Annotated in this window: 52 protein-coding genes and 1 pseudogene (2 of these 53 cut by a window edge); 31 read left to right on the plus strand and 22 right to left on the minus strand. The window is 60.5% G+C overall.

The annotated features are described in order from the left end of the window. Positions 1 to 567, plus strand: the 3' portion of a protein-coding gene (locus RF819_RS10010) for a M48 family metallopeptidase (protein WP_078364852.1). The gene continues 279 nt to the left of window position 1, outside the view; only the last 567 of its 846 coding nucleotides appear in the window; the start codon falls outside the window, past its left edge; it ends in the stop codon at positions 565 to 567. An 18-nt stretch (positions 568 to 585) separates the two neighbouring features. Here the strand turns inward: RF819_RS10010 and rsmI are convergent, their stop codons facing one another. Continuing rightward, positions 586 to 1,524: a 16S rRNA (cytidine(1402)-2'-O)-methyltransferase gene (gene rsmI, locus RF819_RS10015; RefSeq protein ID WP_078364853.1), complete on the minus strand. Its 939-nt coding sequence runs from the start codon at positions 1,522 to 1,524 to the stop codon at positions 586 to 588. Between rsmI and RF819_RS10020 the strand changes: the two genes are divergently transcribed. The 3 genes from RF819_RS10020 to RF819_RS10030 all read left to right on the plus strand — a co-directional run bounded on the left by RF819_RS10020 (position 1,523) and on the right by RF819_RS10030 (position 3,245). Then, positions 1,523 to 1,915, plus strand: a complete 393-nt coding sequence (locus RF819_RS10020; protein ID WP_078364854.1) for a YraN family protein — start codon at positions 1,523 to 1,525, stop codon at positions 1,913 to 1,915. The two genes, rsmI and RF819_RS10020, sit on opposite strands and share 2 nt — an antisense overlap. Positions 1,916 to 2,004: 89 nt before the next feature. After that, positions 2,005 to 2,604 (plus strand): phosphoheptose isomerase, encoded by a 600-nt coding sequence (locus tag RF819_RS10025; RefSeq protein WP_078366883.1) that lies wholly within the window; start codon positions 2,005 to 2,007, stop codon positions 2,602 to 2,604. Next, positions 2,601 to 3,245 (plus strand): BON domain-containing protein, encoded by a 645-nt coding sequence (locus RF819_RS10030; RefSeq protein WP_078364855.1) that lies wholly within the window; start codon positions 2,601 to 2,603, stop codon positions 3,243 to 3,245. The genes RF819_RS10025 and RF819_RS10030 overlap by 4 nt, the downstream gene beginning before the upstream one ends. 134 nt (positions 3,246 to 3,379) lie before the next feature. Here the strand turns inward: RF819_RS10030 and RF819_RS10035 are convergent, their stop codons facing one another. The 3 genes from RF819_RS10035 to RF819_RS10045 form a co-directional block, all read right to left on the minus strand. After that, the gene (locus RF819_RS10035) at positions 3,380 to 4,297 is read right to left on the minus strand and encodes an NAD(P)-dependent oxidoreductase (protein WP_078364856.1); all 918 of its coding nucleotides are present in this window, start codon (positions 4,295 to 4,297) and stop codon (positions 3,380 to 3,382) included. A gap of 22 nt (positions 4,298 to 4,319) precedes the next feature. Beyond that, on the minus strand, positions 4,320 to 5,456 hold the full coding sequence (locus tag RF819_RS10040) for a PilT/PilU family type 4a pilus ATPase (RefSeq protein WP_078364857.1): 1,137 nt from the start codon (positions 5,454 to 5,456) through the stop codon (positions 4,320 to 4,322). Between the two features lie 130 nt (positions 5,457 to 5,586). Beyond that, positions 5,587 to 6,630, minus strand: coding sequence for a type IV pilus twitching motility protein PilT (locus RF819_RS10045; protein ID WP_078364858.1), 1,044 nt, complete (start codon positions 6,628 to 6,630; stop codon positions 5,587 to 5,589). 36 nt (positions 6,631 to 6,666) lie between these two features. Between RF819_RS10045 and RF819_RS10050 the strand changes: the two genes are divergently transcribed. From RF819_RS10050 to RF819_RS10085, 8 genes are all read left to right on the plus strand, one after another. Further along, a complete protein-coding gene (locus tag RF819_RS10050) occupies positions 6,667 to 7,359 on the plus strand; it encodes a YggS family pyridoxal phosphate-dependent enzyme (protein WP_078364859.1) in 693 nt (230 codons plus the stop codon). A gap of 163 nt (positions 7,360 to 7,522) precedes the next feature. After that, the gene (locus RF819_RS10055) at positions 7,523 to 8,815 is read left to right on the plus strand and encodes an NAD(P)/FAD-dependent oxidoreductase (RefSeq protein WP_078364860.1); all 1,293 of its coding nucleotides are present in this window, start codon (positions 7,523 to 7,525) and stop codon (positions 8,813 to 8,815) included. A gap of 73 nt (positions 8,816 to 8,888) precedes the next feature. Then, entirely contained in the window at positions 8,889 to 9,677 is a 789-nt protein-coding gene (locus RF819_RS10060) for a DUF1365 domain-containing protein (RefSeq protein ID WP_078364861.1), read from the plus strand. An 11-nt stretch (positions 9,678 to 9,688) separates the two neighbouring features. Next, positions 9,689 to 10,930: an SAM-dependent methyltransferase gene (locus RF819_RS10065; protein ID WP_078364862.1), complete on the plus strand. Its 1,242-nt coding sequence runs from the start codon at positions 9,689 to 9,691 to the stop codon at positions 10,928 to 10,930. Between the two features lie 370 nt (positions 10,931 to 11,300). After that, positions 11,301 to 12,587, plus strand: a complete 1,287-nt coding sequence (locus RF819_RS10070) for an MFS transporter (protein WP_078364863.1) — start codon at positions 11,301 to 11,303, stop codon at positions 12,585 to 12,587. Beyond that, positions 12,584 to 13,123: a DUF3833 domain-containing protein gene (locus tag RF819_RS10075; protein WP_078364864.1), complete on the plus strand. Its 540-nt coding sequence runs from the start codon at positions 12,584 to 12,586 to the stop codon at positions 13,121 to 13,123. The genes RF819_RS10070 and RF819_RS10075 overlap by 4 nt, the downstream gene beginning before the upstream one ends. Before the next feature lie 72 nt (positions 13,124 to 13,195). Next, a complete protein-coding gene (locus RF819_RS10080) occupies positions 13,196 to 13,975 on the plus strand; it encodes an SDR family NAD(P)-dependent oxidoreductase (RefSeq protein WP_078364865.1) in 780 nt (259 codons plus the stop codon). Further along, positions 13,972 to 14,430 carry a nuclear transport factor 2 family protein gene (locus tag RF819_RS10085; RefSeq protein WP_078364866.1) on the plus strand — a complete coding sequence of 153 codons (459 nt, stop codon included), beginning with the start codon at positions 13,972 to 13,974 and terminating at the stop codon, positions 14,428 to 14,430. Before RF819_RS10080 ends, RF819_RS10085 begins: the two co-directional genes overlap by 4 nt. A 107-nt stretch (positions 14,431 to 14,537) precedes the next feature. On the opposite strand, the gene RF819_RS10090 is transcribed toward RF819_RS10085, so the two are convergent. Continuing rightward, entirely contained in the window at positions 14,538 to 15,152 is a 615-nt protein-coding gene (locus RF819_RS10090) for a glutathione S-transferase C-terminal domain-containing protein (protein WP_078364867.1), read from the minus strand. A 144-nt stretch (positions 15,153 to 15,296) separates the two neighbouring features. Between RF819_RS10090 and purB the strand changes: the two genes are divergently transcribed. Genes purB through RF819_RS10105 form a run of 3 tightly spaced genes read left to right on the plus strand, consistent with a single transcriptional unit; the run spans position 15,297 to position 18,115 of the window. Then, on the plus strand, positions 15,297 to 16,676 hold the full coding sequence (gene purB / locus RF819_RS10095) for an adenylosuccinate lyase (protein WP_078364868.1): 1,380 nt from the start codon (positions 15,297 to 15,299) through the stop codon (positions 16,674 to 16,676). A gap of 12 nt (positions 16,677 to 16,688) precedes the next feature. Next, complete coding sequence (locus RF819_RS10100) at positions 16,689 to 17,249, plus strand: YaeQ family protein (protein ID WP_078364869.1); 561 nt, start codon at positions 16,689 to 16,691, stop codon at positions 17,247 to 17,249. Positions 17,250 to 17,305: 56 nt separating this feature from the next. Continuing rightward, entirely contained in the window at positions 17,306 to 18,115 is an 810-nt protein-coding gene (locus tag RF819_RS10105; protein WP_078364870.1) for an enoyl-CoA hydratase, read from the plus strand. Here the strand turns inward: RF819_RS10105 and RF819_RS10110 are convergent. After that, positions 18,060 to 18,518 (minus strand): MaoC family dehydratase, encoded by a 459-nt coding sequence (locus RF819_RS10110; protein WP_078364871.1) that lies wholly within the window; start codon positions 18,516 to 18,518, stop codon positions 18,060 to 18,062. The two genes, RF819_RS10105 and RF819_RS10110, sit on opposite strands and share 56 nt — an antisense overlap. Before the next feature lie 350 nt (positions 18,519 to 18,868). Here RF819_RS10110 and RF819_RS10115 point away from each other — a divergent pair, with 350 nt between their 5' ends. The 3 genes from RF819_RS10115 (at position 18,869) to RF819_RS10125 (ending at position 22,739) form a co-directional block, all read left to right on the plus strand. Next, positions 18,869 to 19,282: a pilin gene (locus RF819_RS10115; RefSeq protein WP_078366884.1), complete on the plus strand. Its 414-nt coding sequence runs from the start codon at positions 18,869 to 18,871 to the stop codon at positions 19,280 to 19,282. Positions 19,283 to 19,308: 26 nt separating this feature from the next. Continuing rightward, positions 19,309 to 21,012, plus strand: coding sequence for a PglL family O-oligosaccharyltransferase (locus RF819_RS10120; RefSeq protein WP_158081258.1), 1,704 nt, complete (start codon positions 19,309 to 19,311; stop codon positions 21,010 to 21,012). A 149-nt stretch (positions 21,013 to 21,161) separates the two neighbouring features. Further along, the gene (locus RF819_RS10125) at positions 21,162 to 22,739 is read left to right on the plus strand and encodes an O-antigen ligase family protein (RefSeq protein ID WP_078364873.1); all 1,578 of its coding nucleotides are present in this window, start codon (positions 21,162 to 21,164) and stop codon (positions 22,737 to 22,739) included. Positions 22,740 to 22,752: 13 nt separating this feature from the next. Here RF819_RS10125 and moaC read toward each other — a convergent pair whose 3' ends face one another. Further along, positions 22,753 to 23,244 (minus strand): cyclic pyranopterin monophosphate synthase MoaC, encoded by a 492-nt coding sequence (moaC, locus tag RF819_RS10130; protein ID WP_078364874.1) that lies wholly within the window; start codon positions 23,242 to 23,244, stop codon positions 22,753 to 22,755. 138 nt (positions 23,245 to 23,382) lie between these two features. Between moaC and RF819_RS10135 the strand changes: the two genes are divergently transcribed. Continuing rightward, positions 23,383 to 24,996 (plus strand): M48 family metalloprotease, encoded by a 1,614-nt coding sequence (locus tag RF819_RS10135; protein WP_078364875.1) that lies wholly within the window; start codon positions 23,383 to 23,385, stop codon positions 24,994 to 24,996. On the opposite strand, the gene RF819_RS10140 is transcribed toward RF819_RS10135, so the two are convergent. The 4 genes from RF819_RS10140 to RF819_RS10155 form a co-directional block, all read right to left on the minus strand. Further along, entirely contained in the window at positions 24,967 to 25,317 is a 351-nt protein-coding gene (locus RF819_RS10140; protein WP_078364876.1) for a phage holin family protein, read from the minus strand. The two genes, RF819_RS10135 and RF819_RS10140, sit on opposite strands and share 30 nt — an antisense overlap. Positions 25,318 to 25,365: 48 nt before the next feature. Beyond that, complete coding sequence (locus RF819_RS10145) at positions 25,366 to 26,085, minus strand: TerC family protein (protein ID WP_078364877.1); 720 nt, start codon at positions 26,083 to 26,085, stop codon at positions 25,366 to 25,368. 183 nt (positions 26,086 to 26,268) lie between these two features. Further along, positions 26,269 to 27,015 carry a 3-oxoacyl-ACP reductase FabG gene (gene fabG / locus RF819_RS10150; protein ID WP_078364878.1) on the minus strand — a complete coding sequence of 249 codons (747 nt, stop codon included), beginning with the start codon at positions 27,013 to 27,015 and terminating at the stop codon, positions 26,269 to 26,271. An 83-nt stretch (positions 27,016 to 27,098) separates the two neighbouring features. Beyond that, the gene (locus tag RF819_RS10155) at positions 27,099 to 27,896 is read right to left on the minus strand and encodes an exodeoxyribonuclease III (protein WP_244899894.1); all 798 of its coding nucleotides are present in this window, start codon (positions 27,894 to 27,896) and stop codon (positions 27,099 to 27,101) included. Between RF819_RS10155 and pyrE the strand changes: the two genes are divergently transcribed. Next, positions 27,895 to 28,605 (plus strand): orotate phosphoribosyltransferase, encoded by a 711-nt coding sequence (gene pyrE, locus RF819_RS10160; RefSeq protein ID WP_078364879.1) that lies wholly within the window; start codon positions 27,895 to 27,897, stop codon positions 28,603 to 28,605. The genes RF819_RS10155 and pyrE overlap by 2 nt on opposite strands. Further along, entirely contained in the window at positions 28,602 to 29,288 is a 687-nt protein-coding gene (locus RF819_RS10165) for a DUF4124 domain-containing protein (RefSeq protein ID WP_143541664.1), read from the plus strand. The genes pyrE and RF819_RS10165 overlap by 4 nt, the downstream gene beginning before the upstream one ends. Here RF819_RS10165 and gatB read toward each other — a convergent pair. The 3 genes from gatB to gatC are packed head-to-tail and all read right to left on the minus strand — an operon-like array spanning position 29,285 to position 32,583. After that, a complete protein-coding gene (gene gatB / locus RF819_RS10170) occupies positions 29,285 to 30,781 on the minus strand; it encodes an Asp-tRNA(Asn)/Glu-tRNA(Gln) amidotransferase subunit GatB (protein ID WP_078364880.1) in 1,497 nt (498 codons plus the stop codon). The two genes, RF819_RS10165 and gatB, sit on opposite strands and share 4 nt — an antisense overlap. Before the next feature lie 11 nt (positions 30,782 to 30,792). Further along, positions 30,793 to 32,265, minus strand: coding sequence for an Asp-tRNA(Asn)/Glu-tRNA(Gln) amidotransferase subunit GatA (gene gatA / locus RF819_RS10175; RefSeq protein WP_078364881.1), 1,473 nt, complete (start codon positions 32,263 to 32,265; stop codon positions 30,793 to 30,795). 18 nt (positions 32,266 to 32,283) lie between these two features. Further along, on the minus strand, positions 32,284 to 32,583 hold the full coding sequence (gene gatC, locus RF819_RS10180) for an Asp-tRNA(Asn)/Glu-tRNA(Gln) amidotransferase subunit GatC (protein WP_078364882.1): 300 nt from the start codon (positions 32,581 to 32,583) through the stop codon (positions 32,284 to 32,286). Positions 32,584 to 32,785: 202 nt separating this feature from the next. On the opposite strand from gatC, the gene RF819_RS10185 reads away from it, so the two are divergent. From RF819_RS10185 to mrdA, 4 genes are read left to right on the plus strand one after another with little or no spacing between them, the layout of a single operon-like run. Beyond that, a complete protein-coding gene (locus RF819_RS10185) occupies positions 32,786 to 33,829 on the plus strand; it encodes a rod shape-determining protein (RefSeq protein ID WP_078364883.1) in 1,044 nt (347 codons plus the stop codon). Between the two features lie 16 nt (positions 33,830 to 33,845). Beyond that, positions 33,846 to 34,769 carry a rod shape-determining protein MreC gene (gene mreC / locus RF819_RS10190; protein WP_078364884.1) on the plus strand — a complete coding sequence of 308 codons (924 nt, stop codon included), beginning with the start codon at positions 33,846 to 33,848 and terminating at the stop codon, positions 34,767 to 34,769. Next, positions 34,766 to 35,296: a rod shape-determining protein MreD gene (mreD, locus tag RF819_RS10195; RefSeq protein WP_078364885.1), complete on the plus strand. Its 531-nt coding sequence runs from the start codon at positions 34,766 to 34,768 to the stop codon at positions 35,294 to 35,296. Before mreC ends, mreD begins: the two co-directional genes overlap by 4 nt. A gap of 3 nt (positions 35,297 to 35,299) precedes the next feature. Beyond that, a complete protein-coding gene (mrdA, locus tag RF819_RS10200; RefSeq protein WP_078364886.1) occupies positions 35,300 to 37,384 on the plus strand; it encodes a penicillin-binding protein 2 in 2,085 nt (694 codons plus the stop codon). Here mrdA and RF819_RS10205 read toward each other — a convergent pair. The 5 genes from RF819_RS10205 to RF819_RS10225 form a co-directional block, all read right to left on the minus strand. Beyond that, positions 37,371 to 38,393 carry a GGDEF domain-containing protein gene (locus RF819_RS10205; RefSeq protein ID WP_143541665.1) on the minus strand — a complete coding sequence of 341 codons (1,023 nt, stop codon included), beginning with the start codon at positions 38,391 to 38,393 and terminating at the stop codon, positions 37,371 to 37,373. The genes mrdA and RF819_RS10205 overlap by 14 nt on opposite strands. A gap of 50 nt (positions 38,394 to 38,443) precedes the next feature. Beyond that, complete coding sequence (locus RF819_RS10210; RefSeq protein WP_078366887.1) at positions 38,444 to 39,202, minus strand: sulfite exporter TauE/SafE family protein; 759 nt, start codon at positions 39,200 to 39,202, stop codon at positions 38,444 to 38,446. Positions 39,203 to 39,578: 376 nt separating this feature from the next. Further along, on the minus strand, positions 39,579 to 39,977 hold the full coding sequence (locus RF819_RS10215) for a rhodanese-like domain-containing protein (protein WP_078364888.1): 399 nt from the start codon (positions 39,975 to 39,977) through the stop codon (positions 39,579 to 39,581). 60 nt (positions 39,978 to 40,037) lie between these two features. Then, complete coding sequence (gene amaB, locus RF819_RS10220) at positions 40,038 to 41,549, minus strand: L-piperidine-6-carboxylate dehydrogenase (RefSeq protein ID WP_078364889.1); 1,512 nt, start codon at positions 41,547 to 41,549, stop codon at positions 40,038 to 40,040. A gap of 114 nt (positions 41,550 to 41,663) precedes the next feature. Then, a complete protein-coding gene (locus RF819_RS10225) occupies positions 41,664 to 42,758 on the minus strand; it encodes a saccharopine dehydrogenase family protein (RefSeq protein WP_078366888.1) in 1,095 nt (364 codons plus the stop codon). A 138-nt stretch (positions 42,759 to 42,896) separates the two neighbouring features. Between RF819_RS10225 and RF819_RS10230 the strand changes: the two genes are divergently transcribed. The 3 genes from RF819_RS10230 (at position 42,897) to rocF (ending at position 46,015) form a co-directional block, all read left to right on the plus strand. Continuing rightward, on the plus strand, positions 42,897 to 43,361 hold the full coding sequence (locus RF819_RS10230; RefSeq protein WP_078364890.1) for an Lrp/AsnC family transcriptional regulator: 465 nt from the start codon (positions 42,897 to 42,899) through the stop codon (positions 43,359 to 43,361). 164 nt (positions 43,362 to 43,525) lie between these two features. Continuing rightward, positions 43,526 to 45,073, plus strand: coding sequence for a methyl-accepting chemotaxis protein (locus RF819_RS10235; protein WP_078364891.1), 1,548 nt, complete (start codon positions 43,526 to 43,528; stop codon positions 45,071 to 45,073). 18 nt (positions 45,074 to 45,091) lie between these two features. After that, positions 45,092 to 46,015 (plus strand): arginase, encoded by a 924-nt coding sequence (gene rocF / locus RF819_RS10240; RefSeq protein WP_078364892.1) that lies wholly within the window; start codon positions 45,092 to 45,094, stop codon positions 46,013 to 46,015. 14 nt (positions 46,016 to 46,029) lie between these two features. Here rocF and RF819_RS21900 read toward each other — a convergent pair whose 3' ends face one another. Continuing rightward, complete coding sequence (locus RF819_RS21900; RefSeq protein ID WP_078364893.1) at positions 46,030 to 47,655, minus strand: methyl-accepting chemotaxis protein; 1,626 nt, start codon at positions 47,653 to 47,655, stop codon at positions 46,030 to 46,032. A gap of 353 nt (positions 47,656 to 48,008) precedes the next feature. On the opposite strand from RF819_RS21900, the pseudogene RF819_RS22025 reads away from it, so the two are divergent. Both RF819_RS22025 and RF819_RS10255 read left to right on the plus strand, forming a co-directional pair. Next, positions 48,009 to 48,557: pseudogene (locus RF819_RS22025) on the plus strand (AAA family ATPase); the annotation flags it as partial. Between the two features lie 482 nt (positions 48,558 to 49,039). Continuing rightward, complete coding sequence (locus RF819_RS10255; protein WP_143541666.1) at positions 49,040 to 50,830, plus strand: AAA family ATPase; 1,791 nt, start codon at positions 49,040 to 49,042, stop codon at positions 50,828 to 50,830. 140 nt (positions 50,831 to 50,970) lie between these two features. Here the strand turns inward: RF819_RS10255 and putA are convergent, their stop codons facing one another. Further along, a complete protein-coding gene (gene putA / locus RF819_RS10260; protein ID WP_078364896.1) occupies positions 50,971 to 53,976 on the minus strand; it encodes a bifunctional proline dehydrogenase/L-glutamate gamma-semialdehyde dehydrogenase PutA in 3,006 nt (1,001 codons plus the stop codon). A 164-nt stretch (positions 53,977 to 54,140) separates the two neighbouring features. Here putA and RF819_RS10265 point away from each other — a divergent pair, with 164 nt between their 5' ends. Then, entirely contained in the window at positions 54,141 to 54,599 is a 459-nt protein-coding gene (locus tag RF819_RS10265; RefSeq protein ID WP_078364897.1) for an Lrp/AsnC ligand binding domain-containing protein, read from the plus strand. A gap of 59 nt (positions 54,600 to 54,658) precedes the next feature. On the opposite strand, the gene yidC is transcribed toward RF819_RS10265, so the two are convergent. Beyond that, on the minus strand, positions 54,659 to 56,343 hold the 3' portion of the coding sequence (gene yidC, locus RF819_RS10270; RefSeq protein ID WP_078364898.1) for a membrane protein insertase YidC. The gene runs 28 nt beyond the window's last position; 1,685 of the gene's 1,713 nt are visible here — the last part of the coding sequence; the start codon falls outside the window, past its right edge; its stop codon occupies positions 54,659 to 54,661.

The raw sequence follows: 56,343 nt of genomic DNA on the forward strand, positions 1-56,343 counted from the left end.
AAGATCATCCCCCACGCGCTGGGCTGGAACCCGCGCGCTGCCAACTGGCGCTGGGAGGTCAACCTGATTGGCAGCAAACAAATCAACGCGTTTTGTATGCCAGGCGGCAAGATCGCGTTCTACACCGGCATCCTGGACCAGCTCAAACTCACGGACGACGAGGCGGCCATGGTCATGGGTCATGAAATCGCCCATGCGCTGCGTGAACACGCGCGTGAACGCATGGGCAAAAACGCCGCCACTGGCATTGGTGCCACCTTGCTCAGCCAGGTTCTGGGCCTGGGCGAACTCGGGCAGACGGTGACCAACTACGGCGCCCAGCTGCTCACACTGCAGTTCAGCCGCAGCGACGAGTCCGAGGCCGATCTGGTCGGCATGGAGCTGGCAGCCCGCTCTGGTTTTGACCCGCGCGCCGGTGTCAGCCTGTGGCAAAAAATGGCCGTGGCCAACAAGGGTGCACCACCCCAATGGTTGTCGACCCACCCGGCGGGTACAACCCGCATCGCCGACATCGAAGCCAATCTGCCCAAGGTCTTGCCGCTGTATTCACGCGCCCGGGCGGGCTGACACCCAGCGCAGCTTTGTTCAACCGGCCTTGAGCGTCAACGCCAGCTCGTACAAGGCGTTGCGCGGCTCGCCGGTGATCTCGGCGGCCAGTTTCACGGCGGTTTTCAGCGGCAGTTCAGCCAGCAGCAGCTGCAGCACACGGGTGTCCGGCCCGGCGCTGGCCGTCGCGGCTGCCGGATGCAAGACCAGCGCAAATTCACCCCGTGTTCGGTTGGCATCGGCACTGAGCCAGCCCGGGAACTGGCTGGCCGGCAACGTGGCAATTTCTTCAAACTGTTTGGTCAACTCCCTCCCCACGGTCAGTGGCCGCTCACCGAGCACGGCCAGCGCACTGGCCAGGGCCTCGATGCGGTGGGGTGCCTCCAGCAGCACCACCGCACGTGATTCCGCCGACAGCGCCAGCACAGCCGCAGAGCGCTCCGTGGCTTTGGCGGGCAAAAAACCGGCGAACACAAAACCGCTGTGCCCGCTGCTGTCAGCCAGCACACCGGCCGCACTCAACAGCGTGATCACACTGCTGGCGCCGGGCAGCGGCACCACACAGAGACCCGCCTCGCGCACCCCGGCCACCAGCCGGGCGCCAGGGTCACTGATGGCGGGCGTGCCGGCGTCGCTGACATAGGCCACCCGCTGGCCTTGCTGCAGCCGCTCCAGCACCGTTTGCACCGCTTGCGCCTCGTTGTGCTGGTGCACCGCCAGCAACTGTGCTGGCGTTTTGTCGATGCCATAGGCGCGCAGCAGCGCCTGGGTGTGGCGCGTGTCCTCACAGGCCACCACGTCGGCCAGTTGCAGAAGGTGCAAGGCGCGCAAGGTGATGTCGGCCAGGTTGCCTATCGGTGTGGCCACCACATACAAGGCGCCAGGCAGATAATTCTGGCCAGCGGCGGCGTCACGCGCGGCCTGCAGGGCGTTGACAAAGCTGCTGCTTAGCCGGGACAAGGGGGGAGAATTCAACATGGGACTTCTTTCGACAAAAGGGCAGCTCAAACCGCGCACCACCAAGCAGGCGGGCGACGCCGCCGAGGTGCTGGCGCTGCAGCATTTGCAGCGCGCCGGCTTGGTGCTGTTGCAACGCAATTATCGAACCCCCGGGCGCGGTGGCGGCGAGATCGACCTGATCATGCGTGCGCCCGACGGCACTTGTGTGTTTGTCGAGGTGCGCCAGCGCCGCAGTGCCAGCCATGGCGGTGCGGCGGCCAGCGTCAGCGCGGTCAAACAAGGCCGGATTGTGCTGGCCGCACGCCACTACCTGATGCGCCTGGCACGCCTGCCACCCTGCCGTTTTGATGTGGTGACGGTGCAATCGGGCGAGGTGGTGTGGATTCAGGGCGCGTTTGACGCCTCCTAGACAGGACAGCGGGTGTAAGACTTTGTGATAACCCGTTTTTGCCAGGGTTTTAAGACGTGATTCAGTTTGGTCCGGGTATCATGCCACCCATGCTAGAGCAAAGAATCCAACAACATTTCATCGACAGTGCCGACCTGAAATACCAGGCCGCGCCGGTCTTGAGTCAACCCATTGCCAACGCGGTGCAAGCCTTGTTGGCCTGTGTCACCAGCGGGGGCAAGGTGCTGGCCTGTGGCAACGGTGGCTCGGCCGCCGACGCGCAGCACTTCGCCGCCGAGTTTGTCGGCCGTTTTGAGCGCGAACGCCCTGAACTGGCCGCCATCGCACTGACCACCGACAGCTCGATCCTGACGGCCATCGGCAACGACTATGGCTTTGACGTCGTTTTCTCACGCCAGGTGCGTGCGTTGGGCCAGGCCGGTGATGTGCTGATTGCCATCACCACCAGCGGCAATTCGGAGAACGTGCTCAAGGCGGTGGAAGCCGCCCACGAGCGCGACATGGTGGTGATTGGCCTCAGTGGTCGGGGTGGCGGCAAGCTCAACCGCGCGTTGCGCGACACCGATGTGCATATTTGTGTGCCGCACGAGCGTACGGCACGTGTCCAGGAGGTTCACCTGCTGACGCTGCACTGCCTGTGTGACGCGGTAGATGAGTTGTTACTCGGCGATACGGAAAACCCCTTATGAACTACCCCTCACGACGACTTGTCGGCGTCATGGCGCTTGCCATTGGCCTGAGCACGGGCTTGACCGCCTGTTTCCCGGTGATCGTGGGCGGCGCGGTGATGACCGGCTTTGTGGCCACAGACCGCCGCACCTCGGGCGCCCAACTGGAAGACGAAGGCATTGAGTTACGCGCCGCCAGCCGCATCCGCGACAACCTCGGTGAACGCGTGCATGTGAATGCCACCAGCTACAACCGACGTGTGTTGCTGACCGGTGAAGTGCCCTCAGCGCAAGACCGCCAGTTGGTGGAACAGGTGGTGGCCCGGGTTGACAACGTGCAATCTGTGGTCAACGAGCTGGTGGTGTTGGGGACGTCCACGCTGACGCAGCGCTCCTCCGACGTGCTGGTGACCGGCCGGGTCAAGGCCGGTTTTGTGGATGCCAAAGACCTGTTTGCCAATGCCTACAAGGTGGTGACGGAGCGCGGCACCGTGTACCTGATGGGCCGCGTCACCCAGCGTGAAGCGGATCGCGCCACCGACATCGCGCGCTCGACCAGTGGTGTGCAAAAAGTGGTGCGGGTGTTTGAGATCATCAGCGAAGACGAGTTGCGCAATATGCTGCCGCAACCCGCACCCGAGTCCAAATCAACTGCCAAATAAACGGCGAGTGGCCTGATCGGCTCTGGCAGCCACAGTCCAAAACCCAGTAACACCGCGGAACCGGCTCTGCCGGGCCGCAGGTGTTGTCCCCCTTTGGGGGATGACGCGCCGCCAGGCGCGGCTCAGGGGGGAACCTATTTCAAACGCTTGATCAGGCTGGAGGTGTCCCAGCGACGCCCGCCCATGGCCTGCACGTCGGCGTAAAACTGGTCCACCAGCGCGGTCACCGGCAACTTGGCGCCATTGCGCCGGGCTTCGTCGAGCACCAGGCCCAAGTCCTTGCGCATCCAGTCCACCGCAAAACCAAAGTCAAACTGATCGGCCACCATGGTTTTGCCACGGTTGTCGAGCTGCCAGCTTTGCGCGGCGCCTTTGCCAATCACATCAAGCACCTGGTTCATGTCGAGCCCGGCCTTGTCACCAAAAGCCACCGCCTCGGCCAGGCCCTGCACCAGCCCGGCAATACAGATCTGGTTGACCATCTTGGCCAGCTGGCCCGCGCCGCTGTCACCGAGGTAGGTGAAGGCGCGTGAAAAGGCCATGGCCACCGGCTGGGCGGCCTCAAACGCTGCCTTGTCACCACCACACATCACGGTGAGCACACCGTTCTGGGCACCGGCCTGGCCACCGGACACCGGCGCGTCAACAAAGTTCAGACCCAGTTCTTTGGCGCGGGCATACAACTCACGCGCCACATTGGCCGAGGCAGTGGTGTGGTCAACAAACACCGCACCGGCTTGCATGCCGGCAAACGCACCGTCTGGACCGAGCACCACGCTGCGCAGGTCGTCGTCGTTGCCAACACAGCAAAACACCAACTCGGCACCCTGCACCGCCTGGCGCGGCGTGTTGGCATAACTTATAGCGTCTTTTTGGCCATCAGCCCTTGTGTATTCTGAACACCATGCTATGGATTTTGATTCTGTCCGGTTGTACACCGTGACCTGGTGTCCGGCGCGGGCCAGGTGGCCTGCCATCGGGTAGCCCATCACCCCCAGACCCAAAAAGGCGACTCGGCGTGAAGGAATGGGTTCGTAGCTCTTGCTCGTCATGTATGGGGATCTTTCAAGAATGTCAGGTGATGGTGATGTTTTCGGTGCCAGCGGCGAGGTTGCTGCTCTTGCTGCGTTTGCTGTTGAGCTTGATTTGTAGCCGCAGGTCGTTGACCGAATCGGCGTTGCGCAAGGCGTCTTCGTAGCTGATGCCACCTTCTTCGTAAGCCTTGAACAGCGACTGGTCAAAGGTCTGCATGCCCAGCTCGGTGCTTTTTTTCATGATCTCCTTGATCTCGGCAACCTCGCCCTTGAAGATCAGGTCGGAAATCAAGGGTGAGTTGATCATGATCTCGACCACCGCGGTGCGACCCTTGCCGTCGGGCTTGACGATCAGGCGTTGTGACACCATGGCCTTGAGGTTGAGCGACAGATCCATCAGCACCTGCTGACGACGTTCTTCCGGGAAGAAGTTGATGACCCGGTCGATCGCCTGGTTGGTGCTGTTGGCGTGCAAGGTGGCCAGGCACATGTGACCGGTTTCGGCAAAAGCAATTGCCAACTCCATGGTTTCTCGGTCGCGGATTTCACCCATCAGAATCACATCGGGCGCCTGGCGCAAGGTGTTTTTCAAGGCCGCGCCCCAGCTGTCGGTGTCGATGCCGACCTCACGCTGGGTCACCACACAGTTCTTGTGGGCGTGCACAAACTCAATCGGGTCTTCCACCGTGATGATGTGGCCATAGGTGGTCGAGTTGCGCCAGTCCACCATCGCCGCCAGCGTGGTGGTTTTACCGGAGCCGGTGGCACCCACCAAAATACACAGGCCGCGCTTGGCGTTGACAATCTCCTTGAGCACCGGCGGCAGTTTCATGCCGTCGATGGTGGGCAGCACACTCGGGATCGTACGCATCACCATGCCCACCTTGCCCTGCTGCATGAAGGCATTGACCCGAAAGCGCCCCAGACCGGGCGGCGAGATCGCAAAATTGCACTCCTTGGTGCGCTCGAACTCGGCCATCTGGCGGTCATTCATGACGGAACGCGCCAGCGCAATGGTGTGGGTGCCGTTCAATGGCTGCGGCGACACCTTGGTCACCTTGCCATCCACCTTGATGGTCGGAGGCAGTTCGGCGGTCAGGAACAGGTCACTGCCGCCGCGCCCAATCATGAGTTTGAGCAGGTCGGTGATAAATGTCGTGGCTTGATCGCGTTCCATCAGAACACCTCCTTGTTCAAACTGAGTCAGTCTACGAGTTAGCCCAATAGAGCCAGAAATACCGTGGAGCCGGCTTTGTCGGGCCACCGGCATTGCCCCCTACAAGTGGGCAAGCCGGGGGGTGACACATCTAGCCGGGGAAGTTTTCGGGAATTTTCGCCTTGGTGCGGGCCTCAGCGGCGCTGATGACATTGCGCCGCACCAGGTCAGTCAGGTTCTGGTCGAGCGTCTGCATGCCGACGCTGTTGCCGGTCTGGATGCTCGAGTACATCTGCGCCACCTTACCTTCACGGATCAGGTTGCGGATGGCGCTGGTGCCCAGCATGATCTCGTGTGCGGCGATGCGGCCCTGGCCGTCCTTGGTTTTGCACAGGGTCTGCGAGATCACCGCCTGCAACGACTCGGACAACATGGCGCGCACCATTTCCTTTTCTTCGGCCGGGAACACGTCAATGACCCGGTCGATGGTTTTGGCAGCGCTGCTGGTGTGCAAGGTGCCAAACACCAGGTGGCCGGTTTCGGCCGCTGTCATAGCCAGGCGGATGGTTTCCAGGTCACGCATTTCACCGACCAGGATCGCGTCCGGGTCTTCACGCAGGGCGGAGCGCAGCGCGGCGGCAAAACTCTGGGTGTGGGGGCCGACCTCGCGCTGGTTGATCAGGCACTTTTTGGACTCGTGCACAAACTCGATCGGGTCTTCGACGGTGAGGATGTGGCCAAACTCGTTTTCGTTGAGGTAATTGACCATGGCCGCCAGCGTGGTCGATTTGCCAGAGCCGGTCGGCCCGGTCACCAGCACCAGGCCACGCGGTTTGAGGGCCAGGTCAGCAAAAATCTTCGGGCAGTTGAGCTGCTCCAGTGTCAGGATCTTGCTCGGAATGGTCCGAAACACCGCACCACAGCCCCGGTTCTGGTTGAAGGCGTTGACCCGAAAACGCGCCAGGCCTTCGATCTCGAACGAGAAGTCAATCTCGAGAAACGCCTCGTAGTGTTTGCGCTGGGCGTCGTTCATGATGTCGTAGACCATGGCGTGCACCTGTTTGTGGTCCAGCGCATCCACATTGAGGCGGCGCACATCCCCATGGACGCGGATCATCGGCGGCAAACCTGCCGACAGATGCAGGTCGGATGCCTTGTTTTTGACGCTGAATGCCAGCAATTGGGTGATATCCACAAAACCCCCGGGATTGTTTGTTACGCTAAAGCAATTATGACCACGATTCCATTACAACTGGCCGCAGTGCACTCGCGCCTGCAAGCTGCCTGCCAAAGTGCTGGCCGACCTGTCGATTCCGTCACACTTTTGGCGGTTTCCAAAACCTTTGGTGCCGATGCCGTCCGGGCCGCGTATGCCGCCGGGCAAACCTGGTTTGGTGAAAACTACATCCAGGAAGCGGTGCAGAAAATCACCGAGCTGCGCGAGTTGCCCCTGGTGTGGCACTGCATCGGTCCGATCCAGAGCAACAAGAGTCGGCTGGTGGCCGAACATTTTGACTGGGTGCACACGGTGGACCGGCTCAAGATCGCCCAGCGTCTGAGTGAACAGCGCCCGGCCCATCTGGCACCGTTGCAGGTGTGTCTCCAGGTCAATGTCGACGGTGGCCCGACCAAGTCCGGCGTGGCCCCGCAAGAGGTCCTGGCACTGGCCCAGGCGGTGGCCCAGCTGCCGCGCCTGCGTCTGCGCGGCCTGATGTGTATTCCCGATCCAGCTCCTGATTTTGAAGCTGAATGTGCTTTATTCACAAGGGCTAGAGAGCTGTTTGATGCTTTAAGTAACTCAGGCCTAAAGCTCGACACCTTGTCCATGGGCATGAGCGCCGACCTGGAAGCCGCCGTGGCCTCGGGCAGCACCCTGGTGCGGGTGGGTTCGGCGATTTTTGGCGCGCGTCATTACCCGGCCTGACGGGGCTTGACCGAGCCTGGTCCAGGGCCGGTTCAAACATTGGGAGCGGCCAGGCCTGCATTAGCAAGGTCAGCGTGAAGAAGGCCAGCGAAAAACGAGTGAATGTGCTAAATTACCAATTAGTCACAAAGTAACGTATCCGTTTTTACTCAACTCGCCCCTTATGAAAATCGCCATCGTTGGCTCCGGTATTGCCGGTCTGGCTGCTGCCCACACCCTGCGCGGCCAAGCCGAAATCAGCCTGTTTGAAGCCGACAGCTATTTTGGCGGCCACACCCACACGGTCGACATCACCCTGCCGACACCGCAGGGGCCACAAACTTACGGCGTGGACACCGGTTTCCTGGTGTTCAATGAGCGCACCTACCCGAACCTGATCCGCTTGTTGGCCGAACTGCAGGTGCCCACCACCCAATCCGACATGTCGTTTTCGGTCCAGGTGCCGGGACAGGCCGGGGGTGCAGCGCTGGAGTGGAGCGGCTCCTCGCTCAACACGGTGTTTGCCCAGCGCCGCAACCTGCTCAACCCACGTTTTTGGCGCATGCTGCGCGACTTGCTGCGCTTTAACCGGCTGACCACCGAACTGGCGCTGCAGGGCGTGGACTCCGAGCTGATGCAGCCGCTGGCGGACTTTTTGCGCCAGGAACAGTTCTCCGACGAGTTCCGCGACTGGTACCTGCTGCCGATGCTGGGCTGCATCTGGAGCTGCCCGACCCAACAGATGCTGCAGTTCCCGGTGGCCACCATGGTCCGCTTCTGCCACAACCACGGTCTGATCCAGGTCAGCCATCGCCCGCAGTGGTGGACGGTGCAGGGCGGCGCACGCCATTACGTCGACAAGATCCTTGCTCACATCAGCGACAAACGCCTGAACACACCGGTGCAGCGTATTGCTCGGGACGCTGACGGGGTCAGCATCACTAGCAACGGGCAGACCGAGCGTTTTGACAAGGTGGTGCTGGCCTGCCATTCGGACCAGGCACTGGCGCTGCTGGCGCAGCCGAGTCAGGCCGAACAAAACACGCTGGCCAGCATCCGTTACCAGTCCAACCGGGCGGTGTTGCATACCGATGCGTCGGTTCTGCCGCGCAACAAGCTGGCCTGGGCGTCCTGGAACTTTGAGAGTGCCAGCACCCAAGGTGCGGTGCAACGTGATGCGCGGGTCTGCCTGCATTACCTGCTCAACCGCCTGCAGCCGCTGCCGTTCAGCCAGCCAGTGCTGGTGTCGCTCAACCCGGTGAAACCGATTGACCCGGCCAGCATCCACGGTGAGTTTGACTACGCGCACCCGGTGTTTGACCTGCACGCGATCCGTGCCCAAGCCCAGGTGCCTGCCCTACAAGGCCAGCAACACACCTACTTCTGCGGCGCCTGGACGGGGTATGGCTTCCACGAAGACGGTCTGAAGTCCGGGCTGGAGGTGGCGCAGCGCCTCACCAACTTGTCGACCACATGACAAACAGGCCCCCAGCCCTTATGAATCAAGCACCTTCTGCTATGACTTTCTTCAAAATCAGCTCAACCAAGGCATGAGTGTGTCCCCCCCCAACCCCGCCCCGCTGCAGCCGTTGATCGGTTTTGGCCAGGTGCGCCACACTCGCCTGAAACCAATACACCACGACTTCCATTACCCGACCTATTTCCTGATGCTGCCGATGCGCAGCCTGCAGGCCCATGGCTCGGGTGCGCTGGCACGCAACCACTGGGCACCGCTGAGTTTTTATGACACGGACCACGGTGATGGCCGGGCTGCGGACCGAGGCGGCGCGCTGGCTTGGCTCGACGAACTGCTGGCGGGTGAAGGCATTGGGGATGCCACCGGTGAGGTCTGGCTCCATGCCTACCCGCGGGTGCTGGGCTTTACCTTCAAGCCGGTGAGTTTCTGGTACTGCCACCGGCCGGATGGCAGCCTGCGGGCCATCGTGGCCGAGGTCAACAACACCTTTGGTGAGCGGCATTGTTATTTGCTGGACAGCCCAAGCTTCGGCCAGGAGTTGCGCGCGGCCAAGGTGTTCCATGTGTCGCCGTTTTGCCCGGTGGAGGGTGCTTACCGCTTTCGTTTCATGATCACGCCCGACTTCCAACGCACCGTGGCGCGCATCGACTTTGACGATGCTGCTGGCCCGCTGATCGAAACCAGCGTGGGCGGTGTTTTGGAGCCCTTGACCGCCCAATCGGCCCGGCGCGCCCTGCTGGGCTACCCGATGATGACCTTTGGCATCGCTTTTCGCATCCACTGGCACGCGCTCAAGCTGTTTGTCAAAAAGGTGCCGTTCTTTCGCAAGCCCCCACCGCCCGTTCACTTCACCACCCGTTGAGGTCACCCGCCATGCACTCCACCCACAGCAGCACGACCAGTCGGGCGAGCGTCTTTGTTCTACCCCAAAACTGCCCCAGGCCCGCACGCACGGTTTTCAAGCTGCTGCAAAAACTGCAGCATGGCAGCCTCACCGTCCGGTTGCCCGACGGCAGCATGCAGCGTTTTGGCCAGCAGACCCTGCCACATGCCACCCTGGTGTTGCACAACTGGACGCCGTTTAGTGCCGCACTCAAGTCGGGCGACATCGGTTTTGCCGAGAGTTTCATCGCCGGTGACTGGAGCACACCGAACCTGACCGAGTTGCTGCGCGTGCTGATCAAAAACCGCACCGAGGTCGAAGGTGTGATCTACGGCACCTGGCTGGGTCGGCTGCTGTACCGCATCAAACACCTGATGCACCGCAACACCAAGGCCAACAGCCAGAAAAACATCCACGCCCACTACGACCTGGGCAATGCCTTTTACAAGCTCTGGCTGGACGACACCATGAACTACTCAGCCGCCATTTTTGGCGGCGACATCACCCAGCCCATGGCCCAGGCCCAAGATACCAAGGTGCGCCGCGCGCTCAGCATGGCCGGGGTGAAGGCTGGCGACCGGGTGTTGGAAATTGGCTGCGGCTGGGGCGCGCTGGCAGAAAAAGCCACCACCGAATTTGGCGCCCACATCACCGGCGTGACGCTCAGCACCGAGCAACTGGCCTTTGCCCAGAACCGCATGGCGCGCCTGGATGTGGGCCAGCAAGCCGATCTGCGGCTGCAGGACTACCGCGACATCAACGACGCACCGTTTGATGCGATCTGCTCGATCGAAATGATTGAAGCCGTGGGGCGCGAGTACTGGCCCACCTACTTTGCCACGCTGGCCAAGTTGCTCAAACCCGGCGGGCGCGCCTGTGTGCAGAGCATCGTGATCGACGACGCCTTGTTTGACCGCTATGTGAACTCCACCGACTTCATCCAGCAGTACATCTTTCCGGGCGGCTGCCTGCCGTGCCCACGTGAGTTCCGCGCCCAGGCGGCAGCGGCAGGGTTGGAAGTGGTGGACGAATACGCCTTTGGCCACGACTATGGCGAAACCCTCAAACGCTGGCGCGACGCCTTCCTGAGCCGCCGTGTCGAGGTGCTGGCCAATGGCTTTGACGAACGCTTCATGCACATCTGGGAGTTTTACCTGGCCTACTGCGAGGCCGCGTTTCTGGAAAACAACATTGACGTGCTGCAGTACACGTTGCGCAAGCGTGCGGATTGATCCGGGACGACGTCCGTGACAACGCATGGTCTATGGAAGTCCGGAGCCATGCCATGACATACCAACCGGTGTGGTCGGCGAAGCGGGGGCAGGCCGCAGGCCTCAGACGCGCTGCGCTTTGCGACATCGGCCCACGGCCTTGCCCCGCCTCGCCTGAGAAGGACTTGGAACATCCAGCTTTCAGGAATCCGGCTGTTGAACGCTCGCGAACCCAAAGACTCACCGCAGCGGGTGGGGTAGGGCGGGACACCGATGTCGCAAAGCGCAGCGCGTCTGAGGTGGCCCGCCGTACCTCGCCCACTGCCACCAAGAACGCAGGACATCAGCGGTACAGCTCGCTTGATCACGCCGTCAAGCCGGGCCACACACCATGACCCCCCCACTCACCTGGCAACAAGGCTGGCGCTACGGCCTGATGGGCCTGCCGCTGGCTTTTGTGGCGCTGCCGCTGTATGTGCTGCTGCCCAACCACTACGCCCGCAGTTTTGGTGTGCCGCTGGCCACACTGGGTGCGGTGTTGGTGGCCGTGCGCCTGTTTGACACCCTGATCGACCCACTGCTGGGGCGCTGGGCCGATGGCCTGCACGAGCACGATCACGCGGCACAAGCTGCACCAGCCCGGGTGCTACGCTGGGCGGCCCTGGCTGCCGTGCTGTTGTGCGGCGGGTTTGCCGTGCTGTTTTTCCCACCCGCAGCACTGCACCACAGCCCCAGCCAGTTGCTGCTGTGGCTTGGTGCCACGCTGCTGCTGACCACCACCGCGTTCAGCGCGTTAACCATCCTGCACCAGGCCTGGGGCGCACGCCTAGGTGGGGATGCGCTCTACCGCAGCCGTGTGGTGGCCTGGCGCGAGGGGCTCGGGCTGCTGGGTGTGGTCATTGCATCGATTTCGCCGGTAGCCCTTGGTTTGCCTGCCACAGCCGCTATCTTGTTGGTAGTGAGTGTGGGGGGCTGGCTGGCCTGGCGCAGCGGGCCCCGGCCGCAGGCCAGTGGTGTGCTGATCTACCAGCCTGCCGCTGGCCGCTTGTGGCTGCCCTGGCGCCGGGCCCGATTCAGGCAGCTGATGGCTGTGTTCATGGTCAATGGCATTGCCAGCGCCATCCCCGCCACCCTGCTGCTGTTTTTTGTGCAGGACCGGTTGCAGGCACCAGCCAGTGCCGAGCCGCTGTTTCTGGGCAGTTATTTTGTCTGCGCCGCGCTGAGCATCCCGCTGTGGCTCAAAGTGGTGGCTCGCTTGGGTCTGGCGCGCACCTGGGGCCTGGGCATGTTGCTGGCGATTGGGGTGTTTGCCTTTGCGGCAGGTCTGGGCGCGGGGGATGTGGCCGAATTTGTGGTCGTGTGCGCGCTCTCGGGCGTGGCGCTGGGCACCGACCTGGCGCTGCCTGCCGCCCTGCTCGCCGGGGTCATCCAGCGTAATGGTGACCAGCAGCAGTTGGAGGGTGCCTACTTTGGCTGGTGGGCCTTTGCCAGCAAGCTCAACCTGGCCCTGGCCGCCGGGCTGGCACTGCCCGCGCTGGGCCTGCTGGGCTACACCCCCGGCGCCACCGACCCCGAAGCCTTGCGCACCCTGACCCTGGCCTACTGCGTGTTGCCCTGCCTGCTCAAAACGCTGGCCGCTGGCCTGCTCTACCTCCTCCTCATCCGAAAGAGACCATGAAAAGACGATTGCTCCTCTCTGCCAGCGCCGCCGCTGGCCTGGCCTTGAGTGGCTGCGCCTCCCAAGACATCGAGAGTTACGCCAGCCAGACCCCGGTGCTGGATTTGCGCAGCTACTTCAACGGCACCCTGACGGCCTACGGCCTCTTCACCGACCGATCCGGTGCGGTAGTCAAACGCTTCACCGTGCTGATGGTGTGCAGCTGGAGTGGCAACGAGGGTGTGCTCGACGAGTCTTTCACTTACTCCGACGGCAGCACACAAAAACGCATCTGGCGCCTGACCCAGCTGCCCGATGGCCGCTACACCGGTCGCGCCGACGACGTGGTGGGCGAGGCCAGCGGCCAGACCCGTGGCAATGCCTTCCACTGGACCTACACCCTCTCGCTGCCGGTGGACGGCACCGTCTACGAGGTGCAGTTTGACGACTGGATGTATTTGATGACCGACACCGTGATGCTCAACAAGGCGACGATGCGCAAGTTTGGTCTGCGCCTGGGCGAAGTCACGCTGGCGTTCACCAAACAACCGGTTTAACACCTTACAAGAAAAATTGGCCTCTAGCCCTTTATTGATAAGGGCATGTAGCTATTCTTATAGAAGCAATCCATGTCCCTACTCTGCCCCCTGAACCCGCCTCTGACCGACTGGCAAGGCAAAACCGTCTGGATTGTGGGCGCCAGCAGCGGCATTGGTGCGGCCACCGCGCGCGCCTTGCTGGCCCAGGGTGCGCGGGTGGTGGTGTCGGCGCGCAAGGCTCAGGCCTTGCAGGCGCTGGCGCAAGCCCACCCGCTGTGCCAGGCCTTGCCGCTGGACGCCACCGATCAGGCGGCGGTGCAACAGGCGACAGCCAGCCTGCTGGCCCAAAGCCCGCTTGACGGTGTGATGTACTGCGCCGGCCATTACGAGCCGATGCGCGCCGACGCGCTGGACGCGGCCAACATGCAGCGTCATGTCGAGGTCAATTACCTGGGTGCGCTGTACCTTCTCGATGCGGTCTTGCCCGCCCTGCGCGCGCGTGGCCAGGGCCATGTCAGCCTGGTCGGCAGTGTGGCGGGTTACGGTGGCTTGCCCAACAGCCTGGCCTATGGGCCAACCAAGGCAGCGCTGATCAACCTGGCCGAAGCGCTGTACCTGGACCTGCACCCGCTGGGCCTGGGGGTGTCGATCATCAACCCGGGGTTTGTCGAGACACCGCTGACCGCACAGAACAACTTCAAGATGCCCGCACTTTTGAGCCCCGATCAGGCGGCACGGGCGATTCTGCAGGGCTGGGCCAAGGGGCGGTTCGAGATCCACTTTCCCAAACGGTTCACACTGTGGCTCAAGCTGCTGCGCCTGCTGCCGTACCGTGTCTACTTCAACCTGGTTCAAAAGGTCACGCAATGAGCGATTCCACCCCATCAACCCCGGACCACCGTGCCCAAATGGCACGCATGGTGCAGTTTTTTGAAGCCGTGTCGCCACACAACCTCAACCGCCTGGGTGAGTTTTACCACCCGCAAGCCCGTTTTAAAGACCCGTTCAATGAGGTGGTGGGCATCCCGGCCATCCAGCACATCTTTGCCCACATGTTTGTGCAACTGGAGCAACCACGTTTTGTGGTGACCCACCAGATGCTGCAAGGCCAGCAGTGTTTTCTGACCTGGGAGTTCAGGTTTGGCTTCAAGGGGTTCAAGACCGGCCAGACCCAGACCATTCTGGGTGCAACCCACCTGGTGCTTGATGAGGCCGGGCTGATCACCCAACACCGCGACTACTGGGACGCCGCCGAAGAGCTGTACGAGAAATTGCCCGTGCTGGGTGGCCTGATGCGCTGGCTCAAACGCCGCGCTAATTCCTAATGGGTGTCTGACTGGTAGCGGACCGGCTCAAAGCCGCTCTAACTAGGCGCGTCGGCGCAGACATTCCATTCAACAACGCCACTGGGGGTGACGTTGAGCGGGTCAATTCAAGCAGGCTGGGTGTCGATGAAGCTGGGGCGCTGCGCCAGCTTGTCGTAGAGCTTGTGCAGGTTGGGGTGCGCCTCGCGCCAGTTGATCTCGGCAAAGCGAAAGTCCAGGTAACCCAGCGCCACACCCACCGCGATGTCGGCCAGGCCCGGGTGGGTGCCGGTGTAATAGGCTTTGTCGCCCAGACCCTTGCTCATGGCTTGTAACGCGGCATTGACCTTGTCGAGCTGCCGGTCGATCCACGCCTGGCTGCGCTGTGCCTTGGTGCGCCCGCCCCAGGCGGCTTCCAACCGCGCAAGAATGGCGGCGTCCAGCAAACCATCGGCCAGGGCCTCCCAGGTTTTGACTTCAGCGCGCTCACGGCCCACGGCGGGAATCAGCTTGCCGACCGGAGAGAGGGTGTCAAAGTACTCGACGATCACACGCGAGTCAAAAATCACATCGCCGTTCTCCAGCACCAGGCAGGGCACCTTGCCCAGCGGGTTGGACTTGGCGATCTCGGTCCCAGCGCTCCACACGTCCTCCAACACGTAGTCGTAGTCGAGTTTTTTCTCGGCCATGACGATGCGCACCTTACGAACGTAGGGGCTGGTATTGGATCCGATGAGTTTCATGGGCATGTGGCAGGTGATCAGTGATCGTGGTTGTTTGGCCGGATTTTATCCGTGGAGATGAATCTGAGCTGACAGGCAGGGCCATGGCCCTGCCCGCTGATCCAGCCAGCACCAACGGCACAGGGCGCCCCTACAATCTTGTCCATGAGTACCCACGCCATCTCCGCCCTCTCGCCGCTGGACGGCCGCTACGCCGCCAAACTTGCCAAACTGCGCCCCGCCATGAGCGAGTTAGGCTACATGCACCGCCGGGTGCAGGTTGAAGTCGCCTGGTTCATCGCCCTGAGCGACTGCGGCTTTGCCGAGTTCAAGCCGCTGTCACCAGGTGCACGCACCTACTTGCTCAGTCTGGTGAAGAACTTCTCGGCCACCGACGGTCTGGCGATCAAGGACATCGAGAAAACCACCAACCACGATGTGAAAGCGGTCGAATACTGGATCAAGGCCAAGTTCGAGGCCCGCCCGGAACTGCTGGCCGCGCAGGAATTTGTGCACTTTGGCTGCACCAGCGAAGACATCAACAACACCAGCCACGCCTTGCAACTCAAAACCGGACGTGACCAGGTGCTGCTGCCTGCCTTGGACGGCATCATCAACAAATTACGCGAAATGGCACACGACTTTGCCGCCGTGCCCATGCTCAGCCGCACCCACGGCCAGACCGCCAGTCCGACCACGGTTGGCAAGGAAGTCGCCAACGTGGTGGTGCGCCTGGTGTCGGCGCGCGACAAAATCGCCCGCGTCCAGCTACTGGCCAAGATGAACGGTGCGGTGGGCAACTACAACGCCCACCTGTCGGCCTGGCCCGAGTTTGACTGGGAGGCCTTCAGCCGCAAGGTGATCGAAAGCCCCGAGCCGCTCGGCCTGGGCCTCACATTCCAACCCTACAGCATCCAGATCGAACCACACGACTACATGGCCGAGCTGTTTGATGCCATCGCGCGAACCAACACCATCTTGATCGACTGGTCGCGTGATGTGTGGGGTTATGTCTCGCATGGCTACTTCAAACAAAAGCTCAAGAAGGGCGAGGTGGGATCCTCCACCATGCCGCACAAGGTCAACCCGATTGATTTTGAGAACGCCGAGGGCAACCTGGGCCTGGCCAACGCGGTGTTACGCCATCTGTCCGAAAAACTGCCGATCAGCCGCTTTCAACGCGACCTGACCGATAGCACGGTGCTGCGCAACATGGGTGTGGCGCTCGGGTACACCGTGCTGGCCTACCAGTCACTGGCCACCGGCCTGGGCAAGCTGGAGATCAACGAAGCGGCCATCGCTGCAGATCTGGATGCCTCGTGGGAAGTGCTGGCCGAGCCGATCCAGACCGTGATGCGTCGTTTTGGCCTGCCCGAGCCGTACGAGCAGCTCAAGGAATTCACACGTGGTGCCCCGATGACACGTGAGCTGATGCAAGGTTTCATCAGCAATCTGGCGATTCCTGAGTCCGAAAAAACCCGATTGCTGGCCATGACGCCGGGCAGCTACACCGGCAAGGCTGCCGAGTTGGCCCAACGCGTGTAAAGCCGCCCCCTGATGGCCACCAAATCCACCATTTTCAAAGCCAGCCTACAGATTGCTGACATTGACCACAGTTATTACGCCGACCAGACCCTGACCCTGGCGCGCCACCCCAGCGAAACCGATGAACGCATGATGGTGCGTCTGTGTGCGCTGGCGTTGCAGGCCCACCAATTGCAAAGTGTCTGTGGGGGTGACGGCACACTGGCTTTTGGCGCGGGTCTGAGTGATCCGGATGAGCCCGACGTCTGGCTGCGCGATTTCACCGGGTTAACGCGACTGTGGATTGAGGTTGGTCAACCCGAAGACAAACCACTCTCCAAAGCCTGCAACAAAGCCGATGCTGTCGTTCTGTACGCCTTTGGCCAGGCCGCCGACATCTGGTGGAAAGGCATCGAGAGCAAACTCACCCGGCTTGACAAGCTGCAGGTCTGGCGTATCCCCAGCAGCACCGCCCAGGCTTTGGTGCCGCTGGCACAGCGCAGCATGAGTTTGCAAGCCACGATCCAGGAAGGTGTGTTGATGTTGGGTGACGGACAACACACCATCGACATCGAGCCGCTGCGCTGGAAATAGTGGCGTCAAGACCAGGTTCTTGATACAAAGGGGCACCTTCTACTGCTGCCTCTGCCATGACCACCTCTGATTCCCCGCTTGTACTTACCAGCCGCGAACCCCGTGGCCTGGTTACCCTGACATTAAACCGTCCAGACGCCTTCAACGCCTTGTCCGAGGCGCTGATGTCTGCCTTGCAACACGAGTTGGATGTCCTGGCCACCGATGACAGCGTGTCTGTGGTGGTGATTGCCGCCGCTGGCAAAGCCTTTTGTGCCGGGCACGACCTGCGCGAGATGTGCGCCCAACCCTCAGACAGTTACTACCAGGCGCTGTTCAAACAATGCGCCAGGCTGATGATGAGCATCCAGAAGTTCCCGGTGCCAGTGATCGCCCGGGTGCAGGGTGTGGCCACGGCGGCGGGTTGCCAGCTGGTGGCGATGTGTGACCTGGCGGTGGCGGCCAGCAACGCTCGCTTTGCGGTGAGTGGTGTCAATCTGGGCCTGTTTTGCAGCACCCCCGGTGTCGCCCTGTCGCGCAACCTGGGGCGCAAGGCGGCGTTCGAGATGCTGGTCACCGGTGAATTCATCAACGCCCAGAAAGCCCTGGCAGAAGGCTTAGTCAACCGCGTGGCCGAGCCGGACCGGCTAGACGCAGAGTTGGCCCGCCTGGTCGATAACATCCTGGCCAAACCCCGCGCTGCGATCACGCTTGGCAAAAGCCTGTTTTACCGCCAGCTGGAAAACGGCATCGAAGCCGCCTACCTGGACGCTGCCCAAACCATGGCCTGCAACATGATGGACAACAGCGCGCTCGAAGGGGTGCAGGCGTTTATCGAGAAGCGGCCGCCAAACTGGCAGCGCGCCGAGCCGACGAGCCAATCTTGACCTGGGCCTGGCCGTCGATCACCACCACGTCTTTGACGCGGCAGGTGGTTTGCAGCGTGACCCGACCCTTGTCACCCATCTCCAGCACGGTCACGGTGGCTTGCACCGTGTCACCCGGGCGCACCGGCGCCAGAAATGTCAGGTTCTGCGCCAGATAAATCGTGCCAGGGCCGGGCAGACGGTTGGCCAGCACGGCCGAGATCAGACTGGCCGACAACATGCCGTGGGCAATACGCCCCTTGAACGGTGTACTGGCGGCGTACTCCTCATTCAGATGCAAGGTGTTCACATCGGTGGACACCGCTGAGAACAGCAGAATGTCAGCCTCGGTGATGGTTTTGGCCAATGTGGCGGTCATGCCCACATGCAGGTCTTCAATGTCGTAACCGTTTTGTTCGTTCATGGTGGAGGATCCTTGTATTGGGATTCGCAGATTGTCATGCCATGCCAATCAGATGTGCATCGTCCGTCGACCCAGGTCATTGCTTCAATAGGCTTGATGATGGGTTCACACAAGGCCTGGCAAACCTATGCACCTCCACAAACATGTTTCACACCTCAATGAGGTGACAAAAATTGTCAGACAGAGCGCGCAAAGTGACAAAAATGGCTTGGCATTTTGAGGACTTATTACGCGCACTTGGCCAAAAAGTCGCTTGGAAAGCCACCCCAAGCCCGCTAACATCCCTGGCACGGAAGCTGCTGACTGGGCAGGGTTACCGTTTTCTTTTTCTTCACCTCAAGGAGCTAGTCATGAAGCGTTCTATGCAACAGGGTTTTACCCTGATCGAATTGATGATTGTGGTTGCAATCATCGGTATTTTGGCGGCTGTGGCCTTGCCAGCTTATCAGGATTACACCAACCGCGCCAAGGCATCTGAAGTTGTCTTAGCGGCTAGTGCAGCCCGCACATGTGTGAGTGAGGTTGTCCAATCCAATGGACTGAGCGGTCTGTCGGCTGCATGTGGAGATGGATTCGTCGCTACCAAGTATGCGAAGGGTCTTAGTGTTGGCGACACTACTGGGGTTATTACTGTGTCCGGGCAAATCGTTGCAGCAAACGACTTGATCGTCACTTTAACACCCACATTGGTGTCAAGCCAAATTACTGAATGGAAATGCGCAGGTTCTGGAACCCCGAAATGGCTGCCAGCTTCTTGCAAGTAAACTGATTTACACAAAAAATGGGGAGCATGGCTCCCCATTTTTATTTGTCAAATATGAATCCAATAATTAGTAGGTTTTGGTTGGCTTTTGCTGCTGTTGCATTGTCACTGGCATGGATACTTCCAAACCACTCGATACCTTGGCTTGGATTTCATGGGGATGCATGGTGCTCAACAATACTATTAATTGTTTCAATATTTATTTTCGCAAGAAAAAATTTTGAGATGCAATGGAGTATTGCATCAGCAACCTGCTTATTCATTGCCACAATCCCTGCCCTGCAGTATATTTTTAACTTAATTCCCATATTCGGAGTTGCATGGATTAATGCAACCTACATTTTTGGTTTTTCGTTGGCTATATTGACCGGTGCAGCATGGGAAAAGACTACACCAAATCAAGTCGGCGACTATTTATTTCTGTCAATTGGAATTGCATCTGCAATATCTATTGGTTTGCAGTTACATCAGTTCTTTCGTTTAGATAGTATTGGCCCCTGGATATTAATGTCTTCAGGAACTCGACATTATGCCAATATGGCTCAGCCAAATCAACTTGCAAGTCTATTGTTGCTGGGAACACTAGCTTGTTGGTGGGGATTCTGGAGAAAACTCATTGGACCATACACAGCTCTTTTAATAGCTGCTTTATTTCTATTCGGTACAGCCCTAACCGAATCTCGAACAGCTTGGCTCAATGTCATGCTTATAGTTGTAGCAAGTTTAATCTGGCATAAATTGATCCCTTCGAAGTCATTTATTTACGGCATCCTAGGATTATCAATATTTTTCGCTGTCTGTGTTCTCAATTTGACAACAATCAACGAAGCACTTGGAGGTGGTTTGCCGGTAGAGTACCGATCCGCTTCAAACGACCCTCGTTGGGCAGCCTGGGTGATGTTTTTGAAGGCCGCAGTCCACGAGCCATTTTTCGGTTTCGGCTGGGGACAACTGGGGCACGCTCAATTTTTGATGATGGATGAAAAAATATCCTTCGGTGGGAGTTTTTTGCAAGCTCATAACCTCTTCATTGATTTGATTTTGTGGAATGGAATTCCATTAGGACTTGGCATCAGCATTTTTTTGATTTGGTGGTTCTTGTCAACAGCCAAAAATCTCACGAACCTCGCACAGCTGATGAGTTTTCTTTTCCTAATGGTGCTGGGCGTGCATTCAATGTTGGAATATCCACTACAGTATGCTTATTTTTTGCTTCCTGCAGGCATGATCATGGGCAGTCTCGAAACATCTTTGAACCATAAGAGCATCCGTATCTCTCATAAATTTCCCATTATTGTTGTCCTGATTTTGGGAATATGTGCTTTGCCAATAACGATACGCGATTATTTTCGAGTAGAGGATAGTTTTTATGGATTGAGGTTTGAACAAAAAAAAATTGCTTCTGACTATCCCAAGACACCACCAGATGTCATTGCCTTGACTCAATGGCGCGATTACATCATTTTTGCTCGCATGGAGCCTACACCAAACATAAATCCAGACCGCATAGCATGGATGAAGAATCTGGTATCCACGGTTCCCAGCGCCTATGGCATGTATAAACTTGCATCATTTTTGGCGGTAAATGACAGCCCCCTCGAGGCGAGTCAATGGCTCAGGCGGTTATGCCAAACCTCACCAAGCGATCAATGTGAAATAATTAGGAACGAATGGGCAAGTCAGTCAGAGATGAATTCAAAAATTGGTGGTATTCCCTGGCCAAATAAATAGCGAATAAAACAATCAAGAACTGGACGCAAACAGATTGCTTGATGGAACTTTTTTGCCAAACTAATCTAGTTTACTAGCTAATAATCCTGCACATCTTTGATCAAATGCAGTTTCTAGACCTAACGTAACAACTCGACACCTGTCGGTCAATGCTTCCTGTTGCACTTTTCATATTCATCCTCCTCCCCTGGCTGAACCCGTTTTCACCTGGCCCCACGGCGCAGGTGGTGCCCTTGTTGTTTGCCTGGGCCTGTGCAGCCGGGGTGCTGCTGACGCTGGTCTTTGATCGGCAGCGCGGTGAAAACCAGCAGATGGTGAAAGCCGTGGTGTTGGCTTGGTCCTTGGCGGCAGTGGTAAGTGCAGTGCTGGGCCTGTTGCAGTACTTTGGCCAAACGGCTGTGTTTGGCATCTGGGTCAACCACACCGAGCTGGGCCAGGCGTTTGGCAACTTGCGCCAGCGCAACCAGTTTGCGACGTTGCTGAGCATCGGGCTGGTGGCGCTGTTGTGGCTGGTGGCCCGCTCGGCGTCTTACACCACGACGGCGGCGCCGGTGGGGATGCTGCGGCTGCGGCCGAGCCAGCCGCGCTCGGCGTGGCCGTCGGCACGGTTGACACTGGTGCTGGTCGCTGCGGTCGTGTTGGGTGCGGGCAATGCCGCCTCGGCGTCACGCACCGGGCTGTTGCAGCTGGTGCTGATTCTGCTGCTGAGCCTGTGGTGGCAGCGCAAGGTGCCCAGACCTCAGGCTCGTCGCGTTTTGACGGTGGTGCTGGCGGCGCTGATCGCTTACGCGGTGGCAAGTGTTGCCCTGCCTTGGCTGGCCGGCCTGGACCCTCTCAGCAGCGGCGCTTGGGCGCGTCTGCGGGCGGGTGATCCGGCCTGCGCCAGCCGACTCACGCTGTGGGGCAATGTGCTGCATCTGATCTCTCTCAAGCCCTGGACGGGTTGGGGCTGGGGTGAACTGGACTACGCCCACTTCATCACGCTGTACCCGGGCACCCGGTTTTGTGACATTCTGGACAACGCCCACAACCTGCCGCTGCACCTGGCGGTGGAACTGGGCCTGCCTGTTGCGCTGGGGCTGTGTGGCCTGGTCCTTTGGCTGCTGTGGCGTGGCCAGCCCTGGCGCGAACGGCACCCGACACGCCAGTTGGCCTGGGGCATGCTGGCGGTGATTGCGTTACACAGCCTGCTGGAGTACCCGCTGTGGTACGGGCCGTTCCAGATGGCTGCGGCCTTGAGTCTGTGGTTGTTGTGGTGGGTGCCGCCGCATGGTGGTTTGGCCTGTACTTACAAGCATTCTTGTGCTCCAGCCCTCTATATCTGTGGGCTGTCTGCTATTGTTTTGGTGGCCTATTGCAGTTTTGCCTATAGGAACTATTACCTGGCCAGCCAGATCTATCTGGACCCAGACCAACGCGCCAGCGCTTACCGCGAACACACGCTGGACAAAGTCCGCCGTGTCTGGCTGTACCAGGACCCGGTGCGTTTTGCCGAACTGACCATCACCACGCTGACCCCCGCCAATGCGCCTGCCATCAACACCCTGGCCAAAAACATGCTGCACTTTTCACCCGAGGCTCGCGTGGTGGAGCTGCTGCTCAACAGCGCCTTGCTGCTGGGTCGTAACGGTGAAGTGGCTTTTTACGCTGCACGTTATCGGGCGGCGTTTCCCAAGGACTATGCGGTGTGGGCTGCCAAACATGGTGCGGCAGCGCCCGCACTGTGAGCCAGTCGGCGGCCTACCCAGCCGCCACAAAGCTGCCTGACTTGCCGCCATGTTTTTCCAGCAGCTGGCAGCCGGTGATGACCATGCCGCGATCCACCGCCTTGCACATGTCGTAGATGGTCAGCAGCGCCACCTGCAGCGCGGTCAGGGCTTCCATCTCGACGCCGGTGGGGCCCACGGTTTCGGCGGTCACGGTGCAGAAAACGGCGCTAGCCCTTGTTGAATCAGCCTGGATCACTTCAAACTCAATAGCCACCCGGGTCAGCGCCAACGGGTGGCACAGTGGGATGAGTTCGCTGGTTTTTTTGGCCGCCATGATGCCGGCCACGCGGGCGATGCCCAGCACATCACCTTTTTTGGCACTGCCCCCGGTGATCAGCGCCAGCGTATCGGGCCGCATCTCGATGCGGCCAGCTGCCACTGCCACACGGTGGGTGGCGGCCTTGCTGGCCACATCGACCATGTGGGCCTGACCTTGTGCGTCAAAATGGGTGAGGGTGCTCATGACAAACCGTTTCAATAAAGGGGACTGGGCAGGCCGGTGGGACCGAACCTTTACACGCGGCTGGCATCATACGGGCTGACGCGCACCACAGGCGCTAACCATGGACCTTCTTGGGACTGTATGCCACACAAATCACTAATGAATAATCGGCCTCTAGCCCTTATCAATAAAGGGCGTATAGCTATTGTTTTGGCAGTGGCTTGTGCTTGGCTGCCCGCCAGCCTGACAGCCCAGACACCCATGCCTGGCAGCACCGACAGTGCCTCGTCAAGCTTGCCGCAACTCGGCGACGGCAGCGCCCTGGCCAGCGCTGAAGAGCGCCGCCTGGGTGACCGCATTGCGGCCGAGCTGTTTCGTGACCCCGATTACCTGGATGACCCGGTGCTGGCCGACTATGTGCAAGGGGTCTGGCAGCCGCTGCTGGCCGCTGCCCGCCTGCGTGGCGAACTGACACCCGAGCTGGACGAACGTTTTGCCTGGCACATCATGCTGGGGCGCGACCGCACGGTCAACGCCTTTGCCCTGCCCGGTGGTTACCTGGGGGTGAACCTGGGGCTGCTGGCGGTGGTGAGCAGCCGCGACGAGCTGGCCTCGGTGCTGGGTCACGAGCTCAGCCACGTCACCCAGCGCCATATCTCGCGTCTGATTGCCAAGGACAGCGCGCAAACACCGTGGCTGATCGGCGCCATGATCCTGGGCGCACTGGCCGCCAGCAAAAGCGCCGACGCGGGCAGTGCGCTGATGGTAGGCGGGCAGGCCGTGGCGGCGCAAAACCAGCTCAATTTTTCACGCGACATGGAGCGGGAGGCCGACCGTGTCGGTTTTGGCGTGATGACCCAGGCCGGTTTTGACCCGCTAGGTTTTGTCACCATGTTTGACAAGCTGCAGCAGGCCGCACGTCTCAACGACAGCGGCAACTACCCCTACCTGCGCAGCCACCCGCTGACCACCGAACGCATCGCCGACATGCAGTCGCGCCTGCCGCTCGGTGCGCCACATGCGGTGGCTACCGCACCCACCCTGCTGCACGCCATGATGAGCACCCGCGCCAAGGTCTTGTCCAACCCCGGTGTGGATGCCTTGCGCAGCTGGCTGGCCCAAGCCGATGATGCGGGCTCTCGCATGTTGCCAGTGGCACAACAGGCCGGCACGGTGTATGGCGCCGCCCTGGCCGCCAGCCTGCTGCGCGAACCGGTGCAAGCGCGGCGTTATCTGGCCCGGCTGCAAACCCTGACGGCGGTGGATATGCAGGCGACGGCGCCGGTGCGCTGGCTGGGTGCAGAGATTGACCTGAACGCACGTGACCTGACACCAGCACAACTGGCGAGCCTAGCGACCAGCCTGGGCTTGACCCAGGGCGCCAGCTTGCCGCTGGCCCAGATGCGCCGCCCGCTGCTGATCTTGCAGGCCCAATTGGCCTTGCAGCTCAAACAGGCTGACATCTTGAGTCAAAGTATCCAGAACCTGCAAACCTGGCTCAGTAACCAGCCGCAGGACGCCTTGGTCTGGCAGACGCTGGCGGGTTTGTATGGGGCGCAGAACCAGGGTTTGCGCGCCCTGCGCGCCGAAGCCGAAGCGCAAGCTGCGCGGCTGGACTACACCGGTGCCATGGACCGTCTACGTGCCGCACAAGACCTGATGCGCAGCAACGAGGCACTGGGGCGGGCGGCCGACCACATCGACGCATCGATCATCGACACACGCCAGCGCCAGATCGCGGAATTACTTAAACAGCAGGCGCTCAAACACTGAGTCGATCGCCATCCCGAGCACGGAGTAAATCAGCGAGCCCAGCAGCGCCGCACCAAAGCCTTGCACATAAAAGCCCTCCAGCACACCCGAGGCAGCCCAGAACATCAGGGCATTGATGACAAACAGGAACAGCCCGAGCGTGACCAGGGTCACGGGCAAGGTGAGCAGCACCAGCACCGGGCGCAACACCATGTTGAACAGCCCGATCACCAACGCAGCTTTCATGGCCGCACCAAAACTGCCAACCACCACGCCGGGATAAAGATAGGCCACACACAGCAGGGCGGCGGCGCTGAGCAACCATTTGAGGATAAGTTTCATGGGGGACAGCTTAACCCCAAAACCCGGCCTGACCCGGTCGCAAGGGGTTTAACCCACCAGCTGCTGGCTGACCTGGGCGCCGCGCTTTTTCCACCAGCCGGCCATCATCACACCACCGACCACCAGCACATACACCACCCAGCGGGCCGCTGTTTGCCAGGGGGCGGCCGCGACGTCCCCGTGAAAGGGACCAAACACGTCCTTGAGCATCGGCTCACTGACGATCATTTTGGCGGCGGTCAAGGCCAGCACCGCGCCACCCAGCTGGACAATGAGCGGAAACCGCTGCACCAGCCTGAGCACCAGCGAACTGCCAAACAACACCATCGGCACACTGAGCAGCAGGCCAATCACCACCAGCTCCAAGGCGCCGTGCGCCGCACCCACCACACCGAGCACGTTGTCGACACCCATCAGCGCGTCGGCCACGATGATGGTTTTCATGGCTGCCCAAAAGGTGTAGGCCACCGGGTCGGCCGGGGTTTCGTCGGTATCGTCGGCCAGCAACTGGTAGGCCACCCAGATCAGACCGAGCCCGCCCAGCAACAGCAGCCCCGGGATATGCAGCAGCCAAACCGTGCCAAACGCCAGCATGGCGCGCACCGCAATCGCGCCAACGGTGCCCGAAACAACCGCCAGGTTTTGCAGATGGGGGGGCAAATTGCGCGCTGCGAGCGCAATCACGATCGCGTTGTCTCCGGCCAGCACCAGATCAATCAGCACAATGGCCAGCAGGGCCCACCACCAGGTGGCAGAAAACAGTTCCATAGGTGTTAGGTCAGTTCAAAACCGCCATCTTGCACCTTGCCACGTGAAACACCTTGCACCACGTCAACACTTGCGCAAAATGGCATCCAGAAAACACACAGCCCTGGGCCAGGTGGTATTTGGCCAGGGCTGACGGGGGGATGCACACAACACTGACGCTGGCTGTGGCACAGCCGAGGTCTGTTACAGCGAGATGCCGCCCGAGACTTCGATCACTTCGCCATTGATGTAGCTGGCTTCGTCGCTGGCCAGGAAAGCGTAGACATTGGCGATTTCTTCAGGTTTGCCCAGGCGGCGCGAGGCCACCTTCTCAGCCATCTTGGCCAGCACTTCGGCGGGCATGGCGGCCACCATCGGGGTGGTGATGAAGCCAGGCGCCACCGCATTGGTGCGCACACCCTTGGGGCCGAGCTCGCGGCTCCAGGTCTTGGTGAAACCGATCACGCCAAATTTGGTGGCGGCGTAGTTGGTCTGGCCAAAGTTGCCATACAGGCCCACCACCGAGCTGGCGTTCAGAATCACGCCGCTGCCCTGAGCCACCATGCCGTCGGCCACCGCCTGGGTGCAGTGGAAGACACCCTTCAGGTTCACGTCGATCACCTTGTCAAACTGCGCTTCGGTCATTTTTTGCAGGCGCGCGTCCTGGGTGATGCCCGCGTTGTTGACCAGCACATCGATGCGGCCAAACTTGGCCTTGACCTGAGCCACCACCTCATCCACCACAGGGCGCTGGGTCACATCCATGACAAACCCTTCGGCGGTGGCGCCCAAAGCGCGGCATTGGGCGACTGCCTCGTCCACCGCCTCTTGTTTGACGTCACAAACAATCACGATGGCGCCTTCCTGGGCGAACTTGATGGCGGTGGCCAGGCCAATGCCCTGCGCCGCGCCGGTGATGATGGAAACCTTGTTGCTGAGACGTGCTGTCATGATGATCCCCGGTGGTTGGTGAGTAAAAGCCCCAAAGATTCTAGAACCCGGAGATTGCACCAAGTTGACAGCGATAACAAGCTTTAAAAGTCGTAATCCACGGTGATTGGCGCGTGATCCGAGAATTTCTCAGCCTTGTAGATCGCCACCGCGTGGGCACAGGCGGCCAGTTGCGGTGTCGCCAGGTGGTAGTCCAGCCGCCACCCCACATTCTTGGCATAAGCCTGGCCGCGGTTGCTCCACCAGGTGTAGGCCTCGTCGGTGGTTGTGGGGTGCAGTTGGCGGTAGACGTCCACCAGACCGCCTTCGCCCAGCAGCTTGGTCATCCAGGCCCGCTCTTCGGGCAAAAAGCCGGAGTTCTTCTGGTTGCTTTTCCAGTTCTTGAGGTCAATCTCTTTGTGGGCGATGTTGACATCACTGCAAACGATGAACTCGCGTTGCGTCTTGAGCTGTTGCAGATGCGGGTAGATCAGGTCCAGAAACCGGTACTTGGCCAACTGGCGTTCCTCGCCCGACGAACCACTGGGAAAGTAACAACTGATGATGGAGCGCCGGGCCGTGGGGGTGTCAAAACGCAGCTCCAGGTAGCGCCCTTCGGTATCAAACTCGGCGCCATCAAACCCGGCGATGACCTCACTGGGTTCCTGGCGGCTGTAGATGCCCACGCCGGAGTAACCTTTTTTGTCGGCCAGATGGAAGTAACCCGTCAAACCTGCCAGCTGCTCAAAGCGGTCCGCCAGGTCGGGGGCCTGCGCCTTGACCTCTTGGACACAAATACAATCAGGCGCGGTTTTGTCGATCCATGCCTCCAAGCCCTTGCTGGTGGCGGAGCGAATACCATTGAGGTTCAGGCTGGTCAATTTGAACAAGGAATTCCCCATGTCAGAGTGTGTCGAAATCGAAAGCTGTACCAGCCCGGGCCAGGACAGTCTGGCACAAGACTTTGTGCAGTTTGCGGTGGCCAGCGGCGTGCTGCGCTTTGGTGAATTCAAAACCAAAGCCGGCCGCTTGAGCCCCTACTTTTTCAATGCCGGCCTGTTCGACGACGGTGCCAAGCTGGGCAAATTGGCGCAATTCTATGCGCAGCGCCTATTGGGCAGCGACATCGAATTCGACATGATTTTTGGCCCTGCCTACAAGGGCATTCCGCTGGGTGCGGTGCTGGCCGTGGAGCTGGCACGCTTGGGCCGCAACGTGCCTTTTGCCTACAACCGCAAGGAGGCCAAGGACCACGGCGAAGGTGGCTCGCTGGTGGGTGCGCCACTGCAGGGCCGGGTGCTGATCGTCGACGACGTCATGTCTGCAGGTACGGCCGTGCGCGAGTCCATCGCGCTGATCCAGCAGGCAGGTGCTACCGCGCATGCGGTGGTGATTGCGTTGGACCGCCAGGAAAAAGCCACGGAAAACGGCCAGGACGTCGAACACAGCGCGGTGCAATATGTACAGAACCAGCTGGGTCTGCAAGTCTGCTCGGTGGCCAAACTCAAGGATTTGCTGCAGTACCTGCAACACCACCGTGTGCCCGGGCTGGCCGATGCCCACGAACGGGTCGCTGCCTACCGCGCACGCTACGGGGCAGATGGCGCATGACCCAGACCCACGCTCCCGGGTTGTGGCAACGCGGTGGCGGTTTGGCTGGTGGGCTGGTGCTGGGCTGGTTGGCGGCGCTGGGCCACGGGGCGGTGCAGGCGCAGCTACCTACACCTGAGATCTACACCTGCCTGGATGCCAGGGGACGCAAGCTCACCTCGGACCGCCCGATTGCCGAGTGCCGTGACCGTGAGCAAAAAATCCTCAACCCCAGCGGCACCGTGAAAACCCGGATCGGCCCGACCTTGACCGCCAAGGAGCGCGCCGAACAGGAAGCCAAAGAAAAGGCCGAACAGGCGCAGCGCGCCTTGCTGGAAGAAGAAAAACGCCGTGACCGCGCCCTGCTGGTCCGTTACCCAACCCACAGCGCCCACCAGTTGGAGCGGGCCAACGCGCTGGACCACATCAACCGCGTCAAACAAACCGCGCAGGTCCAGGTCACCGACCTGCAGGCCCAAAAGACCAAGCTGTTGGATGAGATGGCCTTTTATGCCAAAGACCCCAGCCGCGCGCCGCTGCGGCTCAAACGCCAGATCGATGAGGTCAACCAGACCCTGGCTGCGCAGGGGCGTTTTCTGGCCGACAAGGATGCCGAGATCACGCGGGTCAACGCCCGCTTTGATGCCGAGCAACAGCGCCTGATGCCGCTGTGGCAGCAGGCCACAGCGGCCAAACCCGATTAAGCAGCGAGTTTTTTCTTCAGCAGCTCATTGACCAGCTGCGGGTTGGCCTTGCCTTGGCTGGCTTTCATGATCTGGCCCACCAGCGCGTTGAGCGCCTTGGCATTGCCCGCGCGGAACTCGTCCACGTTTTTCGGGTTGGCAGCGAGCACGGTGTCCACAATCTTCTCGAGCGCGCCGGTGTCGTTGGTCTGCTCAAGATCACGATCCTCCACAATTTGTTGGACAAAAGCCGCCAAATCGGAAATTTCGTTGTGTACCCGAACGCAAAGCTCCTGGAAAGCAGTCTTGGCTCCGCCGCCATTAATTTTCCCAATTGCAATCAACTTGATGACCTCGCCCACGGCAATGGGGTTCGGTACTTCAACGTCGTCAATGTCCAGGCCTTCTTTATTGATGAAAGCAGACACTTCACCCAGCACCCAGTTCGCTGCCAGTTTCGGATAGCCGCAGGTGTGCGCAACGGTTTCAAAATATCCCGCGAACGATTTACTTTGCGTCAGTCCGTTGGCGTCATAGTCTGATAAACCGTAGTCTTTGACAAAACGTGCCGCCATGACACGTGGCAGCTCGGTCATACCGGCGCGAACACGCTCCACCCACTCAGGCGCAATCACCAGCGGTGGCAGATCCGGGTCGGGGAAATAGCGGTAGTCGGCAGCGTCTTCCTTGCTGCGCATGGCGCGGGTTTCACCGGTGTCAGGGTTGAACAAGACGGTGGCCTGCTGGATGGCACGACCATCCTCAATTTCGTCGATCTGCCAGCGGATCTCGTAGTCAATCGCCTGCTGCATGAACTTGAAGCTGTTGAGGTTCTTGATCTCGCGCCGGGTGCCCAAGGGCTCGCCGGGTTTGCGCACCGAGACGTTGGCGTCACAGCGGAAGCTGCCTTCCTGCATGTTGCCGTCGCAGATGCCAATCCAGGTGACGATCTTGTGCAACTCCTTGGCGTAGGCGACCGCCTCGGCCGTGGAGCGCATGTCGGGCTCGGTGACGATCTCCAGCAGCGGTGTGCCAGCGCGGTTCAGGTCGATGCCGGTCTGACCGATGAAGTCTTCGTGCAGCGATTTGCCCGCGTCTTCTTCCAGATGGGCGCGCACCAGGCGCACCGTTTTTTTCTCGTCACCCAAGTAAAACTCGACCGAGCCGCCCTGAACCACCGGGATCTCGAACTGGCTGATCTGGTAACCCTTGGGCAAGTCGGGGTAGAAGTAGTTCTTGCGGGCAAAAATGCTGCGTGGTGCGATGTGCGAGCCCAGCGCCAGACCCAGCTCAATAGCCCGCTCGACCGCACCCTTGTTCATCACCGGCAGGGTGCCGGGCAAAGCCAGGTCCACCGCACAGGCCTGGGTGTTGGGCTCGGCCCCGAATGCCGTGGCGGCCCGGCTGAAGATCTTGGACCGGGTGGACAGCTGGGCGTGGGTCTCGAAACCAATCACAACCTCATACCCCCTTACCAGAAGGGACTTTTGCGCTACAGATTTTGTATCAGTCATAGTGTTTTTTCTCAGATACCTTGCGGGCGACGGGTATGCCAGTCGGTGGCCTGCTGGAAGCGGTGTGCCACATTGAGCAGGCGTGACTCGCTCAGGTGGTTGCCAATCAGCTGCAAACCAACAGGCAGGTTGCCTGCGCCAAAACCGACCGGCAGGCTCATGCCGGGCAAACCCGCCAGCGAAGCTGGCAAGGTGAAGATGTCGGCCAGGTAGTCGGCCAGCGGATCGTTGCCGTGGCCACCCAGTGCCCAAGCCACCGTGGGTGCGACCGGCCCGGCGATCACGTCGCATTGCTGGAAGGCCTGCTGGAAATCGTCGGCAATCATGCGGCGGATCTTCTGCGCCTGCAGGTAATAGGCGTCGTAATAACCGTGACTCAGCACATAGGTACCGATCATGATGCGGCGTTTGACCTCGTCACCAAACCCTTCGGCGCGGGTCAGTTCGTACATGTCGTTGAGGTCTTTGAAGTCTTTGGCGCGGTGGCCAAACTTCACGCCGTCAAAGCGGCTCAGGTTGCTCGACGCCTCAGCGGGTGCAATGATGTAGTAGACCGGAATCGACAGCTCGGTACGCGGCAGCGAGATCGGCACCAGCCGGGCGCCGAGCGCCTCGTATTCCTTGAGCGCGGCATCTACCGCAGCACGCACATCCGGTGCCAGGCCTTCACCAAAAAACTCGGCGGGTACACCAATACGCAGGTCCTTGATCGGCTCCGCCAGCGTGCGGGTGAAATCCTCGGCAGGCACATCGAGCGAGGTCGAATCCCGCTCCGGGTCCGACCCGCACATGCTCGAGAGCACCAGGGCACAGTCCTGCGCGCTGCGTGCCAACACACCGGCCTGGTCCAGGCTGGAGGCAAAAGCCACCATGCCGTAACGCGAGGCGCGGCCATACGTTGGCTTGATGCCAGTGATGCCACAAAACGAAGCGGGCTGGCGGATCGAGCCGCCGGTGTCGGTACCCGTGGCGACTGGTGTCAGTCGGGCTGCGACCGCTGCGGCACTGCCGCCGGAGGACCCACCCGGTGTGCGGGTGATGTCCCAGGGGTTTTTGACCGGGCCAAAGGCCGAGTTTTCGTTGGCCGAGCCCATGGCGAACTCGTCACAGTTGAGCTTACCCAGGGTGACAACACCAGCGTCGGCCAGCCGTGACACCACCGTGGCGTCAAACGGTGAGTGGTAGCCGTCCAGCATGCGTGAGCCCGCAGTGGTGGCGAAGTCACGGGTGACAAAAATGTCCTTGTGGGCCATCGGCACACCTTCAAGGGCACCAGCGCTGCCAGCGGCCAAACGTGCGTCAGCGGCACGAGCCTGGGCCAGCGTGGCATCTGTATTGGTATCCAGAAAAGCACCCAAGTTGGCGTGTGACTTGGCACGCGCTAGGAAATGCTGCGCGGTTTCGACCGCAGAGACCTTGCGGTCATGCAGCGCGCTGGCCAGTTCGGCCACGGTCAGATCGTGAAGATCGGTAGATTGCGTCATGATAAAAATGGGTTTGGCTTATTCGATGACCTTGGGCACCAGGAACAGGCCGGACTCGACCGCGGGTGCACTCTGCTGGTTGGCTTCGCGCTGGTTGGGCTCACTCACCACATCCTCACGCAGGCGCAGCGCCATGTTGCCAGCCACATCGACCGGATGCGCCAAGGGCACCAGGCCCGAGGTGTCCACCAGACGCATTTTTTCGACCACGCCGAAAAAATCATTGAGTTGCGAGCACAAGCGTGTGCGCTCATCGGGTTGGAGACCAAGCCGCGCCAGATGCGCCAGGCGGTCGATATCAGCAAGGGTCAGAGACATGGCTTTATTTTGGTTGCAACAGGGTGTAAATCAGGGTGTCAGCAACCCCTGGACACGGCTTGTGCAGGGGGGATAGGGTATTATCCCGTCTTTGGGCAGCAGTCCAAAACGGCATGGTTTATTGCCGAAAACCCACCATTTTGAACACATTACAGGGTGACAACCGAGCCGAAGCGCCGTTTGTACCCGAGAGGACCGATTCATGTTTGGAGCATTCCGTCAGTATTTCTCCACTGACCTCGCCATTGACCTGGGCACCGCCAACACCCTGATTTACGTACGTGACAAGGGTATTGTGCTGGACGAACCCTCGGTGGTGGCGATCCGCCACGAAGGTGGCCCCCAAGGCAAAAAAACCATCCAGGCGGTGGGCAAAGAAGCTAAAGCCATGTTGGGCAAGGTGCCCGGCAACATCGAGGCGATCCGCCCGATGAAAGACGGCGTGATCGCCGACTTCACCGTCACCGAGCAGATGCTCAAACAGTTCATCAAGATGGTGCACCCGCGTTCGGTGTTTCGGCCCAGCCCGCGCATCATCATCTGTGTGCCCTGCGGCTCGACCCAGGTCGAGCGCCGCGCCATCCGCGAAAGTGCGCTGGGCGCCGGTGCCAGCGATGTGTACCTGATCGAAGAACCCATGGCAGCGGCCATAGGCGCCGGCTTGCCGGTGTCTGAAGCCAGCGGCTCGATGGTGGTCGACATTGGTGGTGGTACCACCGAAGTCGGCGTGATCTCTCTGGGTGGTATGGTCTACAAGGGCAGCGTGCGTGTTGGTGGCGACAAGTTTGATGAGGCGATCATCAACTACATCCGCCGCAACTACGGCATGCTCATTGGTGAACCCACCGCCGAGATGATCAAGAAGAATATCGGCTCGGCTTTCCCGGGCAGCGAGGTGCGCGAGATGGAAGTGCGAGGGCGCAACCTGTCTGAAGGTGTGCCACGCAGCTTCACGATTTCCAGCAACGAAATCCTCGAAGCCCTGACCGACCCGATCAACAACATCGTTTCGGCGGTCAAAAACGCGCTGGAACAAACCCCGCCCGAACTCGGTGCCGACATTGCCGACCGCGGCATGATGCTCACCGGTGGCGGCGCCCTGCTGCGTGATCTGGACCGCCTGCTGGCCGAAGAAACCGGCCTGCCGGTGCTGGTGGCCGAAGACCCGCTGACCTGCGTGGTGCGTGGCTGCGGTATCGCGCTCGACCAGATGGAACGTCTGGGCTCCATTTTCACCAGCGAATAAGTACCAGGAGTCAGCGGTGCCACTGGGTACGCTGGACAGATCACCGCCGCCATTCTTCCGGCAGGGGCCATCGGCCTTGTCCAAGCTGGTTTTTTTTGGTGTGTTGGCCGTGCTGCTGATGGTGGCAGACAACCGGTTCAGCATCATCAGACCGGTTCGTGCTGCGATTGCCACGGTCATCTACCCCTTGCAGTGGGCCATGCTACAGCCGGTGGTCTGGACGCGAGAAGGTGGCAAGTACTTTGATTCCCTGACCACCTCCCAGGCCAATGAGGCAGCGGCGCAATACCAGTTGGGCCTGCAATCCCAGCGTGCCCAACAGGTGGAGCAGCTCAGCCAGGAAAATGTCCGATTGCGCGCTCTGCTGGGCCTGCGTGAACGGGTCAACACACCTGCTCTGGCAGCACAGGTCCTGTATGACGCGGCCGATCCGTTTACCCGCAAGGTCATCATCGACAAAGGCGCCCTGGCTGCTGTGCAGTCAGGCTCGCCAGTGCTGGACGAGCTCGGTGTGCTGGGCCAGGTCACACGTGTTTATCCGCTCGTCAGTGAAGTCACCCTGATCACGGACCGCAACCAGGCCATTCCGGTGCTCAACGCCCGCACCGGTTTGCGCGCCCTGGCTTTTGGGGATGACACCCCGGGCAAGGGTTCACTGGAACTGCGTTTTTTGGACGCCAATGTGGACCTGCAAGCCGGTGACCTGTTGACCACCAGTGGTGTGGACGGCGTCTACCCCCCTGGGCTGCAAGTGGCACGGGTGGACAAAATCGAACGTGGCGCAGATTCTGCCTTCGCACGGGTGCGCTGCATCCCGGTGGCAGCTACCGCTGGCAGCCTGCATGTGCTGGTGCTGCAACCACTGAGCGGACAGGTGCTGGCACGGCCAGAGCCCACTGTCAGCGTGCCTGCGGCCAAAGCCAAAGGAGGCAAACCATGATGATGCCGCGTGGCCAGCAGTTGTTATTGCCAGCCAATCCCTGGTTCATCTGGGGCAGCCTGATCACGGCGCTGGCGCTGAATATGCTCCAAAACATGGGGCTGTGGGGGCGCGCCGCCTGGTTGCCGGATCTGTTGGCACTGATCCTGGTGTTCTGGGCCATTCACCAGCCCCAGCGGGTGGGTGTGGGGGCGGCCTTTTTGCTGGGTCTGGCGATGGATGTCCACCAGAGCGCGTTGCTGGGTCAGCATGCCCTAGCCTACAGTGCCTTGAGTTTTTTGGCCATTGGCATTCACCGGCGGATTCTGTGGTTCTCGGTGCCGAGTCAGGCGCTGCAACTGCTGCCGTTGTTTGCCGCGGCACACGCACTGACCTTGATCATCCGGCTGCTGACCGGGGAGTATTTCCCCGGATGGTCGGTGGTGTTGTCCCCGCTGATTGAGACCCTGTTGTGGCCGGCGGTGAGTGTGTTGCTGTTGCTGCCGCAGCGCCAAGCGCCCGACCGTGATGACAACCGCCCGCTCTAAACCATGACGGTGATCCGCAACGTTCAGGCCGAGCTGTCGCGTTTTCGCCTGCGGGTGCTGGTAGCCAGTATCGTGGTGGTGGGGTGTTTTGGCCTGGTGGCCGCACGGCTGGTGTATCTGCAGGTCACGCGCCACGAGGACCTGCTGGCTCAGGCTGAAAACAACCGCACCGCCATCGTGCCGATCGTGCCCAACCGGGGCCTGATTCTGGACCGCAACGGGGTGGTGCTGGCCACCAACTATTCCGCCTACACGCTGGAAGTCACACCCTCCAAGGTGGCCAACCTGGAGCAGACCATCGACGATCTGGCCAAGGTGATTGACATCACACCGCGGGATCGCAAACGTTTCAAAAAATTGCGTGAAGAGGCCCGCAGTTTCGAGTCCTTGCCGCTGCGCAGCCGACTCACCGACGAAGAGGTCGCCCGCTTTGGTGCGCAACGCTACCGCTTCGCGGGGGTGGACATCAAAGCCCGCCTGTTTCGCAACTACCCGTATGGTGCGCTGGCCAGCCATGTGATCGGTTACATCGGACGCATCAACGCGGCTGAAAAAGAAGAGCTGGAAAACTCCGAAGACCCAGCCAACTACCGTGGCACCGACTACATCGGCAAACTCGGTGTGGAGCAGAGTTTCGAGCCCCAGTTGCACGGCATCACCGGCGTGGACTCGATGGAAACTTCGGCTGGCGGGCGCGCCACCCGGCGCCTGACCAGTCAGCCATCGACACCTGGCAACACCATCAAGCTGTCGATCGACATCAAGCTGCAAAAACTCATCGAGGATCTCTATGGCGAACGCCGTGGTGCGCTGGTGGCCATCGACCCCAAGACCGGTGAAGTGCTGGCCTTTGTCAGCAAACCCACCTTCGACCCCAACCTGTTTGTGGAAGGCATTGACCAGGAAAACTGGCAGCTGCTCAACGAGTCCATTGACAAGCCTCTGCTCAACCGGGCATTACGTGGCACCTACCCACCGGGCTCCACTTACAAACCCTTCATGGCATTGGCCGCTCTGACCACCGGCAAGCGCAACGCCAGTACCTTGGTCAATGACCCGGGCTTCTACATGTTTGGCGGCCACCGTTTTGGCAGCCCCGAGACCGACCGCACCGGCATCATGGACATGCGCGCCGCGATCCTCTACTCCAGCAACGCCTATTTCTACTCGCTGGCCAATGAACTCGGTGTGGAGACGATGCATGACTTCATGGCCCCGCTGGGTTTTGGGCAGATCACGGGCATCGACATCCACGGCGAAGTACGGGGGGTGTTGCCCAACCAGGCCTGGAAACGCAGCTACTTCAAACGCCCCGAACAACAGAAATGGTATGCAGGTGAAACCATTTCCCTCGGGATCGGGCAGGGTTACAACAGTTTCACCATGCTGCAGCTGGCTCAAGCCACAGCCACGCTGGCCAATGGGGGTCTCAAACACAAACCCAGGCTGGTGATTGCCACACAAGATGCCCACACGCGGGTCGAGTCACCTCTGGCGGCCAATCCGGCGGTGAATCTGGGCTTCAAACCGGAACATGTGGACACCATCCGGCGCGCCATGATGGGTGTGGCGCAAGAGGGCACCTCGTCGCGCGTTTTTGCCGGTGCCAGCTACACCAGTGGGGGCAAGACCGGCACAGCGCAAGCCGTGTCGCTCGGCAAAAACGAAAAATACAGTGCCATCCGAACGGAAGAGCGCAAACGTGACCACTCGCTCTACATCGCTTTTGCGCCAGCCGACGACCCCAAGATTGCGCTGGCCTTGATTGTTGAAAACGCCGGTTTTGGCTCCACAGCGGCGGCTCCCATCGCCAGGCGTGTATTTGACTACTGGCTGCTTGGGCAATACCCCAGCGAGGAAGACCTGGCGGCCGTCAGCCGCGGTCAGGCCACCGCACCGATTGGCCAACCACGACTGGCCAGCGAAGTGCCCCTGGCCAGCGTTTCAGGCCTGCCCAATGCAGCGGCCTTGGCTGCCAGTGCGACAGCCTCTCAGGCAGCGGGTGCGGCAAGTGGGGCCACATCGGGCGCCCTGGCTGCGTCTGCCACGCCAGCCGCCAGCGCAGCCAACCCACTTACGCGCAGGTGATTCGGTCGCGCCCGTCCTGCTTGGACCGGTACAGCGCAGCATCGGCACGGGCCGTCAGGCTGTGGGTGTCATCTTCGGGATGGGCCAGCGCCACGCCGCCGGACATCGTGACCGTGAGCACCAGCGCCTGGGTACGCCGGTCACGGATTTTGAGCGCCTTGGTGTGTGCACGCACCTGCTCGGCCACCTTGAGACACTCTTCCAAAGTGGTATCTGGCACCAGCACGGCAAACTCCTCACCACCGTAACGCGCCACACTCAGCGTTCCATCCGGGGGGAGACAAGTTCTGAACACCTCACCCACGGCTTGCAACACACGGTCACCCTTGAGGTGCCCATGGGTGTCGTTGACAGCCTTGAAATGGTCAATGTCAAACATGATCAGACCGTGCTGACGCGCCTCGTTGGCAGGCCGCGCCAGCATCGCCGCCAACCGCTGGTCGAAGCCTTTGCGGTTGAACACCTGGGTCAACGTGTCGATCAACGACTCGTCACGTACCCGGTTGAGTTCATTCTGCAAACGCTGGATTTCACTCTGACTGCCCTTGACATCCGACTCCAGCGCATGGGCTGAGCTGCGCATACGCACCGTGCTCTCCATCACCTGAAGCACCATCGGCGCCATCAGTTGGTTGTTGAGGGTTTGCAAATTGGCGGCCAAGGTGTCGAGCTGCGCGCTGAATTGATCGGCGCTGTTGCCGGTATTGCCTGCGGCATCGGCCAGGGTGACCATGACCTTCTGCAACTCGTTGCCAATGCGGTGCATCGCCTGGGGATCCAGTTCCGCCACATGAGCCTGGTACAACATCAACAAGTCATCGTCGGTGAGTCGGCGACCACCGCGCATCAGCAGGTCCATGGCGTGGTTCAAGCGGGTGTTGATGCCAGCAGCGTACTCAAACCAGACGGTATAGGTCAGTGGATTGAAGGCCGCATCATGCTGACCCATACGCGCCAGCACGATGCGCAGCAGCTCGGCGCTTTGTTCTTTCGACTGTGAGTAGCGCAAGATCAACTTTCGAAGGAAGAGTCGACGGTCAAAGCCACCATGATAGCCACTCAGCGCAAAAAGGCGTCATAACTTGTCTTCAAAATGAGCGCACTGACCACCACCAGAAACACCCCCCGCACAAAGCCGGTGCCATGTTTGAGCGCCAGCCGGGTGCCCAGCAGGCTGCCCAGCACATTGGCCAAGGCCATCACCAGCACAAAATGCCACCAGATGTGTCCTTTGCTGATGAACAGTACCAGCGCCGCCACATTGGTGGCGCAGTTCACCAGCTTGGCCGCTGCCGAGGCGCTCAGAAAGTCGTACCCCAGCACCCGCACAAACAAGAACACCAGAAAACTGCCGGTGCCCGGGCCAAAAAAACCGTCATAAAACCCAATGACCAGACCAATCGCGGCCGCCGCCAGCTGCTCCTGACCACCTGCAAAACGCGGTACATGGGTGCGGCCCAGTTCTTTTTTGGCCAGCGTGTAGAGCAGCACCGCCAGCAGCACCAGCGGCAAGACCTTGCGCAAAAAATCAGGTGAGATCACCGTCACCAGCCAGGCTCCGGCAAACGAGGCCACCAGACCCGCCACCGCGGCTGGCCACAGGGCGACCCAACGTATCTGCACCCGGCGGCTGTATTGCCAAGTGGCAAAGGCCGTGCCCCACAGCGATGCCCCCTTGTTGGTGCCAAACAGGGTCGCCGGGTGGGCGGTGGGAAAAGCGGCAAACAGGGCAGGCACCAGGATCAGACCACCGCCACCAACGATGGCATCGACAAAACCGGCAAACAGACTGGCCAACGACACAATGAGTAATTCCATGGGGGCCATTGTCGCATTGGCCACGCCTCGGCCAGCTTCTTTTTGTATAGCTATTGACCCTTTCTAGATAAGGGCTGAAAGCCTATTTTTCATATAAACCCGGTCACCCCTCGAGGGGGCGGCGCAGCCATTAAAAAAGGCACCGGGTTGGCCGGTGCCTTGTCTCTGTTTTTTTGTGTGACCTTGTTGGGTCTGTCTCCTGGGGCCTCTCACCATGCCTGGGCGTAGCGCCCGGGTGATGGGTTGACTGTATGCGCCACAGGGGTCGGTGGCCATCAGGACATACCCTTTTCAGGTTTACCCTTGATCTGCGTCTAGGAATCGGGTCCAGGCCTGCCCAGCACCTTGTGGGTCCGGGCCAGGCATTGGCACAGAACTACTTGGCTGCGCCCGCCACCACCGGCAAACCCGCCTTGCTCCAGGCGATCAGACCACCGTCCATGTTCACCGCCTTGGTGAAACCGGCCTTGGCCAGGATCTCCTGGGCACGGGCCGAGCGTTGGCCGCTGCGGCAGAACAACACCACCGGCTGGTTCTGGTGGGCGCGCAACTCCGGCAGACGGCTCTCCAGCTGACCCAGCGGGATCAGCGTGGTGCCGGGCGCATGGCTCTCGGCGTATTCGTTGGGTTCGCGCACATCAATCACCAACGCGCCCTGGCTTTGCAGGGTGGCACCCTGATTGACATCGACGCTGGCCACACCGGCCCAGGCGCCAAGTGAGGCGCTCAAAGCAACACACACCAGTGCAGATCGAAGCCATTGTTTGTTTGTCATGCGGTTCACCTTGTTTGAAAAAGAGGCAGAGCATACAGGCGAGCACCGGCCCCAGCCAGCTCAGATGTCAAATCTGACACCTTGCGCCAGCGGCAGCGCGCTGGAGTAGTTGATGGTGTTGGTGGCTCGGCGCATGTAGGCGCGCCAGGCGTCCGAGCCACTTTCGCGGCCACCGCCGGTTTCTTTCTCACCCCCAAAAGCACCGCCAATTTCAGCACCCGAGGTGCCGATGTTCACATTGCTGATGCCGCAGTCCGACCCGGCCGCCGACAGGAAACTCTCCGCCTCACGCAGGTCGTTGGTGAAGATGCTCGACGACAGACCTTGCGGCACGTCGTTGTTGAGCGCGATGGCCTGGGCCAACGTCTGGTAGCTCAGGATGTAGAGGATGGGCGCAAAGGTCTCGTGGCACACCACCTCGGTCTGCGCGGGCATCTCCACCAGCGCCGCGCTGACGTAAAACGCCTGCGGGTACTGCGCTTGCAACACCCGTTCACCCCCGGTGACCACACCCCCTTGCTGACGCGCCAGGACCAGCGCCTGCTGCATGGCCTCAAACGCGGCCTGGTCGATCAGCGGGCCCAGCAGCGTGCCGGGCTCGGTGGGTGCGCCGATCCTGAAACTGGCATACGCCTTCTTGAGCCGCGCGACCAGATCACCATAAACATCCGCATGCACGATCAGACGCCGTGCGGTGGTGCAGCGCTGCCCGGCCGTGCCCGCTGCGGCAAAAGCCACCGCGCGCACCGCCATGTCCAGGTCGGCACTGGGCGCCACCACAATGGCGTTGTTGCCACCCAGCTCCAGCAGGCTGCGGCCAAACCGTGCTGCAACTGCCTGGCCCACGGCCCGGCCCATGCGGGTGCTGCCGGTGGCCGACACCAGGGCCACCTTGGGGTGGTCCACCAGCGCCTGGCCGACATCGGCGTGACCCAGCACCAGCTGGTTCAGGTCGCGGCTGAGCGCCGGTTGGCCAAAACGCACACAGGCGCGCTCAAACAAGGCCTGCACCGCCAGTGCACACAGTGGCGCTTTTTCGGAGGGTTTCCAGACCACCGCATTGCCACAGACCAGCGCCAAGGCCGCGTTCCAGGCCCAGACCGCCACCGGGAAGTTGAAGGCGGTGATCACCCCCACCGCGCCCAGCGGGTGCCAGGTTTCCATCATGCGGTGGCCGGGGCGCTCGCTGGCCATGGTTGAACCGCAGAGCTGGCGCGACAGGCCCACGGCGAAGTCGCAGATGTCGATCATCTCCTGCACCTCACCCAGGCCTTCCGAAGAGACTTTGCCCACTTCCAGCGTCGCCAACTGACCCAGCTGCTGTTTGTGTGCACGCAACTCCTCACCCAGCAGGCGCACCAGTTCACCACGCTGCGGTGCGGGCACCAGACGCCAACGCAAAAAAGCACCATGGGCACGCACGGCGGCATGGGCCACCTGGTTCAGGGGTGTGCTGTGGACCTGGGCCAGCAGCTGGCCGTCGATTGGCGAGACCGTGGCCAGATCACCGCCTTGCAACACCTGGGGGGCCACACCCAAAGAGGCCATCAGTTCGGTGACAGAGGTTGGCATGATTGCTCCTGAAAAAGGTGCTGCTAGCCCTTATTCTATAAGGGCTATCGCCCATTTTTACCTATAACTCCTCGGGTCGATGGGTCGGACAGTGTCCGTCCCCCGGCTACCAACTCAACCAATCGACTCGACCTGGCGCGACTGCTGGTAGGCGCTGCCAAAGCGGTTGGCCAGCAGGTCGGGCAGGGCCACCTGCTCCTGTTTGATGAAGCCCGACTGCGGTAGCTTTTTCTCGCGGAACAGGTCGATGGCGCCACAGATGCCCGCTGCCGTGGTGATCTGGATCGCGCTCATCGGGTTGGTCTCACTGCGGTCGGCAAAAATCTTGCGGGCAAACACCTCTTGCATGAACTTGCCGTCACATTCACCGCTGACGGTGACAAACACCAGCACCACGTCCTGCATCGTCAAGGGCACGGATTTGCGCAGGATCGCCTTGAGGGTTTCCTGGTCGTGCTGCATGCCCAGCTCCTGCAGCAGCATTTTCATGATGGCGCCGTGGCCGGGGTAACGCACGGTCTTGTAGTCCAGCGTTTGCACCTTGCCTTTGAGCGTGTCGCACAGGGTGCCCAAACCGCCCGAGGTGTTGAAGGCTTCGTACTCGGTGCCGTCCAGGCTGAAATGTTCCATACCTTCAAGCGGCAGCACCTCGATCACGTTGCCGTCCCGGATGGCTTCGCAGGGGTGGCAGTACTCGTTGATCAGGCCGTCCACACTCCAGGTCAGGTTGTACTTGAGCGAGTTGGTGGGGAAGGCCGGCAACGCGCCCACGCGCATCTTGACCTCGTGCAGGTCGGTGAACTTCTGGGTCAGGTGGTGCGCCACGATGCCGATGAAACCCGGCGCCAGCCCACATTGCGGCATGAAGGCGGTTTTGGCGCCGTCGGCCAGAGCCATGATCTCGCGCGTGGCGGCCACGTCCTCGGTCAGGTCAAAGTAGTGGCAACCAGCGACCTTGGCCTGGGTGGCCACGGTGAGCGCCAGGTGGTAAGGCAAGGCGTTGATCACGGCGTCATAACCGACCATGCTGTTGCGCAGTTCGTCCACGTCCGAGGTGTCGATCAGCGCGGTTTCCACCGGCAAATGGGCCAATGCCTTGAGCGCCACCACACTGCAATCGACCACCTTGACGGTGTAGTCACCACTCTTGGCCAACCAGGCCGCAATGGTTTGGCCGATGTGTCCGGCACCCATTAAAACAACACGCATGACTTGCTCCTTAAACATCACCGAGATACACCCAGTTTAGGTCTCTTGTGTGTCAAAAGTGGTGGTGTATTGGACACAATCGTGTTTAAAACAGACACTATGATGAACGTATTGTCATAACGTCAATTTTTGAAAACCATGAATCCAAGCGGCTTGCCCACACCCCCTGTTCTGCGCGACGCGTTGGACCGCCAGTTGCTGGCACTGTTGCAGCTCAATGCGCGTGAATCGGCTGCCAACCTGGCGCGCCAGCTCGGCACCGCACGCACCACGGTGTTATCGCGCCTGAACCGCCTGGAACGCGAAGGCGTGATTGCCGGTTACACCGTGCGCCTGGCGCAAGACATGCTTAACCAGGGTCTGCAGGCTTTTGTGGGCCTGACGGTGCAGCCCAAGGCCGGGCGTGGCATCGAGGAGCAGCTGCAGCGCATGCCCGAGGTGCGCCAGCTGTGTGCGGTCAGTGGTGAGTTTGACTATGTGCTGCTGCTGCGCGCGGAGTCGGCAGTGCGGCTCAACACCCTGCTCGATGACATCCGCAACCTTGAAGGCGTGGTGAAAACCACCACCTCGGTGGCACTGGCCTGGAAGATTGAGCGCACCTAAAAAGGGAACGTCGGCCCCACACCTGCACGAAGGTAGGTCAGTGCAAGTTACGACAACTTGGACCCATTTCTGGCACGTTACTTGCAAAACAAGTAAAATAGTGTTTCGTTTTTTGCAATCGTTGGAACAGGCCTCTGCCTGCCATAACCGAGAATTTTCCCGCCATGCGTACCAACCTCCCCGTGAGCCAGCAGGAATTCCAGTTTCCAGCTGCTGAGACCCTGCTGTCGACCACCAATCCAAAGGGCACCATCACCTACGCCAATTCGGCGTTTGTGCGCACCAGCGGATATGCGCCGCATGAGTTGCTAGGCCAGCCGCACAATCTGGTGCGCCACCCGGACATGCCGGTGGAAGCCTTTGAAGACATGTGGCGCACCCTCAAGGACGGGCAATCCTGGCGCGCGGTGGTGAAAAACCGGCGCCAGAATGGGGACCACTACTGGGTCTGCGCCAACGCCGCACCGATGCGGCGCAAGGGCCAGCTCACCGGGTATCTGTCGGTGCGCACCCATCCTCCGCGCCAGGAAATTGATGCCGCTGCCCAGCTTTATGCCCGTTTCAAAGCGGGCAAGGCGACCGGGCTGGCTTTCCACCGGGGCTTGGTGGTGCGCACCGGTCTGATGCGCTGGGCCAGTACCCTGCAGCTGCTGCCCACCGCTTGGCGTGTGCGCCTGCCGCTGCTCGGTGTGGGGCTGGTGACCGGTTCGGTGCTGGCCAGCTCAGGCTTGGGCACGACGGTGATGCTGGCCAGTGGTGCTGCGCTGACGCTGAGCCTGTTGTTGGCCGATGTTTTCATGGAGCAGCAAATCACCACACCGCTGCGGCACATCAGGGCGGCGGCACAACAGGTGGCGACCGGTGAGTCAGCGCCCGACCTCAACCTCAACCGGGTGGACGACATCGGGCAAATCGCCCGCTCCGTCAACCAGTCCGGCCTGAACCTTCAGTCCCTGGTGGCCGATGTGTTTGAGCAGGCCTCGGGCGTGCAGGTGGCCAGCCAGGAAATTGCGGCGGCAGCCAGCGACCTTTCCGCCCGGACGGAGCAGGCTGCCTCCAACCTCGAAGAAACCGCTGCGGCCATGGAGCAGCAAACCGCCTCGGTCAAGCAAAACGCGGACACCGCGTTGCATGCCAGTTCCCTGGTTCAGAACGCCACCGAGGTGGTGGCCCAAGGTGGCAACAACATGGACCTGGTGGACGCCACCATGACACAAATCACCAGCGCAAGCCGCAGAATCGCCGACATCATCAGCGTGATTGACGGCATTGCCTTCCAGACCAATATCCTGGCCCTGAACGCTGCGGTCGAGGCGGCCCGGGCCGGGGAGCAGGGCCGGGGGTTTGCCGTGGTGGCCTCCGAAGTGCGCAGCCTGGCGGGGCGCTCAGCCTCAGCGGCCAAGGAAATCAAGGCCTTGATCGACGACTCAGTCCGACAGGTCGAGAGTGGCTCAAAACTGGTGGCCCAGGCCGGCCAGACCATGGCCGACGTGGTGAGCCAGGTCAACCATGTCAACGTCCTCATGCGCGAGATCACACTGGCGTCCAAGGAGCAATCTCAGGGCATTGCACAAGTCGGGCAAGCGGTGGCCCAGCTCGATGACATGACCCAACAAAACGCCGCCATGGTGGAGGAAAGCAGTGCCGCTGCAGCGAGTCTGGGTGAACAGGCACTGCGTTTGGTGGGTGCGGTCAAGGTGTTCTCGTCATAGCACGGTACAGTGCGGCCCATGACAACCCAAATCTCTCTCATTGGTGCACCCACCGACATTGGCGCGGGCAGCCGTGGTGCCAGCATGGGCCCCGAGGCCCTGCGTGTGGCCAACATCATCCCGGTGTTACAAAGCCACGGCCTGAACGTGACCGACCGGGGCAACCTGAGCGGCCCCGCCAACCCCTGGCTGCCGCCGGTGGATGGCTACCGGCACCTGGACCAGGTGGTGGCCTGGAACCAGTTGGTGCACAACGCCGTGTATGCCGAGTTGCAGCAAAAACGCTTACCCATCTTGCTCGGTGGTGACCACTGCCTGGGCCTGGGCTCGATCAGCGCGGTGGCGCGGCATTGCCGCGATGTGGGCAAGAAGCTGCGGGTGTTGTGGCTGGACGCCCATGCCGACTTCAACACCCATGCGCTGACCCCCAGCGGCAACATCCATGGCATGCCGGTGGCCTGCCTGTGTGGTTATGGCCCGGAGGTGCTGACCAGCATCGGCGGCCAGGTGCCTGCGATCAACCCCAAATGGGTGCGCCAGATTGGCATCCGCAGCGTCGACGCCGGTGAAAAACGCCTGGTGCACGAGGCCGGCCTCGACGTGTTTGACATGCGTTTCATCGACGAGATGGGCATGCGCGCCGCGATGGAACTGGCACTGGCGCTGGTGGACGCCAACACCCACCTGCATGTGAGTTTTGACGTCGATTTTCTCGACCCCGACATCGCGCCGGGTGTGGGCACCACGGTACGCGGTGGCCCGACCTACCGCGAGGCGCAGTTGTGTATGGAGATGATCGCCGACACCGGGCGCCTGGCCTCACTCGATGTGATGGAGCTCAACCCGGCCTTTGACGTGCGCAACAAAACCGCCGAGGTCGCGGTGGACCTGATCGAGTCGCTGTTTGGCAAAAGCACCTTGATGCGCAAAGCGGCGGCCTGAGCGCATTCACTGGGTCAGAAGCTTTCCCATTCACCTTCGGTACTGGCTTGTGCTGCGGGCGCCTGAGGCGTCGGTTTGGGCAAAGCCTTGGCGGTCGGGCTGGCAGCTTCTGACCGCCCAGGTTTGGCTGCTGACAGTAACTTGGGCCGGGCTGTGCCAACGGGCTGAGGTACAGGGCGACGCGGCCGCGCCTGTTGGGTCGGCACCGACGGCCGCGCCCCAGCGGTGCTGCTGCCCTTGAACACCGCCACGGTTTGCACCAGCTCCTGGGCCTGTGTGCGCAGACCACCCGCAGCCGCAGCCATCTGTTCTACCAGCGCGGCGTTTTGCTGCGTGGCCTGGTCCATTTGTGTCACTGCTTCGCTGACACTGGCCACACCGGAGGCCTGTTCACTGCTGGCTGCGCTGATCTCGCCCATGATGTCGGTCACGCGGCGGATGGCGTCGACCACCTCGGTCATGGTGGTGCCAGCCTGGTCTACCAGCGTGCTGCCCAACTCCACCCGCTCCACACTGGTGTTGATCAGGGTTTTGATCTCTTTGGCGGCCTCGGCACTACGTCCGGCCAGGGAGCGCACCTCAGACGCCACCACCGCAAACCCCCGGCCCTGTTCCCCGGCGCGGGCCGCTTCCACTGCCGCGTTCAAAGCCAGGATGTTGGTCTGGAAGGCAATGCCGTCGATCACACTGATGATGTCACCAATCTTGCGCGAGGCTTCGTTGATGCCGCGCATGGTCTCTACCACCTGTCCAACCACTTGTCCGCCCTGAGCCGCCACACTGCTGGCATTCATGGCCAGCTGGTTCGCTTGGCGCGCGTTGTCGGCCGACTGGGTGACGATCTGGGTCAGGCTGGCCATGCTGCTGGCGGTGCGCTGCAGGTTGCTGGCGGTCTGCTCGGTGCGGTCACTCAGGTCCTGGTTGCCACTGGCAATTTCGGCTGCCGCCAGCTCAATGCTGTGGGAGCCGGTACGTACCGCCGACACCGCCACGTCCATACGCTCCAAAGTGGTCTTGAGGGCCTGACTGGAGGGGGTGCCTGTGACCACCCCGGACACATTGAGCAAGATGCCATCGGTCTGGTTGATGCGCGATACCAGCACCGCCAACTCTTCCCCGGCCTGCGCGGCACGCGCCATGCCGGTAACCAGCACAATTTCGACGCCCGACTGCACCACCACATACACCGCGTGCAGCACGATGACTTTGAAGTTGGGCTCTGTCAGGCAATACAGGCCATAACCTGCTGCTTGCAGGCGATCAAATAACACATGGTGCACCGCGTACATGGCGGCACCAAACACAATGATGCGCCAGTCCCGGTACACCAGCAACAGTGCCAAGGTGACGAACACACCAAAGTGGAACTCCAACATGCCTTGCGCCAGCTGGATATGCAACACCACCAGGCCCACCAGCACAAAGGTCAGCACAAAGCGGCTCAGCGTACTGCCTTTGGCGCTGGCATACACCACACCCGCCAGCAACACAAAAGCCGTTGTTCCACCCACCGCGAGCGCGGTGTCCACAAACTGGGCGCCCAGAATCAGCGCCGCTACCGCGCTGAGCCCAATGGCCAGCAAAATGATCCGGTCACCAAACGTGTCTACCGGTGTTGTGTCTGCCACGTTGTGGGTCATGTCTGTCTCCTGGGTATGCCGGTGGGTGGTCAGGTGCCACGAGCCGGTTGGCCCGGACTATGCCACAACGACTACCCCCTCTTGGGCACCGCAGCCACCTCAACCCAATCACTGCGTTCCTTGTGGCTCACCCCGCCAGCAAAGCCGCATTCCCCCCCGCTGCCGTGGTGTTGATGGTGATGGTCTGCTCGGCGCAGAAGCGGTACAGGTAGTGCGGGCCACCGGCTTTGGGGCCGGTGCCTGACAGGCCTTCACCACCAAAGGGTTACACCTCACTCAACACAGTCAAAATAAAATACAATGAATTTATCGTAAATAAATTTCATCGCATTATGAAACCCAATCCTGGCGGCATGCTTCAACTCAACGACATCGTCGGGCGAGACGCCGTCGTCGCTTACCTGCAGACGGCTCTGTCTCAACAGAGCATATTGTTGGTGGCAGAAAGGCGGACTGGCAAAACCCACGTTCTTGAAAAATTCAAGGCCACCGCCCCGGCAGATTGGGTTGTGATCAAGCGTGATATCGGCGCCATTCGCAGTGCGCCAGAGTTTGTGGAATACGTCATGGCAGATCTCTACCCACATTTGGAGGCAAAAACCAACTTCAGAAACTGGTTACAAAGTTTGGGAGAACAACTAGGTGGTACGCAAATTGGCCCCATCAAATTGCCAAACTTTGCGGCCAAGCAGTGGAAACAAATTCTGAACGATGCCGTCGCACATCTGCATGAGAACAAGACGCTAGAACGCGTCGTTTTCCTCTGGGACGAACTGCCATGGATGTTGGAGATCATCGCCAAGAACAATCCCCAAGAAGCCATGGAACTGCTGGATGTCTTGCGCGCCCTGAGGCAACAACATGCCAGCAAACTGCGCATGGTGTTCACTGGCTCACTTGGTCTGCACCACATCGTGCGCAGACTCAAGGCACTGGGTTACAACAACACACCGGTCAACGACATGCTGGCGGTGGAAGTAGAGCCACTCACGCAAACTGATGCCATCAGTCTGGTGCAGCGCCTGTTTACCGACAACGGCCTGTCTGTCACCTCACACGCCGTGTATGAAGAAACGGCCAAAACACTGGACTGCATTCCGTTCTACATCCACCACGTGGTATCTGCGCTGCTGAAGCAGCCCGCGTCGTCAACCCAGCCGCTGGACATGGCCGCAGTGCATGCGGTCATCGATCACGGCATTCACTCCAGCGACAACCCGTGGGATTTGCAGCACTATGAAGAGCGAACACTGGACTACTACCAATCCCAGCGTGCTGAATGCTTGGCCCTGCTGGATGTTGTGGCTTCTCATGTGGCGCCACTGTCCATGGTTGATGCCATTCGGCTCGCCAAAGCCGCTTACCCTTTGGTGGAGCAACAGCAGTGGATCGAGCTATCTCGTCTATTGGAGCGCGACCACTATTTCATCCGCAACGCCGCAAGCGAGGTCAGTTTCAAATTCACCGTGGTCAAACGCTGGTGGGTTTGGCATCGCGGGCTGACCGTCCAGCACAAAGGAGAAGCGGCATGAGTGACACCACAAATGCCAGCACACCAACGCTGGTCAACAAGGCGCTTTATCTGTCGCATTTCACGCCCAGCATGATGGCCCCGGAAACGCTGGAAACCATGCTGGTGCAACGCGAACCTTTGCTGCAACGCAGCTTGGACCATGTGCTGGAGAGCTTGCGCACCGGCAGCAGCCACCACACGTTATTTGTCGGCCCGCGTGGCATTGGCAAAACCCATTTGATTTCACTGTTGCACTACCGATTGGCAACAACTGAAGAGGCCAAGAGCAAAGCTCTGATCGCCTGGATGCGCGAGGAAGAGTGGGGCGTGACCAGTTTCTTTGAGTTGGTGCTACGTATCCTGCGCACACTTGATGCCAGCTACCCAGAGCTGCAAGTGGATGCGCTCACCACACCGCTGTATGAACTTCCTCTGAAAGAAGCAGAGAAGCTTGCGGAATCCATTCTGCTGCAGATCTTGGGCACCAAACGCCTTGTGGTGCTGCTGGAGAACCTGGACGACTTGTTTGACCAGTTGGGGGAGCATGGCCAAAAAGCCTGGCGCGCCTTCATCCAAAACCACAACAACATGGTACTTGTATGCACCACGCCCGCCATGTTTGCCGGGGTGAGCTTGCAGAAGTCCGTGTTTTACGGTTTTTTTGACATCGAAGCCCTGAAGGAACTGGACTTTGAAGACGTCGTCAACCTGCTGAGAAAGATTGCAGTAGAGCGCGGCGACCAAGAACTGGCCGCCTTCATCGCCACATCCGAAGGCCGCGCCCGCATCCGGGCCGTGCACCACTTGGCCGAGGGGAACCCGCGCATCTACATCATCTTCGCCCAGTTTCTGAGCGCACAAGCCTTGGATGAGCTGGTACCCGCCTTCATGCACACCCTGGACGAACTCACGCCCTACTACCAGGCTCGGATGAAAGAGCTACCAGGCCAGCAGCGCAAGATCGTTGAGTACCTGGTGAACTACCGTGGCGCAGCTCCGGTCAAGCAGATTGCCAAGTCCTGCTTCATCACGCAGCAAACCTGTTCCAGCCAACTCAAACAGCTCAAGGACAAGCGTTACGTGCGCTCAATTGAGCAAGGGCGCGAGAGTTACTACGAGTTATGCGAACCGTTGATGCGGTTGTGTATGGAAGTAAAGAAGCAGCGCGGGGAGCCGATCAGCCTTTTTGTGGACTTCTTGCGGATTTGGTACACGACGGATGAATTGACGACCATGCTGCGCGACCCGGAAGTCATCTGCCGAATGGATTTACGGTATCTCGAACGGGCGCTCTTGTTGGCGCAAGAGACGAACGCTGATCCCAAAGTCATGGCGATCTACAAAGATTTGTCACAAGCCAGCGTCCAAGGACGAACTCAGGAAGTGATCAACCTCATGAAAGAACTGACCGCCTTGAATTCAGATACCGATGCGGCGTGGATGCGCTTTGGCCTCGCCCTGTTTCAATCACCGCATATGCTCCACACAGACGTTCCAATCGAGATATTGAATTCTTGGGCCGATGCCGTCATCAATCTCATGCATTGGCAAATGGACAACCCCAACCACAAATCGCTCTTGCTTCTTGCTTCAGAGGAGCGCAAATTGATTGAACGCTTTGCTGTTGCCATTCAGCAGATGCAAAAGGGTTCAGCGATTTGAATATCCGTAAGCCTCGTCAACATCGCGCAGGGGCGTGGGCAGGGCGGATGTCGGGGGCGATTTCAAAAAGCGAAGCGTATGAGCCCCCGGCAATCGCCCTGCCCGCGCCCTGGGTTCAACGCGCAACCGTCGCCAGCCCCTCACCCCGCCAACAAGGCCGCGTTGCCCCCAGCTGCAGTGGTGTTGATCGTGATGGTCTGCTCGGCGCAGAAGCGGTACAGGTAGTGCGGGCCACCGGCTTTGGGGCCGGTGCCTGACAGGCCTTCGCCGCCAAACGGCTGCACCCCCACCACCGCGCCGATCTGGTTGCGGTTGATGTAGACGTTGCCGATGTGGGCGGCATGCGCCAGGGCTTGAGCGCGGCTGTCGATGCGGGTCTGGATGCCGATGGTCAGGCCGTAACCCAGCGCGTTGATCTGCTCGATGACCTTGAGCGGGTCACCGGTCCAGCGCACGATGTGCAACACCGGGCCAAAGATTTCCTGCTTCAGGTCACTGATGTTCGCCACCTCATAGGCTTGCGGCGCAATCAGGTTTGCAACTTTATTTGTAGCTGCTTGCGCTTGTTCTGATTGGGCTGGAAGGCGTTTTGCCTCCACATCCAGGCGCTTGAGCTGGTGCTGGATGCCCTCGAACGCTTCGGCATCGATGACCGGACCCAGGTCAGTGGCCAGATCAGCCGGGTCACCGGCGACCAGTTCACGTGCGGCGCCGCAGATCATTTCGATCACATGGTCGGCAATTTCTTCGTGCAGACACAGCAGGCGCAATGCCGAGCAGCGCTGGCCCGCGCTGCGGAAGGCAGACTGCATCACCGCGTCGCACACTTGCTCGGGCAGGGCGGTGCTGTCGACCAGCATGGCGTTGATGCCACCGGTCTCGGCGATCAGCGGCACGATCGGGCCGTCCTTGGCGGCCAGCGCACGGTTGATGATCTTGGCGACCTGGGTGCTGCCGGTGAACACGACACCCGCCACGCCGGGTGCGGCCACCAGAGCTGCACCGACGGTTTCACCCGGGCCGTGCAAGAGTTGCAAAGCGCCTTCAGGCACTCCGGCGGCGTGCATCAGCTTGACCATCGCCAGCGCCACACCAGGGGTTTGTTCGGCCGGTTTGGCCAGCACGGTGTTGCCAGTGACCAGCGCGGCCGCAATCTGGCCGGTGAAGATGGCCAGCGGGAAGTTCCACGGGCTGATACAGACCCAGGCGCCACGGCCCGTCAAAAACAGCTCATTGCTCTCACCGGTGATGCCCAGCACGTTGTTGCCTTCTTTGCCTGGCAGGGTTTGCGGCTGCATGATGGCCTCGGCCTGGGCAGCGTAATAACGCAGGAAGTCGATGGCTTCGCGCACCTCGCTGATCGCGTCGTTCCAGGTCTTGAAAGCTTCCTTGACCAACAGGGCGCAGAACTGCGGCAGCTGGGTTTGCAGCGCATCGGCAGATTGGCGCAGCGTGGCAGCGCGCTCAGTCACCGGCATCTTGCTCCATGTTTTGTAGCTGGTAGTGCTTATTTCTAAAGGGCCGGAGACCAATTTGGCATCGAACACTGGCACACTGGGCACCTGCGTGCTGGCGTAGGCGGCCAACAGACTGTCGCGCATGGCGGGCACGGTCAGGTCCAGGCCGGCGCTGTTGGGGCGCTGTGTGCCAAACAAAGCCAATGGCAGAGGCAATGACGGGTGAGGTTCCTGGCGCAGCGGTGAGACCAGCAGCTCAGCAACCGGCAGGGTTTCATCTGCAAGCTGGTGCACAAACGAGGAGTTGGCGCCGTTTTCGAGCAGACGGCGCACCAGGTACGCCAGCAAATCCTTGTGGGCACCAACCGGCGCGTAGACGCGGCAGGCGATTTTCGGGTTTTTGAGCACCTCGTCGTGGATGCCTTCACCCATGCCGTGCAGGCGCTGCAATTCAAAGGGCGAACCCGTTTTCTCGGCCATCTGCAGGATTGCGGCGATGGTAGCGGCGTTGTGGCTGGCAAATTGCGGGTAGAGCGCATCGGGCGCCTCCAGCAAAGCCTTGGCGCAGGCCAGGTAGGACACGTCGGTGTGGTGCTTGTGGGTGAACACCGGGTAGTGCGGCAGGCCCAGCTCTTGGGCGCGTTTGATCTCGGCGTCCCAATACGCGCCCTTGACCAGGCGGCACATCAAGCGCAGCTTGTACTGGCGCGCCAGGGCGATCACATGCTGGACCAACTCCAGCGCATTGGTTTGGTAGGACTGCATTGCCAGGCCAAAACCGCGCCACTGCGGGCAGTGCTCGGCCACCTTGGCCAGCAGAGCCTCGAACACGGCCAGCGAAAGCTCCAGCCGGTCCACCTCTTCGGCGTCGATGGTCAGGTTGATGTTGGCGCGTGCGGCCTGCTCACACAGGCCCCAGACGCGCGGCACCAGCTCGGCCAAAACCCGATCCACCTGGGCGTATTCATAACGCGGGTGCAAGGCACTGAGTTTGATGGATATACCATCATTGTCCTCACAAGCCCTTGTTGTGCTTGAGGTGGTAGCTATTGCAGCAATAGCATTCTGATAACTCTTTAAATGGTTCAGCGCATCGGCATCGGTGCGTGAGCCTTCACCCAGCATGTCGTAGCTGTAGCGCAGGTTGGGCGTCTTCTTTTTGGCCGACACTGCCTCGGACATGCCCTCGGCCATGGTCTGGCCCAGCACAAACTGGCGACCCAGCAGCTGCACCGCACGCAAGGTGGCGGCCACCACGGTGCGCGCGCCCAGCTTGGCCAACAGACCGGGTTCACCCGCCTTGTCACCCACCGTGGGCAGGAAGTGTTTGCTCAGCGCGATGGCGGTGCTCGACAGACGCGAGATCACCTTGTCGCTGCTGCCCTCAAAATCCGCGCGGCCCAGCTGGTCGGCGGTCAGTGCGATGGCGGTTTCGGCATCGGGCACACGCAGCAGCGCTTCGGCCAAACGCATCAGGGCCAGGCCCTCGGCGCTGCTGATCGGGTACTCCTTGAGCAGGCTTTCCATCGCCCAGAACGGGGGCGGGTTGTCGCGCACCGCCTGCACCCAAGGTGCGGCCACGCGGGCCACGGCCACCCAGTCCAGCGCTTGGCCCAGGGAAGTCAGCCGCTGGGCAACGATGGCGGCTTCGGGACGATAGGGTTCAGGCAAGCGTTGGGTCAACAACATGGGGGAAACTCCGGCAACAAATAAAAGCGCTATGTTGTCGGTTTATCTGGTGAATTTTTCACTTTATTTTTGGTTTGATATAGTGATTCATTCATCTATCCGGCGTTACCAGGCAAGTTGAGACGCCCTGACCGCCACTGAGACAAGACAAGTCCCCGAACACCATGGAACTCGACCGCATTGACCGCAAAATCCTGCACGCCTTGCAAGAGGATGGCCGCATCAGCAACCTCAAACTGGCCGAACTGGTCACTTTGTCACCCACGGCGGTGCTGGCACGGGTGCAACGGCTGACCAAAGACGGTGTGATTCAAGGCTACGAGGCGCGGCTGGACCCGGTCAAACTGGGTGCCGGGCTGATGGTGTTTGTGGAGGTGCTGCTGGACAAAACCACACCCAACGTGTTTGAGGCCTTCAAGGCAGCGGTGCAGGTGCGCGCCGAAATTTTGGAGTGCCACATGGTGGCCGGTGGCTTTGATTACCTGCTCAAAACCCGCATGGCCGACATGAACGCCTACCGCGAGTTTGCCGGCACCGTGTTGTGGCAGCTGCCGGGTGTGCGTGAGACACGCACTTATGCGGTGATGGAAGAGGTCAAGAACACCACCCACTTGCCGGTGTAACCGGCCCCCGGATGGTGCTGCGCCAGCTCAACAGGTGTGTTGCGCTGGCGCTTAGGGGTTTAGAACTTCGGGAAATGGAACTTCGGTGGCACACCCATGCGGGTGTTGATGACCCACTGCTGGGCAATCGACAAGATGTTGTTGGTGATCCAGTACAACACCAGGCCCGACGGGAAGAAGAAGAACATCACGCTGAAGGCCAGCGGCATGAACCACATCATCTTGGCTTGCAAGGGGTCTGGCGGTGCCGGGTTCAGCGAAGTCTGCAACACCGTGGTCAGCGTCATGATGATCGGCAGGATGTAGTACGGGTCGGGTGAGGACAAGTCATGGATCCAGCCCAGCCACGGTGTGTTGCGCATTTCCACACTCGACAACAACACCCAGTACAGCGCAATGAACACCGGAATCTGGATCATGATCGGGAAGCAGCCGCCCAAGGGGTTGACCTTTTCCTCGCGGTAGATGCGCATCATCTCCTGCTGCATCTTCTGCGGGTTGTCCTTGAGGCGCTCACGCATCTCGGTCACCTTAGGATTGACCGCCTTCATCTTGGCCATGCTGGCATAGGCCTTGGCATTGAGCCAGTAAAACGCGATCTTGAGCAGCAACACCAGCGCCATGATCGACCAACCCCAGTTGGCAATCACGCTGTGCAGCTGGACCAGCAACCAGTACAGCGGCTTGGCCAGCATGGTCAGCCAGCCGTAGTCCTTGACCAGCTCCAGACCCGGGGTCAGGGCGCTCAGCACACCTTCTTCTTGCGGGCCGGCAAACAAGGTGGTATCGAGTGTCTTGCGCTCGCCCGGTGCCAGTTCAGCCAGCGGTGCAATCATGCCCACCGAGTACAAATTGGTGTCAACCTTGCGCAGGAACAGGTCACGGTGGATGCCATCACCCAGCAACCAGGCGCTGGCAAAGTAATGCTGCACCATGGCCACATAACCGTTGGTGGCGGATTTCTCGACATCGACCTTGTTCTTCTCGATGTCTTCAAAGTTGACTTTTTGGTACTTCTTGGCTTCGGTGTAAACCGCCGGGCCGGTGAAGGTGGAGTAGAAGCTTGACTCACCCGGCGGCTTGTTGCCGTCGCGCACCAGTTGCAGGTACAGCTGAGGCACCACAGGTGAGTTACCCACATTCACAATCTCGTGTTTCACCGCCAGGGCATAACTACCGCGTTTGAAGGTGTAAGTCTTGATCAGCTTGACACCACCAACCTCGGGTGATTCAAACCGCACTTCGAGCGACTGGCTGCCGTCTTTGAGGCTGCGCTCACCGGGTGCCAGGGTCATCACGGCCTTGTGGGTGGGCAGAGCCGGGCCGCCGTTGGCCGCAATCAGACCCGACTGGGCCAGGTAAACCCGCGATGGGCTGTCATCGAGCAACACAAAGTTGCGGGACTTGTCCGCCATGTCGATGTGTTTGAGGAACTCTGTACGCACCACCGAACCACCTTCGGTGTCAAAGGTGACCTTCAGCACATCGTTCTGGACAACCACTTGCTCATGCGCGACTTTCGCCACATCTTGCGCAGGCAAACCGCTCGTAGCCTTGGCTATATCTGAGCTATTAGCTGCAGTATTTGTAGCAGTGGGTACCGCGCTTGGCACGCCGCTGGCTGGTGTTGCGCTGGCACCTTGGGCCACCACCGGGGTCGGACTCGGGAAAAAGGTCGTTTTCCGCCCGTTGTAGACCTGCCATTGGTCCCATAGCATGACCAGAGACATGCCAAAGACCACCC

This window comes from Rhodoferax fermentans, from assembly GCF_002017865.1.
Taxonomy (GTDB): domain Bacteria; phylum Pseudomonadota; class Gammaproteobacteria; order Burkholderiales; family Burkholderiaceae_C; genus Rhodoferax; species Rhodoferax fermentans.

Coding starts and splice junctions, on each gene's coding strand:
- RF819_RS10020 (WP_078364854.1), top strand. CDS start 1,523: ATGGGACTTCTTTCGACAAAAGGGCAGCTCAAACCGCGCACCACCAAG.
- rsmI (WP_078364853.1), bottom strand. CDS start 1,524: ATGTTGAATTCTCCCCCCTTGTCCCGGCTAAGCAGCAGCTTTGTCAAC.
- RF819_RS10025 (WP_078366883.1), top strand. CDS start 2,005: ATGCTAGAGCAAAGAATCCAACAACATTTCATCGACAGTGCCGACCTG.
- RF819_RS10030 (WP_078364855.1), top strand. CDS start 2,601: ATGAACTACCCCTCACGACGACTTGTCGGCGTCATGGCGCTTGCCATT.
- RF819_RS10035 (WP_078364856.1), bottom strand. CDS start 4,297: ATGACGAGCAAGAGCTACGAACCCATTCCTTCACGCCGAGTCGCCTTT.
- RF819_RS10040 (WP_078364857.1), bottom strand. CDS start 5,456: ATGGAACGCGATCAAGCCACGACATTTATCACCGACCTGCTCAAACTC.
- RF819_RS10050 (WP_078364859.1), top strand. CDS start 6,667: ATGACCACGATTCCATTACAACTGGCCGCAGTGCACTCGCGCCTGCAA.
- RF819_RS10055 (WP_078364860.1), top strand. CDS start 7,523: ATGAAAATCGCCATCGTTGGCTCCGGTATTGCCGGTCTGGCTGCTGCC.
- RF819_RS10060 (WP_078364861.1), top strand. CDS start 8,889: ATGAGTGTGTCCCCCCCCAACCCCGCCCCGCTGCAGCCGTTGATCGGT.
- RF819_RS10065 (WP_078364862.1), top strand. CDS start 9,689: ATGCACTCCACCCACAGCAGCACGACCAGTCGGGCGAGCGTCTTTGTT.
- RF819_RS10070 (WP_078364863.1), top strand. CDS start 11,301: ATGACCCCCCCACTCACCTGGCAACAAGGCTGGCGCTACGGCCTGATG.
- RF819_RS10075 (WP_078364864.1), top strand. CDS start 12,584: ATGAAAAGACGATTGCTCCTCTCTGCCAGCGCCGCCGCTGGCCTGGCC.
- RF819_RS10080 (WP_078364865.1), top strand. CDS start 13,196: ATGTCCCTACTCTGCCCCCTGAACCCGCCTCTGACCGACTGGCAAGGC.
- RF819_RS10085 (WP_078364866.1), top strand. CDS start 13,972: ATGAGCGATTCCACCCCATCAACCCCGGACCACCGTGCCCAAATGGCA.
- RF819_RS10090 (WP_078364867.1), bottom strand. CDS start 15,152: ATGAAACTCATCGGATCCAATACCAGCCCCTACGTTCGTAAGGTGCGC.
- purB (WP_078364868.1), top strand. CDS start 15,297: ATGAGTACCCACGCCATCTCCGCCCTCTCGCCGCTGGACGGCCGCTAC.
- RF819_RS10100 (WP_078364869.1), top strand. CDS start 16,689: ATGGCCACCAAATCCACCATTTTCAAAGCCAGCCTACAGATTGCTGAC.
- RF819_RS10105 (WP_078364870.1), top strand. CDS start 17,306: ATGACCACCTCTGATTCCCCGCTTGTACTTACCAGCCGCGAACCCCGT.
- RF819_RS10110 (WP_078364871.1), bottom strand. CDS start 18,518: ATGAACGAACAAAACGGTTACGACATTGAAGACCTGCATGTGGGCATG.
- RF819_RS10115 (WP_078366884.1), top strand. CDS start 18,869: ATGAAGCGTTCTATGCAACAGGGTTTTACCCTGATCGAATTGATGATT.
- RF819_RS10120 (WP_158081258.1), top strand. CDS start 19,309: ATGGCTCCCCATTTTTATTTGTCAAATATGAATCCAATAATTAGTAGG.
- RF819_RS10125 (WP_078364873.1), top strand. CDS start 21,162: ATGCTTCCTGTTGCACTTTTCATATTCATCCTCCTCCCCTGGCTGAAC.
- moaC (WP_078364874.1), bottom strand. CDS start 23,244: ATGAGCACCCTCACCCATTTTGACGCACAAGGTCAGGCCCACATGGTC.
- RF819_RS10135 (WP_078364875.1), top strand. CDS start 23,383: ATGAATAATCGGCCTCTAGCCCTTATCAATAAAGGGCGTATAGCTATT.
- RF819_RS10140 (WP_078364876.1), bottom strand. CDS start 25,317: ATGAAACTTATCCTCAAATGGTTGCTCAGCGCCGCCGCCCTGCTGTGT.
- RF819_RS10145 (WP_078364877.1), bottom strand. CDS start 26,085: ATGGAACTGTTTTCTGCCACCTGGTGGTGGGCCCTGCTGGCCATTGTG.
- fabG (WP_078364878.1), bottom strand. CDS start 27,015: ATGACAGCACGTCTCAGCAACAAGGTTTCCATCATCACCGGCGCGGCG.
- pyrE (WP_078364879.1), top strand. CDS start 27,895: ATGTCAGAGTGTGTCGAAATCGAAAGCTGTACCAGCCCGGGCCAGGAC.
- RF819_RS10155 (WP_244899894.1), bottom strand. CDS start 27,896: ATGGGGAATTCCTTGTTCAAATTGACCAGCCTGAACCTCAATGGTATT.
- RF819_RS10165 (WP_143541664.1), top strand. CDS start 28,602: ATGACCCAGACCCACGCTCCCGGGTTGTGGCAACGCGGTGGCGGTTTG.
- gatB (WP_078364880.1), bottom strand. CDS start 30,781: ATGACTGATACAAAATCTGTAGCGCAAAAGTCCCTTCTGGTAAGGGGG.
- gatA (WP_078364881.1), bottom strand. CDS start 32,265: ATGACGCAATCTACCGATCTTCACGATCTGACCGTGGCCGAACTGGCC.
- gatC (WP_078364882.1), bottom strand. CDS start 32,583: ATGTCTCTGACCCTTGCTGATATCGACCGCCTGGCGCATCTGGCGCGG.
- RF819_RS10185 (WP_078364883.1), top strand. CDS start 32,786: ATGTTTGGAGCATTCCGTCAGTATTTCTCCACTGACCTCGCCATTGAC.
- mreD (WP_078364885.1), top strand. CDS start 34,766: ATGATGATGCCGCGTGGCCAGCAGTTGTTATTGCCAGCCAATCCCTGG.
- mrdA (WP_078364886.1), top strand. CDS start 35,300: ATGACGGTGATCCGCAACGTTCAGGCCGAGCTGTCGCGTTTTCGCCTG.
- RF819_RS10210 (WP_078366887.1), bottom strand. CDS start 39,202: ATGGAATTACTCATTGTGTCGTTGGCCAGTCTGTTTGCCGGTTTTGTC.
- RF819_RS10215 (WP_078364888.1), bottom strand. CDS start 39,977: ATGACAAACAAACAATGGCTTCGATCTGCACTGGTGTGTGTTGCTTTG.
- amaB (WP_078364889.1), bottom strand. CDS start 41,549: ATGCCAACCTCTGTCACCGAACTGATGGCCTCTTTGGGTGTGGCCCCC.
- RF819_RS10225 (WP_078366888.1), bottom strand. CDS start 42,758: ATGCGTGTTGTTTTAATGGGTGCCGGACACATCGGCCAAACCATTGCG.
- RF819_RS10230 (WP_078364890.1), top strand. CDS start 42,897: ATGAATCCAAGCGGCTTGCCCACACCCCCTGTTCTGCGCGACGCGTTG.
- RF819_RS10235 (WP_078364891.1), top strand. CDS start 43,526: ATGCGTACCAACCTCCCCGTGAGCCAGCAGGAATTCCAGTTTCCAGCT.
- rocF (WP_078364892.1), top strand. CDS start 45,092: ATGACAACCCAAATCTCTCTCATTGGTGCACCCACCGACATTGGCGCG.
- RF819_RS21900 (WP_078364893.1), bottom strand. CDS start 47,655: ATGACCCACAACGTGGCAGACACAACACCGGTAGACACGTTTGGTGAC.
- putA (WP_078364896.1), bottom strand. CDS start 53,976: ATGTTGTTGACCCAACGCTTGCCTGAACCCTATCGTCCCGAAGCCGCC.
- RF819_RS10265 (WP_078364897.1), top strand. CDS start 54,141: ATGGAACTCGACCGCATTGACCGCAAAATCCTGCACGCCTTGCAAGAG.